Below are 42,930 nucleotides of genomic sequence, written 5' to 3'. Positions count from 1 at the left end.
TTATCAGATTAACTTCCACTTCTAATAGCGGTGGAACTTAGTTTGCGAATTTAGCTAACCTAACTTCCCAACAGAAATTTTAAAAAAATTTATTAACTTTAAATAAAAAAATATCCCAACATAAATTGTTACTGCTAAATGTGCAATAACCGCTTATGTTGAGACTCAGATAAATACAAAATATTTCGAGTTAATAACTTAAATGTTTTGATATGAAAGAATATACTTTATATTTTTTATAGCAAGTATCATATCTCTATACTCAATGTTAGCAAAAAAACAATTACTAAAGATTAAACTTGCCAATAAGTCTTTGACTTTCTACTTGCTACTTCGAAGTTTCTTACGGATTTTATAGGCTATATTAAACAAGAAATACAATGAGCTAGTTGGGTAATTAAACTCACCAGCAAATTCCTCGATAGTGGGATTAAACTTAGATTTAAAATTAAATAACCCACCCTCTAAATTATTTTCAATTCCTCCCATATTATGAGTCTCTGCTCCACGTTCAAATGAATGTTGAGCAGTCTCAAACCATGTTGGAATAGCAGGTTGATAATGTCTAAATTCCTCATTCATTCCAGCATATAAGTTTTCAGAAGTTTTCCCAAATTCGATGGTTAAAGTTCCAGACAATGGAACGACACTGTCCCCTCTATCAATATGGCTCTTAAGAAAAGAAATTTCTTCCTCTAATCGTTTTCTCTCTTGCTGATTCTCTTTTATTTTGCCTTCTTTCGTTTTATCAGTAAATTTCTGCGCTATTTTAAAATTCTTTTCGAGTTGCTGCTCAACTTCTTTCAGTCTATTAGGTAAATCTAAATAGCTCAGTGTGATAAAAGAGTGATCAGGATAAGTATTCAGTAACTTCTGATAATAATCTTTACCTCGTAAACTGATATTCTTACGAGACTCTGTTTTCTTCATTAAAAATGAAAATTCATCTAATAAATCGAGTCCACCAAATTTCACTTCCAATCCTTTATTTCTTGCAGTTCGGATTGCCTGTCTAGTAGACTTGGATAGTTGATCCAACGAGAAATTTTCTTTATGAATATTAGCTTGAAAACGTGGTTGTATATTTTCTGCCATATCCTTTGTCAAACCTGTCCAATGAACTTTGTTTCTTTGCAATTCCTCAACAATTTCAAAAGTTTTAGAATTTTGGATAGTTTCTTGGTCGATAAGACTTCGACTGATAAACAGACTTGGATCAAATTTGATCATTATTGCATGGCTTTTTTTAGCAAGTTTTTTCAATGTTAAAAGCACAAATTTCAGAAGTTCTTTATCTTCATAATTAATAACTGGGCCTCTTGGAATATAGAACATGGAAAATCCTAATGGAAGAGGCTGAATTAAGATGTTCGCTACTCCAACTAGGTGATTCTCTTTATAAAAGCCAACTCTCTCGTTCCCCCAAGTATCCTTTATCTTAGACCAATCACTACTCTGCAATAAATTTCCTTGAGGATGATTTTCTAAAAACAAATCCCACTCTTTGACATCAACATTCATTTTATAAGTAAACATAATTCCAGTACCAACTCTCTTAAACTCTAGTTTTTATTTCGTTTGATAAACATATTTATTCTAGCTACATATCTGATAATTTTCAATCCATATTTAACTCTCTAATTATAAAAATATTTAGATGAAAATTTCTTATCAATACTATACAAAGGGTGAGATTAATAAAACCTCACCCTAAATTTAATAATAATTAATATGTTAGTTTGGATAAATGTATCTTACTGTACCACGTGATGCTGTAGGATTAAACCATCCACGATAATTTCCGATTGGTTGAGTTCCGCTACCATCATAGTTACATTCTGAAACTTGAATACGCGTTGTTGATTCAACAGCTGTAACAACTGCTACGTGTCCATATCCACCATCATCCCAACAAGCAATCGCACCAACTTGTGGTGTAGAACCTGTACGAAAGCCTGCTGCTGCTGCACTAGTAGCCCACTGACCACCATTACCCCAATAATCACCAGCCCAAGGTGCCAAGGTCTTAGCACCCCATGTACATTGACCTACAGGGTAACTTGAAGCGTTTGAACTATAAGTTGGTCGTTGACTTACAGTAGTTGCTGCAGGTGTGTAGCTTGAATCATCATCTGATGATGAAGCTGACGAAGAACTTGAAGTTGCTTGTACTTGTGCTGCAAAAGTTGTGTTAGCTGAAGCTGCAACTGATTGTTGTTGACTTGCTTGTCTAGCTTTATAAGCTGCTTCTGCCTCTGCTGCCGCTTTAGCTTCTGCCTCTGCTGCTGCTTTTTGCTCCAACAAGCTAGTTTTTTCATTTTCTGCTGTAGCTTTTTCAGCTGCAAGATTTAACTCAGCTACTTTCAATTCTGCTTGTTTTGTTGTCAAAACTTGAGCATCGTCAGCAAGTGTTTGTTGGTTAGCAATGACTGTATTGATTGCTTCGTTGTTTGCAACTTGTTTTTCAGAGATAGCTTTCTTATCTTCTTTTTGTTGCTGCAACATTTTATTGTTTGCTGATACGATTTCACTCATAGCTGCTACACGAGAAATAGCTTCTGTGATTGAGTCAGAGTTAATAATTGTATTGATGTAGCTTGTAGCAGTTCCGTTCGTTTGTGCACTACGAGCTTGGTTTTCAAGCGATGCATTACGAGCTACAATATTTTTTGAAAGCTCTGCGATTTCACCTTCAAGTTTTTTAGATTCTTCTTGAAGTTTTTCGTTTTCAGATTGCAATTTTTCTTGCTCTGATTGAATAGCTGAAACTTTAGTTTGAATTTCGTCTACTTGTTTTTGAGCTTCTTTCTGTTGAGCTGTCAAGTTACTAATTTTACTATCTTGAGCAGCAATCTTTTCATCTGTTGTATTTGCTTTAACACTTGAAAGAACAGCTCCTTGTGAGACCAATACTGTACTTAACAAAAGTGATGCTAGGATTTTTTTCTTCATAAGTGTGAATACTCCTTCTTTTAAGACAATACTAGTATATCAAAAAAAGGCCTAATAAATATTACGCCTTTATTACAGTTTTGTTTCTTTCTTATAGATATATTTTTTCAAAAATAAACTGGAAAACTAACATCCATAGACAGTTTAATATCATTGATGGAACTAGACCATAAACGATAAAGACTGTTATACTTTCAGCAGTTAGGCCAATCATTTGCGCTAGAAGAAAACTACCAAACTCAAAAGAGAAAGTCATCATTAAAATAGCTAATAGTCTAGTCCATCTATTTGATAAAATGATCGCATTATTTTTATAAATGATTGCACCAATAATCACAAAAAGAAGACTAGCAATCCCTACTAAATGGAAAAAATAAATATCGTATATAAGACCAATAAATAAGCAATAAACTAAAAATAGATACTCCGATACTTCAATAGTCTCAAACAACAAGAAGATGAAGATAAAATGACTCACAATTTGAAAATGTGGAAAAAAACTATTTACAAATTGCCCTAAATGACTGTCTATTAAGACAACTATAGGCAAGAGTAAAAACATCCCTATCTGCTTCAACAGTCTCATGATGGGTTCCCCACTAACTCTACGACTTTGGTATTCATTGAATCAGACTGAAGTTTGACTAACACTTCTCTTGTCAGATAGTCATTGCTATGCGTCACAGATTCGACCTCACCTACTGGAATGTCAGTAGCATTAAAATTACCAAGACCACCAGTTACTACCTTGTCTCCTTGACTGATATCACTACTACTATTTAACTGGCTTATTTTAAGCAAGTCTTTTTCTTTGTCGTACCCAATGATAATACCATATATACTAGTAGAACCGTGTTGGATTTTAACGGATATTTTCTCTGTATTTTCTGCGTTGGTTAGTAAGTTGACCACAGTAGAGTTATCTTCAATCTTTCCCACGCTTCCAATCAGTCCTCCACCAGCAATCACAAGCATATTACTGGTCACACCTTGTTGAGAACCTGCATCAATTGTCAACTCTTGTTTCCAGGTTGCAGGAGTTCTCATGATGACGTCAGAAGCAATTAACTTGGTTGCATTCAATTTTGACTTCATATCCAATAACTGACGCAGTTGCTCATTTTCTTCCTTCAGACTGTCTGCTTCATTCATTTCCTTCTTCATCTGATAGAGTTCTTTTTTGAGAGTTTCATTCTCGTTATAGGTTCTGGTCAAACGACCTAAATCAGATTTTACGGAAGAAAGCCATTGAAAAGGCTTTTGCACTATTCTATCGACTAATGAAATGCCATCTCCAGCTTTTGTTACAACTGCACTTGATTGTGTTGTCACTAAAAAAACGGATACTACTAATACAACGACAAATAGAACAATGATATATTTTGATTTTTTAAAACGGTTCATACCTCTACCTTATATTACATTCTAAGATTTTAGCAAAAATAGAATTGCACCCAATACACAAACAAATAATAGCGCTATACTGTCTCTGTTCATCCAATTTAACTGTCGATACTGACTGCGTCCATTCCCACCTTGATACCCCCTAGCTTCCATGGCTGTAGCAAGAGAATCCGCTCTTTTCAAACTGGTAGCGAACAAAGGAATCAAAATAGGAATCATAGCCTTAACCTTTTGAATTACATTTCCTTCTCCAAAATCTACACCACGCGCCTTTTGAGCATTCATAATGCGAATCGTATCATCCATCAAGGTTGGTACAAATCGCAAACTCATAGACAACATGAGCCCAATCTCATGAACTGGAACCTTAAATCTTTTTAAAGGTCCAAGCAAGGATTCAACCGCTGTTGCCAAGCTCAATGGCATGGTTGTCAAAGTAAGCAAGGTTGAGAAAAAGATAATCAACACAAAACGACAAAAAATAATTCCTGCCTGCTCAATACCATAGCTTGTAATTTTTATAAATCCCATCTCGAACAAGACTTGACCACCAGAGATAAAGAACAGTTGAAAAAGGGTTGTAAAAGCAATCAGAAAAAACATAGATCGCAAACCTTTTATAAAAAAAGATAAGGGAACTTCTGATAAAATGACAAATATGCCTGTTGCAATGAAGAGTATGAGATTTGTAATTGGATTATTGGCCCAAAAAGTGATGATGATCAATAAAATCATTGCTACTAACTTACTACGAGGATCTAGACGATGAATAATCGAATTTCCTGGTATGTATCGACCTAAAATCATATTATCCATTGATAAACTCCTTAAACTCCTCTATCGTTATCGGCAATTGTTCGAAAGAAATTCCTCTGTCAACTAGCCTTTGAGCAAATCGTGTGATTTTAGGAACACCCAATTGGATTTTTTCCATAAATTCGACATTTTGAAAGACAAGACTTGGCTTCCCACCCTTAACTAGTTTCCCTTTTTCCATCACATAAACTTGGTCAGCAAATTCGGCCACATCATCCATAAGGTGGGTTACTAGAACAATTGTTATGCCATCTTGATGAAGCTTTTTAAACAAGGCCATCAACTCTTTCCGACCAATTGGATCTAAACCAGCTGTTGGCTCGTCTAAGACCAAAATGCTAGGCTCCATCGCCAAAATTCCAGCAATAGCAACCCGTCTCATTTGTCCCCCTGAAAGTTCAAATGGACTTCGTTCAAAGAGTGATTCATCGATTCCTACTAAAGCTAGTTTTTCACGCGCAATAGCTTCTGCCTCTTCTACAGAAACTCCAAAATTTTGAGGGCCAAAAGCCACATCTTTTAAGACAGTCTCCTCAAAAATTTGATTCTCTGCAAACTGAAATACCAACCCAACTTGTTTACGAATTTGACGAATTTGCTTATTGACGGATGTTGATGTAATCAATGTATCAAAGACACGAACACTTCCCTTTGTAGGAACCAACAAACCATTCAAGAGTTGAAGGATTGTAGACTTTCCGCTTCCTGTATGCCCAATAATCGCAGTATAAGAGCCATCCTCTATTGACAAACTGACATCTGACAAGGCAGCTGAAGCAAAGGGTGTTCCTTCCTGATACGTATAACTAACATTGTCTAGAATAATTCCCATAAAGCCTCCTCAAGCTCCTCCTCGGTCAGATAGTGCTCTGGTAATTTTAAGCCATTATCACGCAGTGATTGTTTTAATTGGTTGACAAAGGGTTGATCTAAGCCAATTTGATCTAAATCTGACCTAGAAAATAATTCTCTAGGAGTGCTTGTTGACTCGACTTTCCCTTTTTTCATTACTAAAACACGGTCACTCATAGCAACCTCATCTAAATCATGCGTAATGGAGATAACTGTTATCTGGTGGTCTTGGCGAATTTTCTGGACTATCTTAATCAATTCTAATCGTCCCTCAGGGTCCAACATACTTGTAGCCTCATCCAAGATTAAAATATCTGGTCGCAGAGCAACAACTCCTGCAATAGCTACCCTCTGCTTCTGACCTCCTGACAAGCGAGCTGGTTCCTTTTTAGCAAATTCAGCCATCCCAACCAATGATAAAGCCTCAGAAACACGTTTCTTCATCTCTTCAAGTGGGATTCCTTGATTTTCCAGTCCAAAAGCAACGTCGTCTTCAACAGTTGCTCCTACGAATTGGTTATCAGGATTTTGAAAGACCATACCAATCTTACGTCTTTTTTCCCAGACATTTTCTGGAGTTAGGCAATCACCGTCTATCCAAATTTCTCCAGATTCAGCCTCGAGCAAACCATCAATCAAGCGAACTGTCGTTGATTTTCCACTACCATTATGACCAACGATTGACAACCATTCTCCACGTTTCACGTGAAACGAAATGTTATGAACATCATAATGTTCTTGATCTGCCTGATATCGAAAAGACAGGTCTTTTATCTCAATAATCGATTCCATATCTAACGAAAGGTTCCTTTAAACAAATATGCGCTTCCCTTGAAATAATCATAACCAGAATAAACTGTGAAGAACAAGGCAATATAAAGAGTTATCTGACCAAGCACATTCCAGTGAAGTAGCAAGAATATAATCGCAAACATCTGACTAAATGTCTTGATTTTTCCAGGCATAGCAGCAGCTAGAACAGTACCTCCTGTTTCAACTAAGAGCAAGCGTAAACCGGTGACAGCAAGTTCACGACAAATAATTATTGCTACCACCCAAGCTGGTGCCATCTTTAGACCAACCAACATGATAAAGGCTGACATGACCAATAATTTATCAGCCATTGGATCTGCAAACTTTCCGAAATTACTAACCACTTGCCATTTTCTAGCTAAATAACCATCTAGATAGTCAGTGATACTGGCAATAGCAAAAATAACTGCTGCTATTTTATGTAACACAGGAGATGGTCCAACTGATAGAAGAATAATAAAAATCGGAATAAATAAAATTCTACCAATCGTAAGCATATTAGGAATATTCTCTTTTTTCATGTTATCCTTCCTTTAGTTTGAACTTAATGTTAGAGTAATCCAACCAGTTTGACCAGTTAATTTTGAAGTGTCAATTTCCTTATTATCAATTTTCACTGACACTCCTTTAACAACACCTAATGTGATAGTTACTGGAGAACCTTTAGAAATCGTTGTTTTAGCTGTTTTATTATTAGGTTCGAGAGTCACTCCACCAGCCAAATCCGTATCCGAAACACTAATCCAGCTTGTTGTATCTGTTACAGATAATTGAAGATCCGCAGAATCTTTAGATGTCTTATATTCCACTGACAAAGTATCTCCCTGACCTGAAACAGTCAAAGTAGTTGCCTCACTCGAACTTGATGAACTAGTAGCTTGACTACTACTTGATGCTACACTACTAGAGCTACTTGTTGAACTCACAACACTATAAGTTGCCGCAGAAGACGCAGTTGGTTGGGTTTGAATATAATTCCACACATAGTAGGTTACAAAAATTAAAATTGATAAAGAAAAAAGAACAAAGTAAAAAAGCGGGAGAAATGAATTCTTTTTGCGATTTGAACGTCTACGTCCTGAAAGCTCAATCTCATCAACATCTACCTCTTCATAAGTAATCATACTACCCGAATCATAGGCATCTAGAACAATATGTTCATCTAATTCAACAGCCCAAGCATACTTTCTCAAAAATGAACGAGCATAAAAAGTACTCGGTAGTTTGTCAAAATCATCTGACTCCATTGCCTCCAACAAATCCAGCTGAATATCTGTCTTTCTGTGCAATTCCTCTAAGCTCAGTCCTTGGTTAATTCTTGCAAGACGTAAGACCTCACCAATTGTTTTTTTTCTCATACTTAACATTCCTTCTTTCTAGTGTATTTTCTAGCGATTATATCAGGAAAATTGTACAATCAACCATATCGCTATTATCTATCAAATCATGTCCAGCCTCTAGAACATCTTCTAAAGTAATTTCCTGCAAAAGTTTAGGAAGGTCAAACAGGGTAGATCCTGTATCGGTTGGATGATACTGAGTGGCAATGTATTCTAGGGAATCCATACTATGAAGAAATTCTCCATACATCTCAGTTTTTACAATATCCAAGTGATCCTCAGTTACATCCTCATCTTTCATAAAATTGCGAATAGCTTTACGAAATTGATGAGAAAGTGCCACAGGTTCCTTTGTATCCATTGTTAATATCACAAAATGGAAACGAGGATCAACTTCTATTTCTAGAGACAGGGAAGCATCCAGTTTACCTGTCTCATATAATTTTTGAAATCTTTGTGAAGTCCAACCAAACATCATTGTAAACAACAATTTCAATAAAAGATGATAACGATACTGATCTCGATTTCCGATATCTTCATTTCCTCTAATACCGATCGCTAATTTTGGAGAAGCCACGTCCATCCGTAAACTTTCAGTAGTCTTTACAGGATGTAAAGGTATTCGTTCTCTTTTAAACTCATGTTTTTTTTCTTGAGGATGAGATTTCTTAGCAAAATAATCTTCAAGCAGTTCAAAATCAAAATTCCCCACTAAAAAGATATTACTATTGACAGGTCTGTAAAACTCTTTAAAGTTCTCTTCTAAATCCTCCAAAAAAATAGCATCAATAGAGTTTTCACTACCAACAATATCTGAAGCTAAAGGACTTTCTGGATAGAGATTTGCCAAAGTATTGAAAAATAAACAAGAATCCGGATCATCCTGATACATCTCTCTTTCCTGTTGAATGATATCCTTTTCGCGCTCCACAGATTCTTCAGTCATATTGAAAGTAGTGACAAGTTCTTCTAGCAAATCTAAACACTCTAGAACATTTTCAGAAGTCGAGAAAAGATAGCTAGTGTTCGTAAAGCTCGTAAAGGCATTACTTTCAGCACCCAACTCTGTAAAAGCTGCCATAACATCTCCAGAATCTTCTCTTTCAAAAAGCTTATGTTCTAAGAAATGAGCGATTCCTTGTGGATATTGTTGTAAGTCCTTACCATCCACTGTAAACCTTGTGTCAACAGAACCGACTTGGACACTTACAACGCCATAAACCTCGTTAAAGTCCTTTTTAGGTAGTAAAGTAACTGTCAAACCATTTTCTAATCTAGTTTGATACAAAGTTTCTTTTACAGCAGGATAATATTTCTTTTGAAAAGTAGGTCTGGTCATTCTGCTCCTTCCATAAAATAAATAGCCTGCAACTTAAAACTGTTTGCTGCTTCACAAATTGCTTCTCTATCAACTTGGTCAAGCTTATCGATTAAAGTTTTTGTGTCAAGATTCGCTTTCCCAAAAAAAGTTGACAGATAATATTTATCGACGATAGAATCTTGATTATCCTGAGCAAGTAGTAAGGATCGACGAATCATTTGTTTGGTCTGATCAATTTCCTTATCTGTAAACTTGCCATTTTTTATGTCAAGCAACTGATGATTCATCAATTTTCTTACTTTGTTTCGATTTTGCCGATCAATTCCAGCAAATAGTCGTAAAAATCCACTAAAGAGATCCAAATGACTTGATACCGTATAGGCCAGTCCTTCTTTTTCTCGCACTTGGGTAAATAGTTTCGAATGAGGAAAGGCTCCTAAAAGACCATTGACAAGAAGCACTGCCATCTGTTCTTCATCACCATATGCCACTGAACTATGGTAGCCCATCTCTAAAACAGACTGTCCTAATCTCTTTCTAACAATACCTTCTCTAAGAATATTAGAATAGGGTTGCTGATATTGAATGTTTACAACTGATTTACGACCTGTTAAAGGAAATTTATGTAAAAACTCTAAAACTTCAATTTCATTAAAATCGCCTAAGAAGAAAATATCTATTTGGTCTTCTTTTAGCATTTTTTGATAGCTTGAAAAACATGTTTTTGAAGTCTCTTCTGAAATTCTAGAAATCAAATCTTTTGGAACTAGCTGCATTGATTCTTCTTGGAAAAACAATTGATCCAACTCTTTATGTGCAAAGAAGAATGGGTCTTCTAATTCTGATTCCAGCCTTGATAAGATCTGTTTTTTCTCGATGTCAAAAGCATTTTTCTCAAATCCATCCTCATCCGACAATGGTGTAAACAGAACCTGGTGCAGTAATTCTAAAATTTGAGAAGTTAATACATTTTTCTTACTTAAAAATTCATCACGCACATAGGAGATACTCAAATCCACAAGATGACTTTGTCCTCTTCTATAAGCGTGCGCTGACAAATCAGTTCCATACAAGGTTGCTAAACGTTTTCTAAACAGTTGAGCAGTTGGATAACTTTGGTTGGCAGTTTCAAGCATACTGGCACTTAACATGCGACTTGAAATTGAATCCAAAGACAATGGAGCTGTGAAACGCACAGTAATTTTATTAGTTTTAAATTTTTTTGATTGTATAAAATGCACTGCAATTCCAGGTACTAACTCCATCTCTTACCTCCTTCTACATAGAGTTCTATTATACCATGAAAAGAGAAAATTTTCTTGTTCTCTTTACCCCTTTTAAAATTAAAATCGCTTTCATTTCTAACGAATTTACCTCTGCCATTTCAAGGTAAAATATGGTATAATACCAAAGATTGAGGTGAACTATGGAATACAAATTATTTGAAGAATTTATCACTCTCCAAGCTCTCTTGAAAGAACTTGGTATTATACACAGTGGCGGAGCTATTAAATCCTTTTTAGCTGAGCATCATGTCTACTTTAATGGGGAATTAGAAAATCGTCGTGGGAAAAAAGTAAGAATCGGAGACTCTATCGACATTCCTGACCTGAAAATCCAAATCATTCTGACGCAACCTAGCTTAGAAGAACAGCAAGAATATGCCCAAGAAAAACTTGAAAAAGAACGTGTGGCTAAACTTGTCAAAGAAATGAATAAGACGGTCAAAAAAAAGCCAACAAAAAAGACCCCGAAAGCTAAAACAAAAACTGCACCACGTTTCCCAGGTAGGTAAATATGTGGCTGAAGAACCTATCTATTAAACAATTTCGTAACTACCGTGATACAGAAATTGAATTCAATCCAAAATTAAATGTTTTTGTCGGTCGAAATGCCCAAGGAAAAACCAATCTTTTGGAAAGCATTTACTTTTTAGCTTTAACTAGAAGTCATCGTACAAAGACAGACAAGAATTTAATTCAATTTGAAGAAGAACAACTTCAAGTTTCTGGAATTCTTAAAAAACGAACAGCTACTATTCCACTTGAGATTGATTTGACTCCAAAAGGTCGAATTACTAAAGTTAATCACTTAAAACAAGCTCGACTATCTGACTACATTGGACACATGAATGTTATCCTATTTGCACCCGAAGATTTACAACTTGTCAAAGGAGCACCTGCTATCCGACGTAAGTTTATAGATATGGAACTAGGACAAATCAAACCCATATACTTGTCAGATTTGTCAAGCTACAATCATGTGCTCAAACAAAGAAATACCTACTTAAAGTCAGCGAATCAGATTGACGAAACATTTTTATCCGTTCTAGATGACCAGCTAGTAGACTATGGTTGTCGGGTGATGGTCCACAGAGAAGAATTTATCAAAAAAATGGAATATTTTGGTCGTGAAAAACACTTTGATATTTCGGACCAATTAGAAGAGTTGTCAATTTGTTATCAACCATCTGTAAACTTTACTGACAAGGAACACCTAGCAGAATCTTTTTATGCAGCACTTCAAAAAAGTCGATCAAGAGATTTATTTAAAAAGAATACTGGAGTTGGTCCTCATCGGGATGATATGATTTTCATGATTAATGGTATGGAAGCAAGTTTCGGCAGTCAAGGGCAACATCGTAGCTTAGTGCTTTCTATAAAACTTGCTGAAATCGAATTGATGGAGAGCATTACCAAAGAATCTCCCATTCTTTTGCTTGACGATGTTATGAGTGAACTTGACAATGCTCGTCAACTTAAATTGTTGGAAACTATTTCTCATAACATTCAAACTTTTATTACAACTACTAGTTTAGAGCATCTTCAAAACTTACCTGATAATCTCAGTGTATTTACAGTAAAAGATGGTCAATTATCTGTAAACTAAGATTTACAATATTGTAAACAACAAAAATCTCCTGTTTTATAGGAGATTTTTTATTACATTGAATAGTTTGGCGCTTCATTTGTGATTTGCACATCGTGTGGATGGCTTTCTTTTAGACCAGCACCAGACATTTCGATAAATTGAGCATTGTCATGCAATTCTTTAAGGTTAGCTGCACCACAGTAACCCATACCAGATCGGATACCACCAATCATTTGGAATACGATATCAGCTGCTGCTCCTTTATATGCAACTCGTCCTTCAATTCCTTCTGGAACAAGTTTGTTTGCTTCATTGACTGAGCCTTGGAAGTAACGGTCACTTGAACCCTTCTTCATAGCAGCGATTGAACCCATACCACGGTATGTCTTGAACTTACGTCCTTGGAAGATTTCAGTTTCTCCTGGAGCTTCATCTGTTCCTGCAAACATTGATCCAAGCATTACTGCATTTCCACCAGCAGCAAGGGCTTTAACAATATCTCCAGAATACTTGATTCCACCATCAGCAATGATTGTTTTGCCATATTCACGCGCAACTGCTGCTGCATCGTAAATTGCTGTTACCTGGGGAACTCCTACACCAGCAATCACACGAGTTGTACAGATTGAACCTGGCCCAATACCAACTTTAACAACGTCAACTCCTGCATCATAAAGGGCACGGGCTCCTTCAGCAGTAGCAATATTTCCAGCAATCAGTGTACGGTCTGGGAAATGGGCACGGATTTCAGCGATTTTACGAAGAACCCCTGCAGAGTGTCCGTGTGCTGTATCGATGACAATGGCATCTGCTCCTGCTTCAAAAAGGGCTTCAGCACGTTCAAATGTATCAGAAGTGACCCCTACCGCACCTGCAACTAGAAGACGACCAAATTCATCTTTTGCAGCATTTGGAAACTCAATCACTTTTTCAATATCTTTAATCGTGATCAAGCCAGAAAGACGACCTGCTTCATCAACCAAAGGAAGTTTTTCAATACGGTGTTCTTGAAGAATGCTCTCAGCTGTTTCAAGATCTGTTCCAACAGGAGCAGTAACAAGATTCTCGCTGGTCATATGATTTGAGATTGGTTGATCGTAATCTGAAATAAAACGAAGGTCTCGGTTTGTTAAAATACCAACCAATTTACGATTTTCAAGAGTTTCAACCACTGGAACACCACTGATACGGTAACGTCCCATGAGTTCATCTGCTTCTGCAATTGTATGCTCTGGAGTCAAGAAGAATGGATCAATGATAACACCATTTTCAGAACGTTTTACCTTACGAACTTCATCTGCCTGCTGCTCAATAGACATATTTTTATGGATAACACCAAGACCACCTGCACGCGCAATAGCAATAGCCATTTGGCTTTCTGTTACAGTATCCATGGCTGCTGTAATAATTGGGATATTTAAAGTCAGATTATCAGCCAATTTCGTTGTTAAATCCGCATCATTAGGCAACACATGGCTCTCTGCTGGAATAAGCAATACATCATCAAAGGTAAAACCTTTTTTCAAAAATTTAGTGTCCCAATTAGACATTGAAGTTTCCTCTTTTCTTTCTTTTTGAGCTTGACGCTTTTTGTATTGTATCTATCATACCATTCTATGAAAATTTGTCAATTATATTGATAATAGATAATGTAAAAAACTATCCCTTTAATTTTAAAGAAGAGATAGTTTTAGAGTTCGTATTTTATCTATTAATGAAAGTAATTTAGACCCATTGCTGATTTTACTTCTGATAGCGTTTGGCCAGCAACTTCTCGAGCTTGTTCACTACCTTTTTGGAGCATATTATAAACTTCACCCATATCTTTAGCATATTCTAGGCGACGTTTACGGATTGGACCAAGTTCACGTTCTAGGATTTCAAGTAGATACCGTTTTGTCTTAACATCACCTAGACCTCCACGTTGATAATGCTCTTTCATGTCAGCAATTTCTTGAGCATCTTCAGGACGTCCGAATACGTCTAAGTAATGGAAAACCATATTTCCTTCAATCTTACCTGGATCCTCAACACGAATGTGATCTGGATCTGTATACATACTCATTACTTTCTTACGCAAAGTATCTGCATCATCTGACAAGTAGATACCATTATTAAGCGATTTAGACATTTTGGCATTTCCATCAAGACCAGGTAAGCGACCTGCTCCTTCATTTTCAGGATAAATTCCTTCCGGTTCTACTAAAACATCACAATTATAGGCATGGTTGAATGAACGCACAATCTCACGCGTTTGTTCAATCATCGGTTTTTGGTCTGTACCTACAGGAACATAGTTAGCCTTAAAAGCTGTGATATCTGCTGCTTGAGCAATTGGATAAACTAAAAATCCAGTTGGAATACTTTCTCCAAATCCTTTCTGAGCAATTTCTGTCTTTACAGTAGGATTACGCTCCAGACGAGCCAAAGACACTAGATTCATGTAATACATAGAAAGCTCTGCCAATTCTGGAATCTGGCTTTGAATGAAAATCGTTGATTTGTTAGGATCCAATCCCACTGCAAGATAGTCCAAAGCAACATTCCCAATAGACTCTACAATAGTTTGTGGATCTTTTGCATGGTCAGTTAAAGCTTGCTGGTCAGCCAAAAAAACAAACATGTCATATTTATCTTCTTGCTGTAATAAGACACGATTTTTTAAGCTACCAACGTAGTGCCCAATATGTAATTTCCCCGTTGGACGATCTCCTGTTAAAATAATGGGTTTATTCATCTTATTCTCCTTTGATATAGTCCTTTCAATTATAGCATTTTTTTGATAAAAAGACAGGTAATTTTTTTTATCAAATAATTACGATTTCAACTCCTTAACTGTAAACCATCTGTAAATATCCTTTACAAATAATTGACAGATAAAAATTTGAATATTTGCTGATTTTCTAGTAGAATTAGAGTATTACATATAATAGGAGAAAAAAATTGCTAACAGTATCTGATGTTTCACTACGTTTTAGTGATCGCAAACTTTTTGATGAGGTCAACATCAAATTTACAGAAGGAAACACATATGGTTTAATTGGTGCTAACGGTGCAGGTAAATCAACATTTTTAAAAATCTTAGCTGGGGATATTGAACCTACAACTGGTCATGTTTCTCTTGGACCTGATGAACGTCTTTCTGTGCTTCGTCAAAATCACTTTGACTATGAGGATGAACGTGTTATTGATGTTGTTATCATGGGTAATGAAAAACTATACAACATCATGAAAGAAAAAGATGCTATCTATATGAAAGCAGACTTTACTGATGAAGATGGAGTTCGTGCAGCTGAGCTTGAAGGAGAATTTGCTGAACTAGGTGGTTGGGAAGCTGAGAGTGAAGCTTCACAACTCTTGCAAAACTTGAATATCCCTGAAGATCTTCATTACCAAAATATGAGTGAACTTGCAAATGGTGACAAAGTGAAGGTGCTCCTTGCTAAAGCTCTATTTGGTAAACCAGATGTCCTTCTTCTAGACGAGCCGACCAACGGTCTTGATATCCAATCTATTACTTGGTTAGAAGATTTCTTGATTGACTTTGATAACACTGTTATTGTCGTATCCCATGACCGTCACTTCTTGAACAAAGTATGTACTCACATGGCCGACCTTGACTTTGGAAAAATCAAACTCTATGTCGGAAACTACGACTTCTGGAAAGAATCTTCTGAGCTTGCTGCTAAATTGCTAGCAGACCGTAATGCTAAAGCAGAAGAAAAAATTAAGCAACTCCAAGAATTCGTTGCTCGTTTTTCTGCTAATGCTTCTAAATCAAGACAAGCAACATCACGTAAGAAAATGCTTGATAAGATTGAACTTGAAGAAATTGTGCCATCTAGTCGTAAATATCCATTTATCAACTTTAAAGCTGAACGTGAAATCGGAAACGATCTCTTGACAGTAGAAAATCTATCTGTCAAGATTGATGGCGAAACTATTCTTGACAACATCAGCTTTATCTTGCGTCCAGGTGACAAGACAGCTCTAATCGGTCAAAACGACATTCAAACAACTGCATTGATTCGTGCTATTATGGGTGATATTGACTATGAGGGAACTGTCAAGTGGGGAGTTACAACTAGTCGCTCTTACTTGCCAAAAGACAATTCAGCTGATTTTGCTGGGGGTGAATCTATCCTTGACTGGCTCCGTCAATTTGCAAGTAAAGAAGAAGATGATAATACCTTCTTGCGTGGTTTCCTTGGTCGTATGCTCTTCTCTGGAGATGAGGTTAACAAACCTGTAAATGTCTTGTCAGGGGGAGAAAAAGTGCGCGTGATGCTATCAAAACTCATGCTTTTGAAATCAAATGTTCTAGTACTTGACGATCCTACTAATCACTTAGATTTGGAATCTATTTCAAGTTTGAACGATGGATTGAAAAACTTCAAAGAATCTATCATCTTCGCCAGTCATGACCATGAATTCATTCAAACATTGGCTAACCACATTATTGTCCTATCTAAAAACGGTGTAATCGACCGTATCGATGAAACCTATGATGAATTCTTAGAAAATGCTGAAGTACAAGCAAAAGTCAAAGAACTTTGGAAAGACTAAATAATACTTTAAAACTCAGTTGGATTAACCAACTGAGTTTTCTAACATTCTATGAGGTAACATGAAAACATTTTTCAGAAACTATTGGACCTATCTTATTTCTTTCATTATTCCCCTAGTAATTATATTCGGAGTCTATCTTTCTCAAGGTATCTACTGGAATAGTGATACTTCACCTTTATTGGGGGATGGATTTCATCAATATGTTATTTTTGATCTAAATCTTCGTAATATTTTACATGGGAGTGATAGCCTATTTTATACTTTTACCAGCGGTCTAGGTCTCAATTTTTATGCCTTGTCCAGTTATTACCTTGGTAGTTTTCTATCTCCTCTTGTTTATTTTTTTGATGTATCAAGCATGCCAGATGCAGTTTATTTGTCAACCTTGTTGAAATTTGGCTTGATAGGTCTGTCAACCTTTTTTAGCTTGAGTAAAATATTCAAAAATATATCTGCCCTACTTCGATTAGCTCTATCTACCTCATATGCATTAATGAGCTTTACAGTTAGTCAAGTAGAGATTAAGACCTGGTTGGATGTTTTTATTTTAATCCCCTTAATTTTAACTGGTTTACATCTACTCATAACGGAAAAAAAACGTATTCTATACTTTACAAGCTTGTCAATCTTATTTATCCAAAACTACTATTTTGGTTATATGACTGCCCTGTTTTTGGTAGTTTGGTATTTTTGCCAACTTTCCTGGGATTTTAAAAGTCGCAAGTATTCTTTCCTTGATTTTTTCCTAACATCCTTACTCGCTGGTTTAATAAGTTTCATCATGACACTCCCAACCTTGTTTGATTTAAGAACTCATGGTGAAAAACTAACCGCTATTACAAAAATAAAAACAGATGCCAGTTGGTATCTAGATCTATTCGCTAAACAATTTATTGGTGCTTTCGATACAACTAAATATGGTTCTATCCCAATGATTTTTGTAGGCCTCCTTCCTTTTATCTTAACAATTGTATTCTTTACATTAAAATCAATTAAGTTTCACGTGAAACTATGCTATGCAACTCTACTCATTCTCATCATTGCTAGTTTTTATCTAGAAGCCTTAGATTTATTTTGGCAAGGAATGCACGCACCAAATATGTTTCTTCATCGCTATGCTTGGATTTTCTCTACTCTCTTGATTTATATTTCAGCAGAAGTTTTAAATAGATTTAAGGATATTAAATTATGGAATATTTTATTCTCAATGACCTTCCTTTTATTTGGCTATCTGGCAACCATTTATTTTAAAAATCATTATTCATTTCTAACTAAATTAAATATACTCTTAACGATTGAGTTCTTAGTGGTATACTTACTATTGTTATTAGCACTTATCCGAAAAATGATTTCTCTAAAAATCTTTTCAATTCTTATTTTGATCTTTACAGTAAGTGAAGTTAGTTTTAATGCTTCATCTCAACTAAATGGAATTACGAAAGAATGGGGATTTGCTTCTCGTAGTACCTATGATAAAGATATTCCAAGTATGGAAGCTATTTTGGAGTATACCAAACAGCAACCAGATACATTTACACGAACTGAAAAGTTACAAACTCAAACTGGAAACGATAGCATGAAATTTAACTACAATGGCATCTCACAATTTTCATCTGTTCGTAATCGTTCTGCAAGTACAACGTTAGATAAGTTGGGTTTTAAATCTTCAGGTACCAACCTTAATCTTCGTTATGCAAATAATACTATCATTGCAGATAGTTTATTTGGAATCAGCTACAATATTTCTGAAACCTATCCAGATAAATATGGTTTTCATCCAAGCTATCAAAAAGATAATCTAACCCTTTATAAAAATCAATTCGCTCTCCCAATTGCTTTTGCTACACAGTCTCTTTACAAAGATGTCACTTTTAATGACCATACTCTTGATAACCAAACTCAATTTTTAAATCAAATTGCTGGCTTAAATGAAGAGTACTTTTATCCGATAAATCATTATACAGACTCTGATAACAACGTTGTCAATCTAAACGGAACTGATACTGAAGATGCAACTATCAGCTACAGCATTGAAGTACCTGATAATAGTCAGGTTTACCTTTCCATGACCAAGCTAAATTTTTCAAACGATAAGAAAAAGCAAGTTGACATCATTGTCAATGGTGAAAAAAAATCCTTTACCACAGATAATGCTTTTACATTTTTCAATCTTGGATATGCAGAACATAAACAAACTTTTGATATCCAGGTTAAGTTCCCAGGAAATGCTCAAGTATCATTTGAATCTCCAACTTTCTATCGCTTAGATACTAAGAAATATACGGAGGCTATACGCAAAATAAAAGAAAATCCAGTAGAGGTGAGCTCTTATAAAAATAAAGTCACTGTAAATTATAAGGTAAAGAATGATACATCGATCTTTTTCACAATTCCATACGATCAAGGTTGGTCTGCTTACCAAAATGGTAAAAAATTACAAATTCAACAGGCACAAACTGGATTTATGAAAATTGATGTTCCTGAAGGTGAAGGAACCATTGCCCTTTCCTTTATTCCAAAAGGATTTGTTGCTGGTGCAAGTTGTTCTCTTATAGCCATTATTGTTTTTATTTTTTATGATATTAAAAGAAAAAAATATTCTAGATAAAAAAACTATCGACCGAATTGGTCGATAGTTTTTAATCTTCTTCAACTTTTTTAGGTTGGTAGGAAAGCATTCCTAAAGCAACAAAAATCATTATTGTAAAGATAAGGAAAATAATCTGACTATGAATATTACCTGTCATAGAAATGGTTTGTCGTAGAGCTGAAACTGAATAACTCATAGGTAACCATGGGTTAATAGTTTTAAAGAATTGATTCGTCAAGGCTAAAGGATAAGTTCCTGCACTTGAAGCTAATTGAAGGAGTAATAAAATTAAGGAGAAGAAAGCGCCTAGGCGAGAATTCCAGGTTGTCAATGCTGTTACCATCGTCATAAAAGCAAGGCTGGTTAAAATGATTAAAGCCAAGGTTTTGAATTCGTGAACTGCAGTCAGTCCGATTAAATGTACCCCACCATAAACTAATACTCCTGCCAAACCAGCAATGATACCGTTAATTTCAAAGCGAGACTTAAACCAAGCCCAGCGACTTTCTGGATGGCGCCCAGAAGGCAATTTAGCAAAAATCATATTAGTTGAAATAGCAGCAACAAAAAGAGCAACTGATATCATATACGGAGCCATGGCAATCCCATTAACAGCTACTTGGTCCGTATCAGTTTTTGAAAGACTTAAAGGATCAGCCAGTAAGTCTGCATTTGTTGGTTCAGTTGAAGCCTGTTGCAATTGCCCCTCAGCCTCTGTCAAACCTTGATTTAACTGACTTGAACCATCACTTAATTTTCCAAGTCCTGATTGTAAAATTTCAGATCCTTGAGCAAGTTGATCTGCTCCACTAGCTATTTTTTCAGAACCATTAGCTAGTTGATTTGCTCCAGAAACTAGCTGGTCTGATTTATCAGCTAATTGTTGAGAACCCGCTTGTATTTGATTAAATCCAGCGGTTAAATCTGATGTTTTATTATTTACTTGGTTGACACCTGATGCAAGTTTATCAATTCCTGTTGCTAATTCTGGTGCTTTCTCTGCTAACTTAGCAGTAGCACCTGTCAATGTAGAAGATTTTTCTGTCAACTGATTAGAGCCTTGTAGCAACTTATTGAAACTTCCTGTCAAGTTCGAATTTTTAGAACTCAACTGACTTGCTCCTAAAGCTACTTGGTCTACTGATTTAGTATAGTTGTCGATACCAGATGCAAGAGTTTGACTAGCTGGCAATAACTGACCATCAATTGCTGTTTGAATCTGTGTTAATCCACTTGACAAACTTGTCAAGGTAGCAGTAGTAGTTGGCAACAATTTCGCTGAACTTGTTTTTAAGCGACTAAGGCTATTTGCTTGATTATTTACATTCTCTAAAGAAGATTGTAACGTTTGAACTGTAGTTAAAATTGTTCGTGCTGACTCACTAGTAGAAGATGATTGATTAGAAACCACAGAAGTTATCTCTGCCTGTTGGTCAGGAGTTAAGCTTTGATAAGCACTCGTAGATTGAATAGCTGATAAAGTAGTTTCTTTTTCAGATTGATTTGAAGTAACGATGCTTTGTGCTGAATTTGCAATCGTTGATAGACTACTAGAAAGCTGATTTGTTAACTCTGTTATTTCTCCTGTGTCTGACGTTTGAATATCATGATTCAGTTGCTCCAAGCCAGAAACTAATTGATGAATCTGAGCTCTTTGTTGAGTTGATAAACTTAATTGACTAGACAGTTCTTGAATTCCTTGATTAAGTTGTGTTAATCCTGTACGTAGAGTCTCTGATTGTTTAGAAATCTGATTTGCACCTGATGATAGACTTTGAACTCTATTTGTATAAGTATCAATACCAAGTGAAAATTGATTTAATCCTGAATTAAGTTGAGAAACACCACCTGTATAGGCTTGTGTGCCTGCATCAAGTTGAGTCAATCCTGATACCAGAGCTGGTGTCTTTGAGTTCAGTTGGTTTAATCCATTATCGATTTGTGAAATAGCGCCTGTATATTGATTTAAACCAGTATTAAAATTACCAAGACCAAGATTTAACTGATTTACGCCAGCTGTATAGCTTCCTAATCCTGTAGATAATTGATCAGCACCATTAGAAAATATGAGACTTGATTGAGCTAGGGTTTGAAGATTGGTTGATAAGGTTTGACTACCATCAGAAAGCTTATTAGAACCATCAGCCAACTGTAAACTTGCATTTGCCGCTTGAGATAAACCAAGTTTTAAATCACCCATCTTCTCAAATAAAGCTTTGGTATAAGATTGAGTAACATTAGTAGCCACAGTCTGTTTGATTTGTGTCATGGCAGAATCACTCATCTTGCTTGCAATAAAACTATGACCACTTGATGTCTGATAGTCAATCGTCATCTGTTCAGGATGATTTGTAAGGATAGAAGAAGCTTTCTCAGAAAGATTACTTGGCAACGTTACAACCATGTAATAATCTCCATCCCGCAGTCCTCTTTCTCCCTCACCTTCATCTACAAAATGAAAATCCAGACTATCACTATCTTTTAAATTAGACACCATGTCTTCACCAATAGTGAGTTTTTCATCGTTATAAGTAGCAGCTTGATCCTTATTAACAATTGCTACAGGTAACTCCGAAAGTTTACCGTATGGATCCCACATTGATGATAAGAAAATGATATTGTAAAGAGCTGGAATTAAGGAAATTCCTATCATGACAATAATAAATGTCGGTTTTTTAAAGATTGCTTTCCATTCTTTAAACATATTGTCTCCTTTTTTAAACTACTTGTCTAAATTTCTGATATAATAGATTATACATAAAAAAATTAAAAAGACAAGATAAAAAAATCTATTTTTAAACACATTGTCTAAAATTGTTCATCTGGAGGGAACATGCAAGAAAGTAATAAACGATTAAAAACCAAGCGCATTATCGAAAATGCTATGGTAGAATTATTGATGGAACAACCATTCGATCAGATTACAACTGTTAAATTAGCGCAAAAAGCTGGAATTAGCCGCTCCAGTTTCTATACTCATTACAAAGATAAATACGATATGATTGAACATTACCAAAGTAAACTATTTCATACCTTCGAATATATCTTTCAAAAACATGCTAATCACAAACGAGATGCTATTCTAGAAGTATTTGAATACTTGGAATCAGAACCGCTTCTAGCAGCTCTTTTATCTGAAAATGGAACCAAGGAAATTCAAAATTTCCTGCGAAATAAGCTTCACATCCTACTAAGTACAGATCTTCAAAAACGTTTTATGCAACTCAAACTAAATGAAGTAGAATTAGAATACAGTAGCATCTACCTGACAAATGCTCTCTTTGGAGTCTGTCAAACCTGGATTGCCCACGGAAAAAAAGAAAGTCCACAAGAAATCACGGACTTTTTAATGAAAATGTTAGGAGATACAAATTAACAAAAAAGCTCTATAATAGTTATAGGGAATCAAACCCCTATGGATATTATGGAGCCTATTTTGTTGTTCTTATTAGACTAATACTAATTTTGCTTAGTTTTATTTTCGGACACAAATCATTCTCTTTCAATATTTTAGATATGCCTCCCCTCATTACATCGGACAAAGAATCAAAAAAAAGGAACACCAAATTAGTGTTCCTTTCATCTGACTCCGCCAGTAGGACTCGAACCTACGACATCATGATTAACAGTCATGCGCTACTACCAACTGAGCTATGGCGGATTAAATAGTCCGTACGGAATTCGAACCCGTGTTACCGCTATGAAAAGACGATTTCTTAACCAACGGATCCTCTACCTGTAGCAGATATAACCATTATATCAATTTATCAAAAATTGTCAATTACTTTTTTTGGTTTTTAGCCATTAGTTCTCTCAATTTTTTAGTTTTTAGGCGAGAGATAGGACAACGATGATCTTCATAAAATACAACTTCCATTTTTTTACGATCAATTTCTCTCACATTACCAATATTGACTAAAAATGACTTGTGAGCTAGATAAAAACGTTGGGTTTCCTTATCCTTTTCTTGAATATCTGTCATTGTTCCATAGAATTCTTTGGCAAAATTCTTACCTACAATCCGTAATTTATGAGAAGTTCCAGTTGTCTCAATATAGAGAATATCATGATAAGGAATACAAAGATCATTTCCTTTATAACTATAATCAAAATAATCAACGACTGATTGGTTTTCAAGTAAAGTAGTCTTAGTGTAAAGCACACAGTCGGCAACTCTATTTTTAAAAACTTGATCACTGGTTTCTTTATCAATGAAATCCAATGCTGAAACTTTGTATTTATAAGTCAAGGTAGCAAATTCAGATCGACTTGTAATAAAAACAATAATGGCATAAGGATTGCGATGACGAATAAATTGAGCAACCTCAAATCCTTTTCTCTCAATCCCATTGATATCAATATCTAGAAAATAAAGCTGATTAACTTCATCATGCTCTATATATTCCATAAACTCTCTCACTTTTCCTGTTGTTTTATAGGAGATAGGAATATTTGTTTCCTTAGAAATTTTATTCAGAGTTGTTTCCAACCTTACTTGGTGTTCTATAATATCTTCTAAAATTAATACTTTCATATCAGTTCCCTCTTAAATCTAATCACTTGTTTAAATACATCATTATCAATTTCTGTTTCTAAAATAACATTGTCATATTTTCCTAAAATTTCTTTAACATTATTAAGTCCAAGTCCTCTATGTCTTCCTTTAGTTGAAAATCCTAATTCAAATAAATCTTCGGATTTTACCTTTCTTTTTTTACAAGAGTTTTGGATAACAACTAGGGTTTCAAGATCCAATTTGATGATAGCTACCTCTAGTTGTTTTTGATAGCTTTCAACTGCCCCCTCAACGGCATTATTGAGCAGAACGCTCATCACGCGCACCAAATCTAACAATTCCATAGACAAAGGTGTGATAATATCTTTTACCTCTAATGTGTACTCTACATCATTCGTTTTCGCATTGACAATAGATTGAGCAATCAAACTACGAAGAGCTGAATCCTCAATATTGTTCAAATCGAAATAGGTATACTTGTCTGAACGTAATTTTTGATTCGCCTTTACAAGAACTTCACTGTAAACTCTGTCAATTTCTTGTAAATCTTTACTTTCGATCGCCATTCTTAAGCTGACAAGCATTCCTGTATAGTCATGACGAAAACCACGAATCTCATTATATAAGGAAACAATCTCATCCGTGTAAGTTTGTAAATGTTTTTGCTCAAACTTCTTTTGTTCCAATTCAATCTCTTTTTCTATCTGAACTTTGTGAGAATTCATGGAAAAGAAAGTCAAAAGTAGGCCAACAAAAATAATGGATGATAAAATACTTCCAAAACCATTTAAGTGACGAATCGTACTCACAATATCTGAAGTGAAAGAGACAACGTGTAGAAAAATAAATGTAAAGAGCACTTTTTTCAGAAAAGGATATAGATAGTCTTTATCAAAATATTTAAATTCGAGATGGAAATAAGAAACAACAACTTTAATAACCAAATAAGTTAAGATCAGGATAAATAGAGAAAAATAATTGTTATACTTCAATGCAAACTCATCTCCTGTAATAGATGATAAGGTTACTGATAAAAAGTTATTAGTACTATTATATAAAAGAGAAAATAATAGACTGATAAAAATTCCCTTAGATTTCTCATACTTCTTAAATCCAACAAAGTAACCAAATAGGAGGAAAGGAAATAAAAATTTAGACAAACCAAAACTATCTAAGTTCAAGAAATGGAGAGTTACTTCTAATACTAATGGTAGTAGAAAGATATAAAGACTAAAAAAATATTGGTCTTTTCTAGTTGCTTTACAAACCCATTCATGAATTTTACTAATAATAAAAACATAAACAATAGCAATTACTAATCCGAATAAATCCATTATTTCCCACCTTTATTTTTACTTACTTACTTTTTGAAAAAAGAAAATTATTTATTGTATACATAGGTCTCCATTCCCCACCTCTAATTTCCTGCAGTTCTTTTTCATTCAATTCTTGGAAATCTTTCATTTGAGCAAAATCTGTATTCTTTTTCATAATATAAACTCCTATAATGTTTTTCTTGTAAATTAACTTACAAAAATATTATATAAAATCTACGATACCTATGGAGAATTATCTCTCAAATGCTCAAATTTTATTCTGAAATGTCAAATTTTTACAAAAAAAGCTGGGATTTTTCCCAGCTTATGATTTTACACTGATCCCAGCAGGATTCGAACCTGCGACCGTTCGCTTAGAAGGCGAATGCTCTATCCAGCTGAGCTATGAGACCTTACCTGTCTATCTTATCAAAAAAAGCTAGCTTAGTCAATCATCTATTTGTGATAGGGTGAGCCTTGTTGAATCGAAAATGCTCTATAGATTTGTTCTACTAAGACTAGTCTCATCAGTTGATGAGGAAGCGTTAATCTCCCAAAACTAACAGAGAGATTGGCTCTCTTTTTCACCTCTGGAGAGAGTCCTAAACTCCCACCAATGATAAAAGTGATTGTAGAAAATCCATTAATAGAGGCTCTTTCAAGCTGCTTGCTGAATTCTTCAGAAGAAAAAGTTGTTCCTTCAATAGCTAAAACAACTACAAAATCACGTTCCCCTACTTTAGCAAGAATGCGGTTCCCTTCCAACTCCAAAATCTTTTGATTTTCAGATTCGCTGGCCCGATCTGGTGTTTTTTCATCAGCCAACTCAATCATTTCTAGATTAGCAAATCGTGAAATTCTCTTGGAGTATTCTGCTATGCCATCTTTGAGATATTTTTCTTTCAGTTTTCCAACTGTTACCACTTTTATTTTCATTCTTCTATTCTAACATATTCACACTCAATTTCACATCTTATTCACAGATAAGATTTTGAAAAACTTCAATAAATTCACAGGTTTTCGAAAGTTATCCACAAGTTGTGAAAAACTTTTTGTTTTTAAGCTTGAATTAAGCTAGCTATTTTATACTTTCATTGATAAAAAAAACATGGAGGCTTCTATGAAAAACTTAAAAACTAGTTCCAAAAAATGGGGACAACTTTTAGTAGTCATTCTCATTAGCTTTTTTAGTGGTGTTTTAGGTACTTTTACGACATTGCAGCTAAGTCAAAAACAAAACACTAATCCAACAAATACCACCACTGTCAGCAAAACAGCTGTAAAAAATGAAAACTCAACCACACAGGCAGTCGATAAAGTTAAAGATGCTGTAGTATCTGTCATTACTTACTCCGCAAACTCCCAAAATAGTTTATTTGGATCTACAGATACTGATACAGATACAAATACTGAGCAAGTATCTAGTGAAGGTTCTGGAGTTATTTATAAAAAAGAAGGTAACTTTGCTTACCTCGTAACCAATACTCACGTTATTAATGGCGCTAAAAAAGTTGATATTCGTTTAGCAGATGGGACTAAAGTTCCAGGTGAAATTGTTGGTTCTGATACTTATTCAGATATTGCCGTTGTAAAAATTGCTGCAGATAAAGTCACAACAGTAGCTGAATTTGGTGATTCTGATCAACTAACAGTTGGAGAAACAGCTATTGCAATCGGAAGCCCTCTAGGTTCTGAATATGCCAATACCGTGACACAAGGCATCGTGTCAAGTTTGAATAGAAATGTTTCTTTAAAATCTGAAGATGGACAAGCTATCTCTACAAAGGCTATCCAAACAGATACAGCCATCAACCCTGGAAACTCTGGCGGTCCCTTAATCAATATTCAGGGACAAGTAATCGGAATTACATCTAGTAAAATCGCCACAAACGGTGGAACGTCTGTCGAAGGACTTGGATTTGCGATTCCTTCAAACGATGCCATCAATATTATCAATCAATTGGAAAAGAATGGAAAAGTCACTCGACCAGCCTTGGGCATTCAAATGGTCAACCTTTCAAATCTTAGTAGCACTGATTTACAAAGATTGAATGTACCATCAAGTGTCACTTCAGGAGTAGTTGTTCGTTCTGTTATAACTAGTATGCCTGCCAATGGACATCTACAACAATATGACGTCATTACAAAAGTGGATGATAAAGCTATTTCTTCAACTACTGAATTACAAAGTGCTCTATATAGCCATTCTATCGGAGATAGCATGACCATTACATACTACCGTAATGGCAAGGAAGAAACAACTACCATTAAATTAGATAAGAGTACTAGTGATTTGGAACAATAGTTTACAGATATGTAAAGTTGCTTTACAGAATATCTAAGTTGTGTTAATGTAGAATTATGGAAGAATTTAAAATTGTTCAAATAAAAGATATTCAAAAAAATCCCTATCAACCTCGGAAGGAATTTTCAGAAGAAAAAATACAAGAACTGGCACAATCTATTAAGGAAAACGGCTTGATTCAGCCTATTATCGTTAGAAAATCTCCAGTACTTGGATACGAAATTCTAGCTGGAGAAAGACGGTATCGTGCTTCAATTGCTGCTGGACTTTCAGAAGTTCCAGTTATTGTTAAGCAACTTTCTGATCAAGATATGATGCTTCATTCTATCATTGAGAATCTCCAACGCGAAAATTTAAATCCTATCGAGGAAGCTAAAGCATATCAATCCTTAATTGATAAAGGTTTTACCCACACAGAAATTGCTGAAAAAATGGGAAAATCTCGACCTTATATTACAAACCTAGTTCGATTGTTAGGGCTACCTAAACATATCCTGATAGAAGTTGAAAGTGGAAGACTTTCTCAAGCTCATGCTAGACTCCTCATTCAATTATCAAGTGATAAACAAGATAAACTCTTGCATCGCATTCAAACTGAAAATCTCTCTGTTCGACAAGTTGAACAAATACTACAAAAAACGAAGAAGAGCAGCAAAAAAGAAAAAGATCACTTTGTCAAAGAGGAAGAGCAAAAATTGAAAAAAATACTCGGATTAGATGTTCAGATTAGCCTTCAAAAAAAAGATAGCGGTAAAATTACTATTTCCTTCCATAACCAAGATGAATACCAACAATTTATTAACAGCCTGAAATAAGGCTGTTATTTTAGTATTCTTAACGAACATAGTTATCCACTGCATTTTAGTTTTTAAAAGCCCAGTATTTCAGAAATTTTCTTAGTTATCCACAAAATGTGGATAACAGTTAAAAACATTGTTAATTGTTTTCCACAAGTTGTGGAAAAATAATCTTATCTATGGTAAAATGATTCTATCAATAAACCTTTTAAATTCTATAGTAAAGGAGGAAGAAATCATTGAAGGAAAAACAATTTTGGAATCGTCTTTTAGAACTTGCACATGATAAATTAACTCAGTCAGTTTATGATTTCTATATTTTAGACGCAAAACTGGTTAAAGTTGAAGAAGATACTGCAACGATTTTCTTACCCCGCGATGAAATGCAGATATTCTGGGAACGAAATATCAATGGGATGCTTTTAGCAGCAGGTTTTGAAATCTATGATACTGAAATAAAAGCTCATTATATCTTCACGAAAGTTGAAGAAGCTAGCTCACAAGTAGCTTTCGAGTCTGAACCTGGCAACGATTATCAACCAAGTCAATCCACTATTCCATATTCTGAAACTGGACTCAAGGAAAAGTATACTTTCGATAATTTTGTTCAAGGGGATGGTAATGTTTGGGCTAAGTCTGCTGCTTTGGCTGTTTCTGAAGATCCAGGATTAACTTACAATCCTCTATTTATCTACGGAGGTCCTGGACTTGGAAAAACTCACCTGTTAAATGCCCTTGGAAATGAAATTCTGAAAAAAAGTCCAAATGCGCGTGTAAAATACATACCTGCTGAAAGCTTCATTAATGAATTCCTAGAGCATTTGAGACTCAATGATATGGAAAAATTCAAGAAAACTTACCGTAGTTTAGACCTCCTACTCATTGATGATATTCAATCACTTAGTGGAAAGAAGGTACAAACTCAGGAAGAGTTTTTCAATACATTTAACGCCCTTCACAATAATAATAAACAGATTGTTTTGACGAGTGACCGTAGACCTGAACATTTAGAGAGTCTGCCTGAACGTCTGGTCACGCGCTTCTCGTGGGGATTAACGACAGATATCACACCACCTGATTTTGAAACACGTATTGCGATTTTACAGAGTAAGACTGAACATCTCAACTATCATTTTCAGAATGATACACTCGAATATTTGGCTGGACAATTTGACTCTAACGTGCGAGAACTAGAGGGTGCACTCAACGATATCAGCCTAATGGCCAAAGTCAAAAAGGTTAACGATATAACAGTTGATATCGCCGCTGAGGCTATTCGTGCTCGTAAACAAGACGTTAGCAAAATGATTGTGATTCCAATTGATAAAATCCAGACAGAAGTTGGAAACTTCTATGGTGTTAGTGTCAAGGAAATGAAGGGAACTAGGCGTGTTCAAAATATCGTTTTAGCCCGTCAAGTTGCCATGTATCTAGCCAGAGAAATGACTGATAATAGCCTTCCTAAGATTGGAAAAGAGTTTGGTGGTAAAGACCACACAACGGTTATTCACGCTCATGGAAAAATCAAATCCATGCTTGAAACAGATGATAATTTACGTATAGAAATTGAAAACATCAAAAAGAAAATTAAATAACTTGTGGATAACTTTTTGAAAACTCTCTTATTTATCCACATCTTTTAAACAAGGCTCTGTCCTTGAGTTTTCTTGATTACAAGTGTTTTTCCACAGATTTCACACGCTCTATTATTACTATTATCCTTCTAATAATAAAAAGAATAAAGGAGAATCCATGATTCATTTTTCAATTAATAAAAACTTATTTTTACAAGCCTTAAATACAACAAAGAGAGCTATTAGCTCAAAGAATGCCATTCCTATCTTATCGACTGTAAAAATTGATGTTACCAATGAAGGAATTACCTTGATTGGATCAAATGGTCAAATCTCAATCGAAAATTTTATCTCGCAAAAAAATGAAAATGCAGGTCTCTTGATTAACTCTTTAGGTTCAGTTCTACTGGAAGCTTCTTTCTTTATCAATGTTGTTTCAAGTCTTCCAGATGTAACACTTGATTTTAAAGAGATTGAGCAAAAGCAAATTGTCTTAACTAGTGGAAAATCAGAGATTACTCTTAAAGGAAAAGATAGCGAGCAATATCCACGTATTCAGGAAATTTCTGCAAGCAATCCTTTAGTTCTTGAAACAAAACTTCTTAAAAAGATTATCAATGAAACAGCTTTTGCAGCTAGTACCCAAGAAAGCCGTCCTATTTTGACAGGTGTCCACTTTGTTTTAAGCAACCATAAAGAATTAAAAACAGTTGCGACAGATTCTCACCGTCTCAGTCAGAAGAAATTGACACTTGAAAAAAATAGCGATGATTTTGATGTTGTCATCCCAAGTCGTTCGCTACGCGAATTTTCAGCTGTTTTTACGGATGATATCGAAACAGTAGAGATTTTCTTCGCCAATAATCAAATTCTCTTTAGAAGTGAAAATATTAGCTTTTACACACGTCTCTTAGAAGGAAATTATCCAGATACCGATCGATTGATTCCAACAGATTTTAATACAACAGTGACTTTTGATGTTGCTAAACTACGCCAGTCTATGGAACGTGCTCGCCTCTTATCAAGTGCGACACAAAATGGTACTGTTAAATTAGAAATCAAAGAAGGAGTTGTAAGTGCTCATGTTCACTCTCCAGAAGTAGGGAAAGTAAACGAAGAAATTGATACTGAAAATGTAAGTGGTGCTGATTTGACAATTAGTTTCAACCCAACTTATTTGATTGAAGCACTAAAAGCTTTGAATAGCGAAAAAGTTACAATCAGCTTTATTTCAGCAGTTCGTCCATTTACTCTGGTTCCAGCTGATACAGATGAAGAGTTCATGCAGCTAATTACACCAGTTCGCACAAATTAATGGAAAGAGGTTGAGCCTAGCTCGCCTCTTTTATGATATAATCAAAAATAGAAAAGGAGATTAACCATGTATCAAGTTGGAAATTTTGTTGAAATGAAAAAACCACACGCTTGTACAATCAAATCAACAGGTAAAAAAGCCAATCGTTGGGAAATTACCCGTGTTGGAGCTGATATCAAAATAAAATGTAGCAATTGTGATCATGTGGTCATGATGAGTCGCTATGATTTTGAAAGAAAAATGAACAAAATCATCGACTAGGAACCCCATAGTAAGAGGGTTAGCAAGTTTTCCCTTTTTGTGTTATAATATTGAAGATTGAAATGTGAACGGAGAATGAGAAACTATGGCTTTAACAGCAGGTATTGTAGGTTTACCAAACGTTGGTAAATCAACCCTATTTAATGCAATTACAAAAGCAGGAGCAGAGGCTGCAAACTATCCTTTTGCGACCATTGATCCAAACGTTGGAATGGTAGAAGTTCCAGATGAACGCCTCCAAAAATTGACGGAAATGATTACTCCTAAAAAGACAGTTCCAACAACCTTTGAATTTACAGATATTGCAGGGATTGTAAAAGGAGCATCAAGAGGAGAAGGTCTTGGAAATAAATTCTTGGCCAACATCCGTGAAGTTGATGCGATTGTTCATGTGGTTCGTGCCTTTGATGATGAAAATGTCATGCGTGAGCAAGGTCGTGAAGATGCCTTTGTGGATCCGCTAGCAGATATTGATACCATTAACCTAGAGTTGATTCTTGCTGATTTAGAATCAGTCAATAAACGCTATGCGCGTGTAGAAAAAATGGCGCGTACGCAAAAAGATAAGGAATCAGTTGCAGAATTTAACGTTCTCCAAAAGATTAAACCTGTTCTTGAAGATGGTAAGTCAGCTCGTACCATTGAATTTACAGATGAAGAGCAAAAAGTAGTCAAAGGTCTTTTCCTTTTGACCACTAAACCAGTTCTTTATGTAGCCAACGTTGATGAGGATGTGGTTGGAGACCCAGAATCTATCGATTATGTGAAACAAATTCGTGAATTCGCAGCAACAGAAAATGCAGAGGTAGTAGTCATTTCTGCGCGTGCTGAAGAAGAAATTTCTGAGTTAGACGATGAAGATAAAAAAGAGTTTCTTGAAGCCATTGGTTTGACAGAATCAGGTGTGGATAAGTTGACTCGTGCAGCATATCATTTGTTAGGACTTGGAACTTACTTTACAGCCGGTGAAAAAGAAGTTCGTGCTTGGACTTTTAAACGTGGCATGAAAGCTCCTCAAGCAGCTGGTATCATCCACTCTGATTTTGAAAAAGGTTTTATTCGTGCAGTGACTATGTCTTATGACGATTTGGTAAAATACGGCTCTGAAAAGGCTGTAAAAGAAGCAGGACGTTTGCGTGAAGAAGGAAAAGAATATATCGTTCAAGATGGCGATATTATGGAATTCCGCTTTAACGTTTAATCAATATTTAAAATAATGTCAATTAGGTTGGAAAAAAATTCCAACCCTTTTGACTTTTGAAAGGAAATTTAAATGACAAAATTACTTGTAGGATTGGGAAATCCAGGAGATAAATATTTTGAAACTAAACACAATGTTGGCTTTATGCTGATTGACCAACTAGCCAAAAAACAAAATGTTACCTTTACACACGATAAGATATTCCAAGCTGAGTTAGCCTCATTTTTTCTTAACGGTGAAAAAATTTATCTGGTGAAACCGACGACTTTTATGAATGAAAGTGGAAAAGCTGTTCATGCATTGTTAACTTATTATGGTTTAGATATTGAAGATTTACTGATTATTTACGATGATCTTGACATGGAAGTCGGAAAAATTCGTCTTCGTGCTAAAGGATCAGCTGGTGGTCATAATGGAATTAAGTCGATTATTCAACATGTTGGTACACAGGTTTTCAATCGTGTAAAGATTGGCATTGGAAGACCTAAAAAAGGAATGTCTGTTGTTCACCATGTTTTGAGTAAGTTTGATCAGGAAGATCATATTGGTATTTTACAATCTATTGACAAGGTTGACGATGCTGTAAATTATTATTTACAAGAGAAAAACTTTGAAAAGACGATGCAGAAATATAATGGGTAAGGAAATGGCATTAATTGATTTCTTTTTAGAGAATAAACAAATTCTATCTTGGCATGAGAACTTACCACAGAAACAAAGACAATTATTGCTAGGTCTTTCTGGCTCAGCAAAATCGTTAGCGATTGCTAGTAGTCTGAAGAGTCAGAATAAGGTTTTAGTGATGACTTCCACATATGGAGAGGCTGAGCGTCTGATTAATGATCTAATCTCCATATTAGGTTCGGATCTGGTTTATCCATTTCTAGTAGATGATTCACCAATGGTTGAATTTTTGGTATCATCTCAGGAAAAGATTTTTTCTCGGGTTGAAGCTTTACGTTTTCTAAGAGATGAGTCTCAAAGAGGGATTTTAGTTTGTAACGTCGCAGCTAGTCGAGTATTCTTGCCGAATCCTCAAGTTTTTGATGATAGTATCTTAGAACTTCAAGTGGGGCAAGAATGCGAACAAAGAGAATTAAAAAATCACTTGATTTCTCTTGGTTATAAGAAAGTTACACAAGTTCAAAGTCAGGGAGAATTTAGCCTTCGTGGAGAGATTCTAGACATATTTGAAACCTCTCAACTATGTCCTTATCGGATTGAATTTTTCGGTGATGAGATTGATGGCATTAGAGAATTTGATACTGAAACTCAGTTATCAAAAGATAGTCAAACTCAAGTACTAATCTATCCAGCTAGTGATATTTTGTTAACGAATGAAGATTATCAACGTGGCCAGAAATTTTTAGAACATGAGATTGATAAGGCACTTTCTCCAACTTTAAAGTCTTACCTAGAAGAAGTTTTTAGTTGTACGAAAGAGCAAGTTCTTCATGCAGATATTCGCAAGTTTTTGTCTGTATTTTATAAAAAACAGTGGACCTTGATAGACTATTTGAATCAAGTTCCTGTTATATTTGATGATTTTCAAAAAATCATGAACCAGTACGATGTTTTTGATAAGGAAACAGCTAGCTACTTTACAGAAGATTTACATAATAGTAAAGCAGTATCAAGTTTACAATATTTTGCTGATGTAGAAATTCAGTTTAAAAAATATGTACCAGCGACTTTCTTTTCAAATTTTCAAAAAGGGCTTGGAAATTTGAAATTTAATAATCTGTACCAGTTCAATCAATATCCTATGCAGGAGTTCTTTAATCAGTTTTCTTTTCTGAAAGAAGAAATTGAACGTTACAAAAAATTAAAGTATACGATTGTTCTTCAGTCAAATAGCAAAACTGAACTAAAGAAACTGTCAACGATTCTTGCTGAATATAATATTAAAGTTGATAATAGTAATGAAAGTGAAATATGTAAAGGAACTGTTAATCTTGTTGAAGGAAATCTTCGTCATGGATTTCACTTTGTAGATGAGAATCTTGTATTTATCACTGAATATGAAATTTTTAAAAAGAAGATTAAACGGAAATATCGAAGACAAAATATCAGTAACGCTGAACGATTAAAGGATTATAATGAACTCCAAAAAGGAGACTATGTTGTTCATCAAATCCATGGTATTGGTCAATATTTAGGGATTGAAACGATTGAAATCAAAGGGATTCATCGAGACTACGTAAGTGTCCTATATCAGAATGGAGATCGAATTTCTATCCCTGTGGAGCAGATACAGACTCTTTCTAAGTATGTTTCTAGTGATGGTAAGGCTCCAAAGTTAAACAAATTAAACGATGGACGTTTTAAAAAAGCGAAGCAAAAAGTAAAGAGTCAAGTTGAAGATATTGCAGATGATTTAATTAAGTTATATGCGGAGAGAAGTCAACTTAAAGGTTTTGCATTTTCAAAAGATGATGAAGACCAAAATGCTTTTGACGAAGCATTCCCATATGTAGAGACTGAGGATCAACTTAGTAGTATCGAAGAGATTAAGAAAGATATGCAGGCTTCTCAACCGATGGACCGGCTTTTAGTTGGAGATGTTGGTTTTGGTAAGACAGAAGTAGCTATGCGAGCTGCATTTAAGGCTGTCAATGATCATAAACAGGTTGTCGTTTTAGTGCCGACAACCGTTCTTGCTCAGCAACATTATAGTAATTTCAAGGAAAGATTTGAGCAATTTGCTGTTAACGTAGATGTTTTAAGTCGTTTCAGAAGTAAGAAAGAACAGACAGAGACACTTGCAAAATTAAAAAAAGGTCAAGTAGATATTTTGATAGGAACCCATCGAGTCTTGTCTAAAGATGTTGAGTTTGCTGATTTGGGGTTGATGATTATTGATGAAGAGCAACGTTTTGGTGTTAAGCATAAGGAAGCTTTGAAGGAATTAAAAAAGAAGGTTGATGTCTTAACCTTGACAGCGACACCAATTCCTCGAACTCTTCATATGTCTATGCTAGGTATCCGAGATTTATCAGTCATCGAAACTCCTCCAACAAATCGATATCCTGTTCAAACCTATGTCCTTGAACAGAATGATCGTATCATTCGTGATGCTGTATTGAGAGAAATGGATCGTGGTGGTCAAGTTTACTATCTTTACAACAAAGTTGACACGATTGAAAAGAAGGTTTCAGAGTTACAAGAATTGATTCCAGAAGCTTCTATTGGATTTGTCCATGGTCAAATGAGTGAAATTCGCTTAGAAAATACACTTCTTGATTTCATTGAAGGACAGTATGATATTTTAGTAACTACAACAATCATCGAGACAGGAGTAGATATTCCAAATGCTAATACCTTGTTTATAGAAAATGCAGATCATATGGGATTGTCAACCTTGTATCAATTAAGAGGTCGTGTTGGTCGTAGTAACCGAATCGCTTATGCCTATCTCATGTATCGTCCAGATAAAACCTTGACAGAAGTTTCTGAGAAGAGATTAGAGGCCATCAAAGGTTTTACTGAACTAGGTTCTGGTTTCAAAATTGCCATGCGAGATTTATCCATTCGTGGAGCTGGAAATCTTTTAGGAAGCTCTCAGTCTGGATTTATCGATTCTGTTGGTTTTGAGTTGTACTCTCAGTTGTTAGAAGAAGCAATAGCTAAGAAAAATGGAACTGACAAAAAACGTGAAAAAGGAAATGCTGAGTTACTCCTACAAATCGATGCCTATCTCCCAGATGATTATATATCGGATGAAAGACATAAAATTGAGATTTACAAGAGAATTCGTCAGATTGACAATCGTGTCAACTATGAAGAATTACAAGATGAGTTGATTGATCGTTTTGGAGAATATCCAGATGTGGTTGCTTACCTTTTAGAAATTGGATTAGCTAAAGCATATCTTGATAAAGTATTTGTCAATCGTGTAGAAAGAAAGGTTAATAAGCTGGTCATTCAGTTTGAAAAAATATCGCAACAATTATTTTTAACACAAGATTATTTCCAGGCTCTTTCTCAGACAAGTTTGAAGGCAAATATTTCAGAAAATCAAGGTTTAATCGAAGTTGTTTTTGATATTCGTAATAAAGAGGATTATGAGATTTTAGAAGGTCTTTTAACTTTTGGAGAATCATTAGCAAATATAAAAGAATCAAAAGAGTCACATTAGGAGTTATCTTTTTTCTTCTATAAAAAGTAGAAAAATGGTACAATAATAATTTGAGGTAATAAAAATGAGATTAGATAAATATTTAAAAGTATCAAGAATTATTAAGCGTCGTACAGTGGCTAAAGAAGTTGCAGATAAGGGACGTATCAAGGTAAATGGTATTCTTGCAAAGAGCTCTACAGAGTTAAAAATCAATGACCAAGTTGAAATTCGTTTTGGAAATAAATTGTTGCTCGTAAAAGTGTTAGAAATGAAAGATAGCACTAAAAAAGAAGATGCTGCAGGTATGTATGAAATTATCAGCGAAACAAGGGTAGAAAACGATGTATAAAAAAATTGTACAAATGAATAATTCTTTTATTCAAAATGAACACCAACGTCGTAAATACTTGATGGAAGAACGACAAAGACGAAATCGTTTTATGGGCTGGGTTTTGATTTTGATTATGTTGTTGTTCATCCTACCAACCTATAATTTAACTCAAAGTTATCAGCAACTACTCGAACGTCGCCAACAGTTAGCCGATCTGAAAAAACAGTATCAAGAATTGAGCGATGAAAAAGATAAAGAATCAAATCTTGCAACAAAATTAAAGGACGAAACATACGCAGCCAAGTATTTGCGTGCAAAATATTACTATTCAAAATCATGGGAGGAAGTTTATACTATTCCGGACTTACTTCCTAGGTAATGTAAAATGGAAAATTTATTAGATATTGTAGAAAAGTTTTTAAGTCAATCTGATGAAAAATTAGAAGAGTTAGCTCAAAAAAATCATCTGTTACGGCTACAGGAAGAAGAGGAAAAAAAGAATGCGTAAATTTTTAGTGATATTACTACTTCCAATTTTCCTAAAAAGTGTTCAAGTAGTAAGCACTGAGAATCCAGTTATCATTCCAAACCAAGAAGTTTATTCCTTAACCCACGCTTCGTATCAATTTTACTATCAAGATGTTATAGAATCTCCAAAATTTTATGGTGAAACATCTGTTTATTCTACAGAAGATTTGATTAAAGAATCAGGAAAAGTCAATGCAGATACAAAATTATCTGTTTTAGAATGGAGATTAAATAAACAAGGACAGCCTGTCTTTAAATTGTCAAATAATCAATTTGTGATGGCTGATAAACGACTTTTATACGATAGTTCAATTGTCAACAATTTTTCTAAACGAGTATGGTTAGAATCAGGATTTGTCGTTTATAACAGTCCTTATGATCAACAAGAATTAAAGTCTACTTTAGCAGCTTATCAAGAGGTTGAAGCAGATATGTCTATTTTTGCTGGTGGTCATGAATTTTTACATATCAAACAAATTGGTTGGGTTTCGACGGATTACATTTCCAATGACGACAATCGTATCCAGAAAGTACAAGAGTTGTTATCTGCGAATTATCAAAATGAACAGTTTTCTATTTATGTTAAACAATTGAGCACGGGTAAGGAAGCTGGAATTAATGAAGATCAAAAAATGTACGCTGCTAGTGTTATGAAATTGCCTTATCTTTATTATGTTCAAGAAAAAATCAATCAAGGTGATTACCAACTTGACACGAAATTGAAGTATGTTTCTGAAGTAAATGATTTCCCTGGTTCTTATAAACCCGAAGGAAGTGGAAGTCTCCCTAAAACAGCGGACAATAAAGACTACACTCTCAAAGATTTAATTACAAAGACAGCGAAAGAATCTGACAATGTAGCCCATAATATTCTTGCTTATTATATTACGAATAAATCAGATGAAGCATTTAAAAAAGAAATGGCTACTATCGCAGGTGAAGAGTGGGATGTGACAGAAAAGATGGCTTCAGCTAAAATGGCTGGTAAAGTTATGGAATCTATTTACAATCAGAATGGTTTTGTTTTAGAATCCCTATCGCAAACAGCTTTTGATAATCAGCGGATTGCTAAGAATATTTCTGCTAAGGTAGCCCATAAAATTGGGGATGCAGATGAATTTAAACACGATGTAGGAATAGTCTATACAGATTCTCCTTTCATTATTTCAATCTTTACCAAAAATTCTGATTATGATACCATTTCTAAAATTGCTAAGGATGTCTATGAGGTCCTAAAATGAGAGACCGAGATTTTTTAAATCATTTTCTAGAAAAAGGTTATTTTAAAGATCATTCACGAGTTGTACTAGCCTTGTCTGGTGGATTGGATTCGATGTTTCTTTTTCATCTCCTTTCAACTTACCAAGAAGAACTTGGGATTGAATTATTTTTAGCTCATGTAAACCATAAACAACGATTAGAATCGGATCATGAAGAACATGAATTAAGAAAACTAGCTGAACAAGCTGGAGTTCCAATTTATGTAGCTAACTTCTCTGGAGTTTTTACAGAATCGAGAGCTCGTCAATTTCGCTATGAATTTTTTAGAGATGTGATGAGAGAAACATCCTCTACTGCTCTTGTAACGGCTCATCATGCAGATGATCAGGTTGAGACGGTATTTATGCGAATGATTAGGGGTGTTAGATTACAACACTTATCAGCTATTAAAGAAAGACAAACGTTTGATAAGGGAGAATTAATTCGTCCTTTGCTGTCTTTTTACAAGAGGGATTTTCCTGAAGTTGAGCATTTTGAAGATAGGACGAATAAAGAAAATCATTATTTTCGCAATCGAGTTCGTAATATTTACTTACCACAACTGGAAAAAGAAAATATTCAGCTAAAGAGAGCGGTTTTAGAGTTTGGAAAAGAAGTATCTGACTATCAAATTGCTCTGACTGAATTATCTCAAACAGTCAATGTGGAAGATTTAACTCAGTTTTTATCTTTTAGTGAAGCAACACAGCGAGTTTTACTACAACAATATCTTAGTTGTTTTGCTGATTTAAATGTAACAAGAGAACAATTTCAAGAAATTCATCATATTTTAAAAACTAAGAGTCAATATCGCCATTGTATAAAAAATGGTTATGAACTTGTAAAAGAATACCAGCACTTTCGAATTTGTAAAATCAGACCAAAGTCTGATGAAAAAAGTAGTGAGTGTGTGTTAAACTATCAAAATCAAGTTCATTATGAAGGTTATTTATTTTCATTTGGAATCCCTCTAAAAGGGAAAAATGTTCAAAAGATGAATGTTTCTCGTGAAACATCGTTGATTTTACGGCATCGACAACCTGGTGATTATTTGATAAAAAATGGTCATCGTAAAAAACTAAGGCGACTTTTTATTGATTTAAAAATTCCTAAAGAAAGACGAGAAAAAGCTATTATCATTGAGCAATTTGGAAAAATTTGTTCAGTTTTAGGAATTGAAATCAGTGATTTGAGTAAAAAAATGAAAAATGATATAATGAACACTGTACTTTATATAGAAAAAATAGATAGGTAAAATCATGTTAGAAAAAGATATCAAGAAAATTTTGATTTCACAAGATGAAATTACAGAAGCAGCTAAAAAATTGGGTGCTCAGTTGACAAAAGATTATGAGGGTAAAAATCCGATTTTAGTTGGAATTTTAAAAGGTTCTATTCCTTTTATGGCAGAATTGGTGAAATATATTGATACACATCTTGAAATGGACTTTATGATGGTCTCTAGCTATCATGGTGGGACTGTAAGTAGTGGTGTCATTAATATTAAACAAGACGTAACTCAAGATATTAAAGGTCGACATGTTATCTTTATAGAAGATATTATTGATACTGGTCAAACCTTGAAGAGTTTGAGAGATATGTTTACTGCAAGAGAAGCAGCTTCTGTTAAGATTGTCACAATGCTTGATAAACCAGAAGGTCGTACAGTAGAAATCGAAGCAGATTATACATGTTTTACAATTCCAAATGAATTTGTTGTAGGCTACGGTTTAGACTATAATGAAAACTATCGTAACCTTCCTTATGTAGGTGTATTGAAAGAGGAAGTTTACTCAAAATAGAAGGGTAAGTGTTTGAATGCAAAAACAAAATAATGGTTTCATAAAAAATCCATTTCTTTATTTGTTGATGATTTTCTTGCTAGTGACAGGATTCCAGTACTTTTTTGCTGGCAGATCTGCTGGTCATAGTCAACAAATTAAGTACTCAGAATTGGTTCAGGAAATCACTAACGACAATGTAAAAGAAATGACCTACCAACCAAGTGGTAGTGTTATTGAAGTGTATGGTGTCTACAAAACTGCTAAGACAGAGAAACAGGAAACGGGAATTCAATTTTTTACACCCTCTGCTACAAAAGTAGAGAAATTTACAAGTATTGTCCTCCCATCAGATACAACTGTAGCGGATTTGCAAAAGCTAGCAAGTGAACATCAAACGCAAATTGAAGTGAAACACGAAAGCTCAAGTGGTATGTGGATTAACATCCTGGTTTCAGTAGTACCATTTGCTATCTTATTCTTCTTCCTCTTCTCTATGATGGGAAATATGGGCGGAAATAGTGGACGTAATCCAATGAGCTTTGGACGTAGTAAAGCTAAAGCTGCTAATAAAGAAGATATCAAAGTTCGCTTCTCAGATGTCGCAGGCGCAGAGGAAGAAAAACAAGAACTTGTTGAAGTTGTTGAATTCTTAAAAGATCCAAAACGATTTACAAAATTGGGTGCCCGGATTCCAGCTGGTGTTCTCTTAGAAGGACCTCCGGGAACTGGTAAAACATTACTTGCCAAAGCAGTCGCAGGAGAAGCTGGTGTACCATTCTTTAGTATTTCAGGTTCTGACTTTGTAGAAATGTTCGTCGGTGTCGGTGCGAGCCGTGTACGTTCTCTCTTTGAGGATGCAAAAAAAGCAGCACCAGCTATTATCTTCATTGATGAAATTGATGCCGTTGGTCGACAACGTGGTGTCGGTTTAGGTGGAGGTAATGATGAACGCGAACAAACCTTAAACCAACTCTTGATTGAAATGGATGGTTTTGAAGGAAATGAAGGAATTATTGTCATTGCGGCAACAAACCGTTCAGATGTTCTTGATCCGGCTCTACTTCGTCCAGGCCGTTTTGATAGAAAAGTATTAGTTGGTCGTCCAGATGTTAAGGGACGCGAAGCAATTTTGAAAGTCCATGCTAGAAATAAACCTTTAGCTGAAGATGTAGATTTGAAATTAGTAGCACAACAAACTCCAGGTTTTGTTGGTGCCGATTTGGAAAATGTATTGAACGAAGCAGCTTTAGTTGCAGCTCGTCGCAATAAATCAGTGATTGATGCTTCTGATATTGATGAGGCAGAAGATCGTGTTATCGCGGGACCATCTAAAAAAGACAAGACAGTTTCACAAAAAGAACGTGAATTGGTTGCCTACCATGAGGCAGGACATACCATTGTCGGTCTAGTATTGTCAAATGCCCGTGTTGTTCATAAAGTTACCATAGTACCACGTGGACGTGCAGGCGGATATATGATTGCACTTCCTAAGGAAGACCAAATGCTTCTATCTAAAGAAGATATGAAAGAACAATTAGCTGGCTTAATGGGTGGACGTGTAGCTGAAGAAATTATCTTTAACGTCCAAACAACTGGAGCATCTAATGACTTCGAACAAGCTACTCAGATGGCGCGTGCAATGGTTACAGAGTATGGTATGAGTGAAAAACTTGGTCCAGTACAATATGAAGGAAGTCATGCCATGTTTGGTGCACAAAGCCCTCAAAAATCAATTTCAGAACAAACAGCTTATGAAATTGATGAAGAAGTTCGTTCATTATTGAATGAAGCACGAAACAAAGCTGCTGAAATTATCCAGTCAAATCGTGAAACTCACAAGCTGATTGCAGAAGCATTATTGAAATACGAAACATTGGATAGTACACAAATTAAATCTCTATACGAAACAGGAAAGATGCCTGAAACAGTAGAAGAGGAATCACATGCACTATCTTATGATGAAGTAAAATCAAAAATGAGTGAAGAAAATTAATTATCTTAAATACTATAAACAGAGGAAGCGCAAGTTTTCTCTGTTTTTTAGGCTCTCTGTCAACTGTAGTGGGTTGAATAAAAAGCTAACATCTGGAGAGG

At 35.0% G+C, this 42,930-nt stretch carries 38 protein-coding genes and 2 tRNA genes; 20 read left to right on the top strand and 20 right to left on the bottom strand.

The features are described from left to right. Positions 1-321: 321 nt before the first annotated feature. The 11 genes from RQ973_RS05300 to yfmF form a co-directional block, all read right to left on the bottom strand. On the bottom strand, positions 322-1,536 hold the full coding sequence (locus RQ973_RS05300) for an aminoacyltransferase (protein WP_311523055.1): 1,215 nt from the start codon (positions 1,534-1,536) through the stop codon (positions 322-324). 198 nt (positions 1,537-1,734) lie between these two features. Continuing rightward, a complete protein-coding gene (gene pcsB, locus RQ973_RS05295) occupies positions 1,735-2,952 on the bottom strand; it encodes a peptidoglycan hydrolase PcsB (RefSeq protein ID WP_311523054.1) in 1,218 nt (405 codons plus the stop codon). Between the two features lie 91 nt (positions 2,953-3,043). Next, positions 3,044-3,538 carry a rod shape-determining protein MreD gene (mreD, locus tag RQ973_RS05290; RefSeq protein WP_153224649.1) on the bottom strand — a complete coding sequence of 165 codons (495 nt, stop codon included), beginning with the start codon at positions 3,536-3,538 and terminating at the stop codon, positions 3,044-3,046. Continuing rightward, positions 3,535-4,356 carry a rod shape-determining protein MreC gene (mreC, locus tag RQ973_RS05285; RefSeq protein ID WP_153224648.1) on the bottom strand — a complete coding sequence of 274 codons (822 nt, stop codon included), beginning with the start codon at positions 4,354-4,356 and terminating at the stop codon, positions 3,535-3,537. Before mreC ends, mreD begins: the two co-directional genes overlap by 4 nt. A gap of 21 nt (positions 4,357-4,377) precedes the next feature. Beyond that, on the bottom strand, positions 4,378-5,172 hold the full coding sequence (locus RQ973_RS05280) for an energy-coupling factor transporter transmembrane protein EcfT (protein WP_153224647.1): 795 nt from the start codon (positions 5,170-5,172) through the stop codon (positions 4,378-4,380). After that, on the bottom strand, positions 5,165-6,004 hold the full coding sequence (locus RQ973_RS05275; protein WP_153224646.1) for an energy-coupling factor transporter ATPase: 840 nt from the start codon (positions 6,002-6,004) through the stop codon (positions 5,165-5,167). Before RQ973_RS05275 ends, RQ973_RS05280 begins: the two co-directional genes overlap by 8 nt. Beyond that, positions 5,989-6,816 (bottom strand): energy-coupling factor ABC transporter ATP-binding protein, encoded by an 828-nt coding sequence (locus tag RQ973_RS05270; protein ID WP_311523050.1) that lies wholly within the window; start codon positions 6,814-6,816, stop codon positions 5,989-5,991. Before RQ973_RS05270 ends, RQ973_RS05275 begins: the two co-directional genes overlap by 16 nt. Before the next feature lie 2 nt (positions 6,817-6,818). Beyond that, entirely contained in the window at positions 6,819-7,358 is a 540-nt protein-coding gene (gene pgsA, locus RQ973_RS05265) for a CDP-diacylglycerol--glycerol-3-phosphate 3-phosphatidyltransferase (RefSeq protein ID WP_153224644.1), read from the bottom strand. 12 nt (positions 7,359-7,370) lie between these two features. Beyond that, on the bottom strand, positions 7,371-8,195 hold the full coding sequence (gene rodZ, locus RQ973_RS05260) for a cytoskeleton protein RodZ (protein WP_311523049.1): 825 nt from the start codon (positions 8,193-8,195) through the stop codon (positions 7,371-7,373). A 37-nt stretch (positions 8,196-8,232) separates the two neighbouring features. Beyond that, positions 8,233-9,516 carry an EF-P 5-aminopentanol modification-associated protein YfmH gene (gene yfmH, locus RQ973_RS05255; protein ID WP_311523048.1) on the bottom strand — a complete coding sequence of 428 codons (1,284 nt, stop codon included), beginning with the start codon at positions 9,514-9,516 and terminating at the stop codon, positions 8,233-8,235. Beyond that, complete coding sequence (gene yfmF, locus RQ973_RS05250; RefSeq protein ID WP_311523046.1) at positions 9,513-10,763, bottom strand: EF-P 5-aminopentanol modification-associated protein YfmF; 1,251 nt, start codon at positions 10,761-10,763, stop codon at positions 9,513-9,515. The genes yfmH and yfmF overlap by 4 nt, the downstream gene beginning before the upstream one ends. Positions 10,764-10,924: 161 nt before the next feature. Between yfmF and yaaA the strand changes: the two genes are divergently transcribed. Continuing rightward, positions 10,925-11,293: a S4 domain-containing protein YaaA gene (gene yaaA / locus RQ973_RS05245; RefSeq protein ID WP_311523045.1), complete on the top strand. Its 369-nt coding sequence runs from the start codon at positions 10,925-10,927 to the stop codon at positions 11,291-11,293. A gap of 2 nt (positions 11,294-11,295) precedes the next feature. Continuing rightward, a complete protein-coding gene (gene recF, locus RQ973_RS05240; RefSeq protein ID WP_311523044.1) occupies positions 11,296-12,387 on the top strand; it encodes a DNA replication/repair protein RecF in 1,092 nt (363 codons plus the stop codon). A gap of 53 nt (positions 12,388-12,440) precedes the next feature. On the opposite strand, the gene guaB is transcribed toward recF, so the two are convergent. Beyond that, the gene (guaB, locus tag RQ973_RS05235) at positions 12,441-13,919 is read right to left on the bottom strand and encodes an IMP dehydrogenase (protein ID WP_075231088.1); all 1,479 of its coding nucleotides are present in this window, start codon (positions 13,917-13,919) and stop codon (positions 12,441-12,443) included. Positions 13,920-14,080: 161 nt separating this feature from the next. Then, the gene (trpS, locus tag RQ973_RS05230) at positions 14,081-15,106 is read right to left on the bottom strand and encodes a tryptophan--tRNA ligase (protein WP_311523043.1); all 1,026 of its coding nucleotides are present in this window, start codon (positions 15,104-15,106) and stop codon (positions 14,081-14,083) included. A 206-nt stretch (positions 15,107-15,312) separates the two neighbouring features. On the opposite strand from trpS, the gene RQ973_RS05225 reads away from it, so the two are divergent. Further along, positions 15,313-16,935 carry an ATP-binding cassette domain-containing protein gene (locus tag RQ973_RS05225; protein WP_045762408.1) on the top strand — a complete coding sequence of 541 codons (1,623 nt, stop codon included), beginning with the start codon at positions 15,313-15,315 and terminating at the stop codon, positions 16,933-16,935. A 61-nt stretch (positions 16,936-16,996) separates the two neighbouring features. Then, positions 16,997-19,546, top strand: coding sequence for a YfhO family protein (locus tag RQ973_RS05220; RefSeq protein ID WP_311523040.1), 2,550 nt, complete (start codon positions 16,997-16,999; stop codon positions 19,544-19,546). Positions 19,547-19,577: 31 nt separating this feature from the next. Here RQ973_RS05220 and RQ973_RS05215 read toward each other — a convergent pair whose 3' ends face one another. Next, positions 19,578-22,232 (bottom strand): YhgE/Pip domain-containing protein, encoded by a 2,655-nt coding sequence (locus RQ973_RS05215; RefSeq protein WP_311523039.1) that lies wholly within the window; start codon positions 22,230-22,232, stop codon positions 19,578-19,580. Between the two features lie 129 nt (positions 22,233-22,361). Between RQ973_RS05215 and RQ973_RS05210 the strand changes: the two genes are divergently transcribed. Next, entirely contained in the window at positions 22,362-22,904 is a 543-nt protein-coding gene (locus RQ973_RS05210) for a TetR/AcrR family transcriptional regulator C-terminal domain-containing protein (protein WP_311523037.1), read from the top strand. A 211-nt stretch (positions 22,905-23,115) separates the two neighbouring features. On the opposite strand, the gene RQ973_RS05205 is transcribed toward RQ973_RS05210, so the two are convergent. The 6 genes from RQ973_RS05205 to rlmH all read right to left on the bottom strand — a co-directional run bounded on the left by RQ973_RS05205 (position 23,116) and on the right by rlmH (position 26,296). Continuing rightward, positions 23,116-23,189, bottom strand: a tRNA-Asn gene (locus RQ973_RS05205). Between the two features lie 120 nt (positions 23,190-23,309). Then, positions 23,310-24,062 carry a competence system response regulator transcription factor ComE gene (gene comE, locus RQ973_RS05200; protein WP_311523036.1) on the bottom strand — a complete coding sequence of 251 codons (753 nt, stop codon included), beginning with the start codon at positions 24,060-24,062 and terminating at the stop codon, positions 23,310-23,312. After that, on the bottom strand, positions 24,059-25,378 hold the full coding sequence (gene comD / locus RQ973_RS05195) for a competence system sensor histidine kinase ComD (protein ID WP_311523035.1): 1,320 nt from the start codon (positions 25,376-25,378) through the stop codon (positions 24,059-24,061). Before comD ends, comE begins: the two co-directional genes overlap by 4 nt. A 22-nt stretch (positions 25,379-25,400) precedes the next feature. Next, positions 25,401-25,535 carry a ComC/BlpC family leader-containing pheromone/bacteriocin gene (locus tag RQ973_RS05190; RefSeq protein ID WP_080979250.1) on the bottom strand — a complete coding sequence of 45 codons (135 nt, stop codon included), beginning with the start codon at positions 25,533-25,535 and terminating at the stop codon, positions 25,401-25,403. 164 nt (positions 25,536-25,699) lie between these two features. Then, positions 25,700-25,773: transfer RNA gene (locus RQ973_RS05185), tRNA-Arg, on the bottom strand. 43 nt (positions 25,774-25,816) lie between these two features. Further along, a complete protein-coding gene (rlmH, locus tag RQ973_RS05180; protein ID WP_000695942.1) occupies positions 25,817-26,296 on the bottom strand; it encodes a 23S rRNA (pseudouridine(1915)-N(3))-methyltransferase RlmH in 480 nt (159 codons plus the stop codon). Positions 26,297-26,480: 184 nt separating this feature from the next. On the opposite strand from rlmH, the gene RQ973_RS05175 reads away from it, so the two are divergent. The 15 genes from RQ973_RS05175 (at position 26,481) to ftsH (ending at position 42,829) form a co-directional block, all read left to right on the top strand. After that, positions 26,481-27,665, top strand: a complete 1,185-nt coding sequence (locus tag RQ973_RS05175) for a trypsin-like peptidase domain-containing protein (RefSeq protein WP_311523034.1) — start codon at positions 26,481-26,483, stop codon at positions 27,663-27,665. Between the two features lie 56 nt (positions 27,666-27,721). Beyond that, positions 27,722-28,480: a ParB/RepB/Spo0J family partition protein gene (locus tag RQ973_RS05170; protein ID WP_311523032.1), complete on the top strand. Its 759-nt coding sequence runs from the start codon at positions 27,722-27,724 to the stop codon at positions 28,478-28,480. Between the two features lie 221 nt (positions 28,481-28,701). Further along, positions 28,702-30,057 (top strand): chromosomal replication initiator protein DnaA, encoded by a 1,356-nt coding sequence (gene dnaA / locus RQ973_RS05165; RefSeq protein ID WP_311523030.1) that lies wholly within the window; start codon positions 28,702-28,704, stop codon positions 30,055-30,057. A gap of 157 nt (positions 30,058-30,214) precedes the next feature. After that, on the top strand, positions 30,215-31,351 hold the full coding sequence (dnaN, locus tag RQ973_RS05160) for a DNA polymerase III subunit beta (protein WP_281335678.1): 1,137 nt from the start codon (positions 30,215-30,217) through the stop codon (positions 31,349-31,351). A 66-nt stretch (positions 31,352-31,417) separates the two neighbouring features. Continuing rightward, positions 31,418-31,612, top strand: a complete 195-nt coding sequence (locus RQ973_RS05155; protein WP_000285188.1) for a DUF951 domain-containing protein — start codon at positions 31,418-31,420, stop codon at positions 31,610-31,612. A gap of 85 nt (positions 31,613-31,697) precedes the next feature. Then, complete coding sequence (gene ychF, locus RQ973_RS05150) at positions 31,698-32,813, top strand: redox-regulated ATPase YchF (RefSeq protein WP_049503819.1); 1,116 nt, start codon at positions 31,698-31,700, stop codon at positions 32,811-32,813. A gap of 72 nt (positions 32,814-32,885) precedes the next feature. Then, positions 32,886-33,455, top strand: coding sequence for an aminoacyl-tRNA hydrolase (pth, locus tag RQ973_RS05145; protein WP_311523027.1), 570 nt, complete (start codon positions 32,886-32,888; stop codon positions 33,453-33,455). After that, a complete protein-coding gene (mfd, locus tag RQ973_RS05140) occupies positions 33,448-36,951 on the top strand; it encodes a transcription-repair coupling factor (RefSeq protein ID WP_311523026.1) in 3,504 nt (1,167 codons plus the stop codon). The genes pth and mfd overlap by 8 nt, the downstream gene beginning before the upstream one ends. Before the next feature lie 64 nt (positions 36,952-37,015). After that, positions 37,016-37,282 (top strand): RNA-binding S4 domain-containing protein, encoded by a 267-nt coding sequence (locus RQ973_RS05135; RefSeq protein WP_311523025.1) that lies wholly within the window; start codon positions 37,016-37,018, stop codon positions 37,280-37,282. Then, entirely contained in the window at positions 37,275-37,643 is a 369-nt protein-coding gene (locus tag RQ973_RS05130) for a septum formation initiator family protein (protein WP_000277028.1), read from the top strand. The genes RQ973_RS05135 and RQ973_RS05130 overlap by 8 nt, the downstream gene beginning before the upstream one ends. 6 nt (positions 37,644-37,649) lie before the next feature. Further along, positions 37,650-37,772: an SP_0009 family protein gene (locus tag RQ973_RS05125; protein ID WP_045762396.1), complete on the top strand. Its 123-nt coding sequence runs from the start codon at positions 37,650-37,652 to the stop codon at positions 37,770-37,772. Beyond that, positions 37,765-39,033: a serine hydrolase gene (locus RQ973_RS05120; RefSeq protein WP_311523024.1), complete on the top strand. Its 1,269-nt coding sequence runs from the start codon at positions 37,765-37,767 to the stop codon at positions 39,031-39,033. The genes RQ973_RS05125 and RQ973_RS05120 overlap by 8 nt, the downstream gene beginning before the upstream one ends. Beyond that, positions 39,030-40,307: a tRNA lysidine(34) synthetase TilS gene (gene tilS / locus RQ973_RS05115; protein ID WP_311523023.1), complete on the top strand. Its 1,278-nt coding sequence runs from the start codon at positions 39,030-39,032 to the stop codon at positions 40,305-40,307. Before RQ973_RS05120 ends, tilS begins: the two co-directional genes overlap by 4 nt. Positions 40,308-40,311: 4 nt before the next feature. Next, complete coding sequence (gene hpt / locus RQ973_RS05110) at positions 40,312-40,854, top strand: hypoxanthine phosphoribosyltransferase (RefSeq protein WP_248035109.1); 543 nt, start codon at positions 40,312-40,314, stop codon at positions 40,852-40,854. Positions 40,855-40,870: 16 nt separating this feature from the next. Beyond that, positions 40,871-42,829 carry an ATP-dependent zinc metalloprotease FtsH gene (gene ftsH, locus RQ973_RS05105; protein ID WP_001171816.1) on the top strand — a complete coding sequence of 653 codons (1,959 nt, stop codon included), beginning with the start codon at positions 40,871-40,873 and terminating at the stop codon, positions 42,827-42,829. Positions 42,830-42,930: the final 101 nt, after the last annotated feature.

This window comes from uncultured Streptococcus sp. (assembly GCF_963511325.1).
Taxonomy (GTDB): Bacteria; Bacillota; Bacilli; order Lactobacillales; family Streptococcaceae; genus Streptococcus.
Note: the sequence above shows the minus strand (reverse complement) of the source record. Positions and strands in the feature narration are given on the sequence as shown.

Coding starts and splice junctions, on each gene's coding strand:
- RQ973_RS05300 (WP_311523055.1), bottom strand. CDS start 1,536: ATGTTTACTTATAAAATGAATGTTGATGTCAAAGAGTGGGATTTGTTT.
- RQ973_RS05275 (WP_153224646.1), bottom strand. CDS start 6,004: ATGGGAATTATTCTAGACAATGTTAGTTATACGTATCAGGAAGGAACA.
- yfmF (WP_311523046.1), bottom strand. CDS start 10,763: ATGGAGTTAGTACCTGGAATTGCAGTGCATTTTATACAATCAAAAAAA.
- comD (WP_311523035.1), bottom strand. CDS start 25,378: ATGGATTTATTCGGATTAGTAATTGCTATTGTTTATGTTTTTATTATT.
- ychF (WP_049503819.1), top strand. CDS start 31,698: ATGGCTTTAACAGCAGGTATTGTAGGTTTACCAAACGTTGGTAAATCA.
- RQ973_RS05125 (WP_045762396.1), top strand. CDS start 37,650: ATGGAAAATTTATTAGATATTGTAGAAAAGTTTTTAAGTCAATCTGAT.
- pcsB (WP_311523054.1), bottom strand. CDS start 2,952: ATGAAGAAAAAAATCCTAGCATCACTTTTGTTAAGTACAGTATTGGTC.
- dnaN (WP_281335678.1), top strand. CDS start 30,215: ATGATTCATTTTTCAATTAATAAAAACTTATTTTTACAAGCCTTAAAT.
- mfd (WP_311523026.1), top strand. CDS start 33,448: ATGGGTAAGGAAATGGCATTAATTGATTTCTTTTTAGAGAATAAACAA.
- mreD (WP_153224649.1), bottom strand. CDS start 3,538: ATGAGACTGTTGAAGCAGATAGGGATGTTTTTACTCTTGCCTATAGTT.
- guaB (WP_075231088.1), bottom strand. CDS start 13,919: ATGTCTAATTGGGACACTAAATTTTTGAAAAAAGGTTTTACCTTTGAT.
- mreC (WP_153224648.1), bottom strand. CDS start 4,356: ATGAACCGTTTTAAAAAATCAAAATATATCATTGTTCTATTTGTCGTT.
- RQ973_RS05190 (WP_080979250.1), bottom strand. CDS start 25,535: ATGAAAAAGAATACAGATTTTGCTCAAATGAAAGATTTCCAAGAATTG.
- RQ973_RS05170 (WP_311523032.1), top strand. CDS start 27,722: ATGGAAGAATTTAAAATTGTTCAAATAAAAGATATTCAAAAAAATCCC.
- recF (WP_311523044.1), top strand. CDS start 11,296: ATGTGGCTGAAGAACCTATCTATTAAACAATTTCGTAACTACCGTGAT.
- RQ973_RS05270 (WP_311523050.1), bottom strand. CDS start 6,816: ATGGAATCGATTATTGAGATAAAAGACCTGTCTTTTCGATATCAGGCA.
- RQ973_RS05210 (WP_311523037.1), top strand. CDS start 22,362: ATGCAAGAAAGTAATAAACGATTAAAAACCAAGCGCATTATCGAAAAT.
- RQ973_RS05155 (WP_000285188.1), top strand. CDS start 31,418: ATGTATCAAGTTGGAAATTTTGTTGAAATGAAAAAACCACACGCTTGT.
- yfmH (WP_311523048.1), bottom strand. CDS start 9,516: ATGACCAGACCTACTTTTCAAAAGAAATATTATCCTGCTGTAAAAGAA.
- RQ973_RS05120 (WP_311523024.1), top strand. CDS start 37,765: ATGCGTAAATTTTTAGTGATATTACTACTTCCAATTTTCCTAAAAAGT.
- RQ973_RS05175 (WP_311523034.1), top strand. CDS start 26,481: ATGAAAAACTTAAAAACTAGTTCCAAAAAATGGGGACAACTTTTAGTA.
- rodZ (WP_311523049.1), bottom strand. CDS start 8,195: ATGAGAAAAAAAACAATTGGTGAGGTCTTACGTCTTGCAAGAATTAAC.
- RQ973_RS05280 (WP_153224647.1), bottom strand. CDS start 5,172: ATGGATAATATGATTTTAGGTCGATACATACCAGGAAATTCGATTATT.
- RQ973_RS05220 (WP_311523040.1), top strand. CDS start 16,997: ATGAAAACATTTTTCAGAAACTATTGGACCTATCTTATTTCTTTCATT.
- tilS (WP_311523023.1), top strand. CDS start 39,030: ATGAGAGACCGAGATTTTTTAAATCATTTTCTAGAAAAAGGTTATTTT.
- pth (WP_311523027.1), top strand. CDS start 32,886: ATGACAAAATTACTTGTAGGATTGGGAAATCCAGGAGATAAATATTTT.
- RQ973_RS05215 (WP_311523039.1), bottom strand. CDS start 22,232: ATGTTTAAAGAATGGAAAGCAATCTTTAAAAAACCGACATTTATTATT.
- RQ973_RS05130 (WP_000277028.1), top strand. CDS start 37,275: ATGTATAAAAAAATTGTACAAATGAATAATTCTTTTATTCAAAATGAA.
- rlmH (WP_000695942.1), bottom strand. CDS start 26,296: ATGAAAATAAAAGTGGTAACAGTTGGAAAACTGAAAGAAAAATATCTC.
- yaaA (WP_311523045.1), top strand. CDS start 10,925: ATGGAATACAAATTATTTGAAGAATTTATCACTCTCCAAGCTCTCTTG.
- trpS (WP_311523043.1), bottom strand. CDS start 15,106: ATGAATAAACCCATTATTTTAACAGGAGATCGTCCAACGGGGAAATTA.
- hpt (WP_248035109.1), top strand. CDS start 40,312: ATGTTAGAAAAAGATATCAAGAAAATTTTGATTTCACAAGATGAAATT.
- RQ973_RS05135 (WP_311523025.1), top strand. CDS start 37,016: ATGAGATTAGATAAATATTTAAAAGTATCAAGAATTATTAAGCGTCGT.
- pgsA (WP_153224644.1), bottom strand. CDS start 7,358: ATGAAAAAAGAGAATATTCCTAATATGCTTACGATTGGTAGAATTTTA.
- comE (WP_311523036.1), bottom strand. CDS start 24,062: ATGAAAGTATTAATTTTAGAAGATATTATAGAACACCAAGTAAGGTTG.
- ftsH (WP_001171816.1), top strand. CDS start 40,871: ATGCAAAAACAAAATAATGGTTTCATAAAAAATCCATTTCTTTATTTG.